Below are 44,440 nucleotides of genomic sequence, written 5' to 3' on the forward strand. Positions count from 1 at the left end.
CCGGAGGCCGCACGCGGAGCGCAGCCCGAAGGGCGAGCACCGAACGGGTGAGGATTTCAGGGCGCAGCCCGGCCCTTGACCGGAGAAGCCCGGCCGGAGGGCACCATGACGACGAATAAAGGCGCGAGGTAGTGGTGGGGTGCGGCCCCGCGCGTAGCGGATTCAGCGCACCAGCGCCGGCACACCACGGATCAGATCCACAGCCTGAACTTTCGCGCGCGAAAGTTCCTCGGTGCGGCCTTCAGGCCGGGCAAGCGGAGCGCGCAGCGCCGGCACGGCGCGGAGGCGTCAGGGATTGACGCCCGAAGGGGCGAGACGCCGCAGGCGGCTCGATGCGCAGCACGAAAGCCCGGCCCCGCAGGGGAGACGCCCAGGGGTCACGCTTGCGCCTCGATCTGCCCATGCACAGCAGCACGCAACGACTCCAGCGCATCCAGGAACCGCTCGGCCGCAACGTCAGCCGCCCACGGCTCCCACGGCCGACAACCGTAGATTTCAGCCAGCGGATCGACATCAAGCACCGGATGCACGATGCCCAGGACATCACGCACTTCATGAGCTGCCCAGCCAATGCAATGCACAGCCTCGGAAGCGGCCGCCACCGAGTCGGCCCGCTTGTGGACGGCGTGCGCTGCCGGCGACCAAGCGCGCAGCTCGTACCGTTCCGAAACCGCAGCCATCAGGCGAGACGAAACAGCACGGAAGGAAAGGCCCAGCACGTCCTTCAACGGAGAAATGCAATCGAACCCAAGGAAACCTTCCTCGGCGTCGTGTAGAAGCTCCAGGAGCGCGTCAGAGGCCGGCAAAGGGGTGTCGCTCCACAGCCGGCGCAAAGCGAGCACCAGGAGCGAATGCTGGGCCACAGAGAGGGGCAGGGGCCATGATGATTCCCCACCCCAGCGGTACGTCCTCGCCAAACGCAAGGCAAGGTCACTGTCGAGCCACGCGCCGGGATCGGGATTGATGAGGTCGAGGCGACGGCCAGAAGGAAGCCGAACCCACGCGCGCGCCTTTGCCTGCGTCATCGGCCGCCTCGCAAGATCATGAAGCCGCCCGAATAGGCGATCTGGAAGCGGTTGAGCACGTCCATCCCCAGCAGCGGAGCGGAAAGGCGCTCCAGGACGGCGATAGCCGCACCCTCAACGGCGAAGGGGCCGACGATCACCGTGTTGGCCGCAGTGATGCCACCACGTTCACGGCCTGCGGCCGTGTCAAAGGATGTTGCGCGGCCAGCGCGGATGCCAGCATTGCGGGCGAGCTTGACCGGCAGCGTCGTGAAGCGCGCTCCGGTGTCCACCATGAAGACCACGGGAAAGCCGTTGACGGCCCCGGCGATGTAGTAGTGGCCGTCCGCAGCGCGCGGGATGGAGTAGTCCCCATTGCCCAGGCGCTGCGCCGGCTTGACCATCACGGGAGAGGCCGCCGCAACGTCTAGCTGGTCGCCGGGGTAGCTCTGGCCGTCATAGACGATGTATTCGCGCTGCTGCGCGTGCGATGTTCCAATGGCAAGGCAGGCCATCAGTGCCACAAGGGCGCGAGTAGCGTTCATTGCCAACTCCAGCGATAGAAGCCAGTCAAGTGCGCGAAAATAGCGGCGTTCGCGGCACTGGCCAGCCAGGTGAAAAACAGAAAGGAAGCCTTCCGCGACTTGTGGCGGAAGGCATGTTGACCAATCAAGGCACCGGGCCAGCCGCATAGCAGCGCGATCCAGTGCAAAGACTTTTCAGACCAGCGCCAACGGTCAGCGACGGCCGCTGATTTGTCGAGGCCGTAGGCCAGAAAGGCCAAGTTGCTCATGAGCGCATAGGCCCAAGCGTAGTGAGGCCGGATACGCCCGGCGATGCTGGCGACAATTACGCCCCCAAGGAACACCGTGCCCAGCGCAAAAGCGGCCCAGCGATGGGCGATCCAAAAGCGATCCGCCAGTGACAGGCCCGGCGCGTTCATTTCGCCAAAGCAGGATCAGCGGAGAGGCCCAGGGCCACAATCAAGCCGGCAGCCTCCTGCAAGCCCGCAAGGGACGACTGGATGAGTCGCGCCGGCACCAGCTCGGCATCCTCGGCCGTGGCTAGCACGGAGCACTTCTGTTCCGTGCTGCCTTCCTTGCGCGTCAGGTTGACGACATTGCGCTGACGGTAGCGCCACGTCTCGCAGCGCGACAGGCATTTGCCGTCCGGGTCGCCGGCCGTGGCCGCGTTCACCGAGTCCTGCGCGCCGGTTGCATTCCCGACATTGGATGCAATCGTGCCGATCAGCATGGCCAGCGGGTTCAGCGACAGCATCACGGAGCCGCCCCGGCCGCTTTTGGTGGCCAAGGGTGCGGGGTTCTCGGCATAGTCGCCCACGCGAACCTCGGCGGTACGCCGGGTCGCGGGGCGCAGCGCCTGGAAGGCACCATCCAGCTCGTACACCACGTCAGCCTGTTCGCGGGTGTCCACCAGCTCGAAGCCGCTGGAGGCCAGCGAAGCCCGCGCGGCGGCCGTCAGCTTTGGGCTGGCCAGGAATTCGATGAAGACTTTGCGCCCTCGATCAGCAGTCAGGTCGATGCGCCCGGTGATGGCCACCTTGACCTCGGCGGCCGTGGCGGCCGCTACAGCAGCCGGAGCATCGTCGGGCACCGCTTCAGAACTGGCCAGCGCAGGTAGGGTGCAGCCGGCCGCAGCGGTCAGAAGCAGGTAAAGCGGAAGGTGACGCATGTTTTCCTCCTTGTTGTTCTTGATGTTCAATCGTCTTCTCGGAAATGGGTGGTGGAGAACAGCAGCGCCGATCCGCGTTGCTCGATCTGCACCATCCCCAGGATGTTCATGCCCAGCAATGCAGGGCCGTTCATGGTGGGCATGACGGCAACCTGGACGTTATGGGCACGGAAGGAACCGAAAACCACTTCTGCTACCGTGGCGACGCATCCGAAGACCTCGCCGGCCGCCGTGCTGAACTGGCGAGGTTCGCATGATGTGATGCCCAAGGGTTTGGCCAGCGAGCCAGGAACGGATGTCACGCCCGCGCCGGTATCCACAATGAAGGTGACAGGCTGGCCGTTGATGCTGCCCGGCGTCTCATAGTGCCCGCGCTGATTCTTTGGCACGCTCATGGTGGCCACGCGCGGCGGCTCGCCCGCTCGTTGTGCGGCCGTGGCGGCAGGCTTTTTGCCGAAGTAATCGAAGGCAACAAAGCACAGGAACCCGATCCCGATCCAGACATAGGCGATGCCGGCGAGGCGCGGCCTTGCCATGTAGAAGGCCGCACCGGCCACCATCAGGAGGCACAAGACCGGATGGCTCAACACGAAACCTTTGAGCCATTGGGTCGTCATCAAGAGGGCGTCGTGTGGAGTCGCCCCATGCGCTATTTGCCAGATCGCGCCCGCGACAATCAGAAAGGCGTAGGGCAGCGCATTGGCGATGACGAACTGCAAAAAGGTGATACGGGGTTGGTCTGCGCGAACCTCGCGCGAACCGCGAAACACCTTCGGGTCATAGTAATGATCCTGCATGGTTTTCGCGGCCCGCTCTCGATACCAATCCCGGTCATCTGCGCTCATGGCCAGCTTTCACTTACTGAAGACCACGGCCGGCACTGGCATCACCAGCTCAACCTCTACGCGCCGGTTTGCGCTGCGCCCAGCCTCGGTGTCATTCGAGGCGACAAAGCAGGTCACGCAGTAGGAGACTTTCAGCTTTCGGGGGTCAACGCCACCACGGGCAAACGCGGCGCGCACAGTCGCAGCTCTTGCGATGGCCAAGGCGCGATTGCCGGCCACGGTGCCGGTCGAATCAGTGCGGCCACGGATCAAGACGCGCTCGGCCGTCATGGCCAGTGGCAGCAGCTCGGACAAGCTACGCTTGGCCTCATCGTTCAGATTTGCCACGGAGCTAGAAAACGGGAGCGAGCGCAACGAACTGGAGGCAGTAGCCGCGACTGGCGCGGCCGTGGCCGGGCCGACTGCAACTACCGTCACGGGGCGCACGTCGTCGGTGAGCTGGGCGGAGCCGGCCGGGATGGCATCCGCTTCGGCCGGGATGGCGAGTGTGGCGACAGTATGGGCGTCTAGCTTGGCCAAGACCGAAGGCTGCGGCCGTGCAGCCGCCTTGCCAGTCGCCTCTGGTGCAGCATCGGTGCTGCCCAGCATCGGAGTCTTGGGCGTTGGTGCCGCACACGGATTGCATGGCACAAAGTAGTCGGTGCCGGTTTGTGGATCGCGCACTTGGGCCAGCCCGGTGAGCACGGGCGCGCCCATCAGGAGCACACGGGGTTGCTCGGGAGGCATCGGCGCGCATCCGGTTACGCCAGCGGCAAGCATGGACGCCCCTAGCGCCCAAGTCACAGGCGCTGGCCAGAACGGCGTGCCAGGATGGAGTGCGCGCCGGCCCTTGCGCGTCAGAGACAGTCGGATGGATGTGCCGGCAGGCTTGCGCGACAGATAGCCGCGGTCGATAAGGTGGCGGGTTTCACCCAGGTACTCGCGCATCACGGCCAGATCGACAGCACCGCACAATGGGCGGCCCGCCGCGCGTTCCGAAAGCACCCGAATGCCCCGCACTTCGCCACGGTCGAGCGCACGCAGCAGCGCAAGCGCGGTTCCGTTCAAGTCGGGATGTTTGCTCATGGTTCAGTCCTTCACCAAGTCCTTGAACGTGGCCCCAGGCGTGAACTTCGGCTTGTGGGTCGAGGGAATCTTGATCGGCGCGCCGGTCTTCGGGTTGCGCCCGGTGCGCGCCGCGACGGCTGCTTTCTCGAAAGTGCCAAAGCCGGTGAGCTTCACCGCGCCGCCCTTGGCCACCTCGTTTTGTACGATGGTGATGAGGCTATCGAGAAAGCGCGTGGTGGCCGCCTTGGATGCTTCGGTGTCTTCAGCAATGGCGTCGATCAGGTCTTGTCGGTTCATGGAAATCTCCGTGTGTCAGTTGAGAATATGACCCAGCACCTTGCCGCAACGGGCGCAGCGCCGTTCATGTACTTGGGTTCCGTCCCAGCTCGAATAGATGGGCGTGGACAGCGGCGAATGGATGCCAAACAGGCAAAGCAGGGCGTTCCACACCTTCACGGTGCGGCCCACATCACGCGGGTGAGCTGAAGCAGCGACTCCCCGGTAAGTCCGTCCAGATACTCGGTGGCCACCAGCCGGCGTGTATCTGGAAATTCCTGCACGCGGTCATCGAGGGCAGCCCACTGGGTGACGCCGTACTCGCGGACAACGCAAAGGATCTCGTCCAGCCTGGTGCAATCAGGCAAAACGGGCGTGCAGCCGATAACGCGCTCGCGCAGCTCGATGGAGAAGAAGTTGCGCAGCTCATCCAGCGTGTGCGTCTCGCGCCAGTTGGACGAAATCACCACATCAACATCGGGATGCGTTCGCAGCCATGTTTCCAGCAGGGGCAGGTAAATCAGCGTGCCAGACTGGCCAGGGTGTAGAACCCCGTCGATGTCCAGCATCAGGACGGGGCCACGGGGAGCACGCTGAAGCGCCCATCGTGTTGCGCGTTGAGTCGCCGGCAGACTTTCGCGCGCGAAAGTCGGGGCGACGGTCGGGCGAATGCCGACGAAGCGGAGTAGGGCGCTCATCATCGGCCGTGCTCCGGCAGCGCCGGCAGCGCCGGCATAGGAGCCTCGCCAGCCACCCACTTCCATGAAGGGAGCTTGCTTTCCGCAATCAATTCATCGACGGCGGCCGCATAGTCTTCACTGGCCCCAGGCGGAACCACGTACATGGCGGTCGGCTCCGGCTCGGTATCCGAAGCCACCGCGCAGGCCAGTGGCCGCGTGGAAGGCAGGTTGTACCGCATCCCTTTCATGAAGCGCCGGTTCTGCTGCGTCAGAGCATCGAGCGCCATCTTCTCGAAGGTGCTTTCAAACGGAATCCAGTTCTCGGTCACGCACATCAGCGCGACTTCCTCCAGCGAGGCCACGCCGGTAGCGCCGATGCTGAAAGTGCCGATCATCATCAGGTGGGTGCCCTCCAAGGCATCCCACAGGCCCAGCTCCACCTCGAATCTCTTGAGCAGCCTCTTGTAGATGTCGTCGTTCATCATGAAGTGGCAATCGGGCAGGTGCTTGAGGACGATCTTGTGCCCGTAGCGCGACTGAGCCAGTTCCTTCACCTCCCCCACCACCAGCATCAAGCGCCGGGTGCCCTTCTCGGGCGTGGCGATTCGCATCATCTGCGCGAGTCGCCGCTGGGTGATTTCGTTCTTCTTCTCGGCGTTGAACGATTCGGGCATGTAGAGCATTCCGGCCAAGCTCGCGCCTTTTGCAGTCTTGTCCTCGGCTGCTTGCAGCAGATACTTGCGGATCACGTACCAACTGCGCTTGCCGGCCATCGTCGGTGCCCATCGGTTGAAGCCCGCTTCTTCCCACAGGTAATGCAGGGTGCCGCGCAGGGTCAGTTTGTTGCCATCGGTCTTGACGCTATCCGTCTCCTTTCCGCTCGGTGCCGGCGCGGATCGGCTGGCCCCCTTGGACAGCGCGAAGTCGAACTTCAGCGCCGTGGTGCCTTCGTCGGGGTTCTCCTGGATCGCGGAGCCAATGACTTGGCCAAGCCCGGACAGCTCGGGCGGCGGCTCGTAGGAATCGCAGGCCGGGGCGTGGCCGCTACCAGAATTGGGCATCCGTTTGATGAGGTACTTGTCATCGACCTTGGCCACGTACATTTCAATGCCAGGGGTACGGCACAGGCACAGCGGCCGCTCCCGCGAGCTGTAGATATTGGCCAGCAGCTCGGACAAGGCTGGGTCGTCTGAATGAATGGATTGCCCGCCAATCTGGTAGATCGCCATGTTTTTCTCCCTTGCTTACCGGCCCATGTCCCGGCCCACGTCCCGCGCGTTCTCCCGCGCAGGCTCTTTGCCCTGCTCGTACACCTGACTCTTTTCGTTGCCGTGCTGGATCGTCACTTTCTCGCCTACCCGGACATCCCGATCCAGCCCTTCCTTCTCGTAGCGCACAGCCACCATGTCGGACATCTTCACCAGGGCGTGATGCGATGAGGTGGCCACCACTTCGCCCTTCACGTCCTGCTTGAGTTCTTGCGCATCCCGCACCACCAAGCCCCGATGACTGGCGGCCATGTCGATCACGCGCCGCGATTCATCCACGGTGACACTTCCCTCCGGGACGCGGCCCCGATGAAGCTGCTCGGACAGCTCGGCACGCGCATTGAAGTAGCTGGTTTCCCGCTGGTCTTGACTGGTCTGAGGTGTCCAGCTCTGCTTGATGTCGTGAAGCTGCTTGTAGGCCCCGTCCAGCTCCGGGTGGCGCTCCAGCGCCTCCCGCTTGGTGAGCTGGTCGAATGCCTGGGCGCGCTGATAGGCCGGGGTCTGCTCGAAATGGGCCAAGTCGTTTCGAGCCGCTTCGAGCTTGGCCGCCAGCTCGTCACGGTCGGCCAGCACCGGCCGCGCGGTGCGCTCCTGTTCCGGCCGCAAGGCATCAGCGTAGGCCCGCTTCAGGGCCTCGTCGTTGCCCCCGATGTACTTGCCATACTCCCGCACACCCTCCTTCTCGGTGTACGTGGTCTGCCCCGGCGTCGAGGCCGACTCCCGGCCATTGGGAAGGCGCTCGGTGCGGATCACATAGGGCTGGTCTTCAGCCTTGGCATCCCGGAAGGCCCTGGCGGCTTCATTGACGTTGCTGTAGTCCTTCGCATCGTTCTTGGCCACGGTGCCCACGGTGTAGGTCACGTTGTCGCGCACACCTTCCCGCTGCTTGGCCAGCGTATTGATGTCGTCCAGGGCGGACACGTAATCGCGCCGCTCGGCGTGCGTCCAGGCGCGCCCGCGCTCCTGCTCCAACACATCAACCGCTGCTGCTCGCCGTTTCCACTCTCCGCGCTCTTGGCTGTTCTCGTAGATTTGCCGTTGGTTGGCGTCATAGACGCGCACCGAGTCGGTGAGCTTGTCGCGCTCCAAGGCGCGCACGGACTCCACCATGCCGTTGTAGGCGTTGTCGTGCTGTTCCTTGTTGACGAACCGCCCGGTGCCGCGCTCGGCCACCTGTTCCTCGAAGCGCAGCCGTGCGCGGGTCACTGAGGTTTCCGGGTTGACGGCCAACACTCTGGCCTCCACCTCGTAACCCTGTTCCTTCAGGCGAGTGGTCAAGTCCCGGATGTTCTCCGGGCTGCGCATCGTGCCGTCCACCACCAGATTGCGGCGGTTCTCCACGGCGGCCAGCGTGAGGCGGGTAGCCCATTCGCCGGCCTCTTTCTGCGTTCGGTCGGCGGCGTGCTGGGGGTCTTCGCGCGAAAGCTGCTTGTAGCGCGGGTTTTCCTCGCGCATCCGGTCGGCGTCGATCACCACAGCGCCACCGTTGGCGCGCAGCTCGCGGATCGCCTCGGCCGCCAGCGCCGATTTACCCGATCCCGGTTGGCCACCCAACAGGATCGCCTTCGGATTCTCCTGCGCCGTCGTTCTTGCCAGTGCATCGCGCTCTACGTCTTTGTAGGCGCTCTCCATTGCGTACTTGGAAACCTCCCCAGCCATTTGTCTGCCCTCCTGCCTTATTGGTAAAGGTCGCGGGCCTGCTGGCCGTACTGAGTGATGACGCGCTCGATGGCCTCGTCAGCATTCGGATCGAGGTCTTCGCGGATCGTGCGCAGCTCGTCCTTCGCTTTCTGAGCGGCCGCAATCACGGCCTCGTCAGGGGTAGCTTTTTCGCGCTCGGCGGCAATGGCTTCGGAGTGGTGGGCGATGATGGCCCCCAGGACATCCAGCGCCACCTCGTAGCGGACGCCGGCACGGCTGAAAAGTTGATTGGTCATGGTCTGGATTCCTCACTGATTACCGGATTGGTTCTTGGCTTGGTTTGCATGGAGCGGCCACAGGGCCGCGTGCAGCAGGCGGTAGGTGATGCGGTCGCGCTTCAGCAGGCGCGCATACACGTCGTTGGCCGTCAGCCCAAGGCTGCGGGTGGCGTACAACCCCCAAGCCAGATAGACGGCCAGCAGCACGGCAGCAGCCGGGACAAAAGCCAGAAACCACACCCCAGCTATGACAAGCCCCACCACAAGCAAGCGGCCCCCTACGGTCGCCCACTTGGAGCCGAACATTTCGAGCTGGGCCTTACGGTTCAGGTCGTGCTCGGCATGAGCGCGCTTCCAGACATCGGCCCACAGCTCTCCGGGGGAACGGCTGAAGACGGCATCCAGGTAGGCACGAAACTCGCGCATCAACAGGTAGGACGCGGCAAAGCACATCCCCACAAAAACCAGCAGCTCAAGCGTTTCTCGATTCATGTTCTTCTCCTTTGGTCTTTCGCGCGCGAAAGTCAGCGCGGCGTCGGCACGCGCTCGCGCTCCATCTGCATGTCCTTGCCGCCACGATCCCGCGCCGGCTCCTTGCCCTGCTCATAGACTTGGCTGCGCGCCTTGTCGTACTGGATCGTCACGCGGTCGCCCACGGCAAGGTCACGATCCAGATTGGCGCGTTCGTAGCGCACGGCGATCATGTCGCCCACTTGGAGCATCGCGTGGTGCGACGAAACCGCCACCACTTCGCCCTTGAATTGCCCGCCAAGCCGTTCGGCATCCCGCACCATCAGGCCGCGATAGGCTGCGGCGTGGTCGATGACTCGCTTGGACTCGTCCAGCGTCACGCCATCGCCCACCAGCCGGCCGCTGTGCAGCTCTTTGGAAATTTCTGCCCGCAGGTAAGCGGCGTCCTGCCCGGCCCGGTGGGCGTCGTGCAGCATCTTGTAGGCACCATCCAGCTCGGGATGCTTGGCCAGAGCTTCGCGCGTGGCCAGCTTGTCGAAGGCCACCGCCCGCTCCACGGTCGTGATTTCGTAGAAAACCTCGCGCGCCGGCTCCAAGTTGCCGCGCGCGGATTCCTTGGCGGCCTCGTTCCACGTCTGCTTATCGACCTTGGAGTAATCGAGCTGGTAGCCCGCATCCTTGGCGAGTTGCCCGATGAATTCGCGCGTCGTGCGGCCGTTCCCTTCGCGGAAGGGGTGCATTTCGTTCACGCCGGCATAGACCTCGGCCATCTTCCCGCTGAACTGCTCCTTGTCCATCCCGCGCAGATAGTTGGCTTCCTTGATCGCGGATTGGATTTCCTGCGCCTTCTGCGGGATGTCTTCCTTGAAGGTGAACAGGGTTCGGTCGCCCGCAGGCCCCTTTGCAATATCCACCTTGCGCACTTCGCCGGCCCACTCGTAGACATCCCGAAAAACCTGCTTGTGGATCGCCTGAAGGTGGGCCAAGTCGTATTCGCCCCGTACCGGGTTTTCGCGCAGCTCCTGGATGCGAACGGCCGTTGCGCCGCGCTCGAAGCGTTGAAGCGCCGCGAGGTCGCGGATGTCGGCCTTGTTCTTGAGAACGTGCGTGCCGGGGTAGGTGTAGTCCTCTTGCTCGCTCATTGGCTGGCCCCGCGTGCGCGCTCCAGGTACTTGGCTACCGCCTCGTCAGGGGTCAGGGTGCCGGCGATGACGGCCTCCTGAATGGCGAGGTCGGCGGCGTCCACCGGCATCCCCTCCAGGGACAGGGAAGCATTGGCTTGAACAAACTGCGCACGGCGCACGTCGGCCGGATGGGGCGCAGCCACGGGGCCGGTATCGAGTTCATAAGGGTTCTTGTCTTCCATGTTCGCCTCCAGTCAGCCCAAGCCGGGCACAGCAATGCCAAACACCCGCACGGCAACAAACACCACTGCCGCCAGCCCCGCCACGATCAGCACGCCGCGCAGCACGCGCGCGAGCAACAAGCCAACGACAATGCCGATTAACAGCGGGGTAGGGGTTTCAGCGAAGATGCGTTGCAGTGCGGCCCAGGCCCCGCCCACGTAGGGAGAAACCATTTGCCATATCTGCGTCAGCAGCGCATCCATCGGTAAGTTGTCCATGCGGGTGTCCAGTGCCAGTATTCAGATGCCGTTTGTTTGCTTTCACGGTGAAAGCAAGTTTATCAAAAAAATCCTACTGGCACTAGGCGTTTAGCGCGATAACGTCAATAGGAAGGGGAGGGCGATCACGCCACCAAGCTCTCGCGCACCGGCCGCAGCGCGGCGGATGTCTGGCTGATGATCTGGTGGATTTCGCCCAGGTAGCTATCCACCCGGTTCTTCATGCTGGCCCAGGTATGTTTGGTCTGAACCAACGCATCGAGCGTTTCAGCGTCGAACCGCCCCGCCTGGATGCAGTTGTGGATGGTCAGCAGGCGAATCTCCATGTTGCGCAGCGCATACTCGCAACGATTGATTTGCTGGCCGTCGATGGGGGTATGGCAGTAGCGGACGTTCTCCACGTCGCGCACGAAGCCCTCGAAGTCCTTTTGATGGTCGCTGAGAAGGCCGACAAAGGTTTCCATCAGGCGCAGTTCGCGGTCAGGGGTAGTCATTGGTGGAATCTCCATGTTGTTGGTTAAGGGTTGAGAGAAAAGCATTCGGAACGATGGCCGCATGTGTCGCATTTGCGGCCCCGGCTTTTGCGCGCCTTGGCCCTGCGCTCGGTGAGGTCGATGTACCGGGCCACCAACTGCTCGCAATAGGCGTCGTCGCGCAGCTCCACGCGCATGGCTCGGCGCTCACGGGTTTTTCGGTTGTTGATGGCCACGAAGCCAAAGGGCGCTGTTTCGAGTCCGTTCAGGCGAAGCAGCCACGCTTGCAAAGAGAGCTGTGCAATGTCCGTCTCATAGACGCGGTGGGCATCGCGGTTCTTGTTTTCGAGGGGAACATGCAGCCCATCAGGAAGCCGATACACCTGATCGGGCCGGCCCACGACGGGGAACGGTGCATTGATGAACAGGTTGCGCTCCACTTGAGCCACCTTGCCGGCCGCAAGCTCGGGAGGGAGCCAGTTCTGAGTGAACCCTCGCCAGACCATGAATGTCCAGCCGGCCAGCACCAGGGCCAGGGCGAATAGGATGTAGCTGGCCAAGTTGCTCATCGCGGCATCCCCAGCAAGCGAAGCAGGGCGTTCAGCCCAGCGCGCACAGCCGTGGCCGCGCACCGGCTCCTGCACAGCAGAGGCACCAAGCCAGGTGAGACGACGTAGTAGGCTCGGACGAACAAGCGCCCTACCATTGCCGGCATCAGCACCCGGTCACGCCAAGCGCGGAGGAAATTTGTCTCGGCGGCGTCAGGCCCGTAGATCGCGGTGGCAATGAAACAGCGCCGGTCAATCGCCGCGCGCGTCTGCCCTTCGACCTGAAACCGTAGGTGCTCGAAGGTGCCGGCAGCGGCCTTCGCCCGAACCTCCAGCGGCCGGGCATCCCCGCGCTCACGGTCGAAAACCACCTTTTGCTCGCAGTAAACCGTGCCTACGATGTCGGTGATGGTGTGGTACTTTTTCGCCCGCCTCATCACCCCTCCTGCTTTCGCGCGCGAAAGCCGGGCTTGGCCAGCATCCAGCGATAAATGCCCAGCAGGCTTGTGGCAGTGAAAGCCACCTGCATGAAGATAAGGCCCGGCGCGTCGGTCATGACGCCGAAGCCGATCCAGCAGACATTCGAGGCTAGGAAAGACACGAACCCCCAGCCCGACAAACGGTTGTTGAGGGCCAGCAGCAAGGCCCCCAGCACCCCAAACGCGCAGCCGATCCATTGCAGGTAGAAGGCATCCATGCGCACTCACCTCACAGAAGGGCCTTTCGCCCGGTTTCCACGGCCCGCATCCGCATGGCCAAGGTTGGGTAAGCATTGGCGAACGAGAACCAGCGAACCCAGGATTTCGAGGGGTACAACACGGCCAGCTCGCGCAGCGCCGTCAACATCGCTTCGCGCCCTACGGACTGCGCAGCGCCGGCATCCGCCCGGTACTCGCAATACCGGCGAATCCCCAGGAACAGGAGGAAGGCGGCAAAGAAAAAGTTGTTGTTGTCCAGGAGGTGGCTGCTCACAGCAAAGCAGCAGGCATAGGTGAACGTGGCGAAGATATGGCGCTCATGAACATGTGCGTTTTCATGGGCGATCACGCCCCGCATACCCTCGTCGCTCATGCTGGCCAGCAGGCCGGTTGTCACGTAGATGCGCGAATGACTCGGCAGCAGCCCCACGGTGTTGGCTTCCTTGTCGGCATGGTCATACAGGAAGACGGGGCGACTATCAGGGACGGTTGCCACTATCCTTGCCAAACGCTCTTGAAGCACAGCATCCCGCGACGGTCGCGGAGCAAGGAAGCGCGCCGATAATGGCGCGCTGGCATAAAAGCCGAACAGGAATATCAGGCTACCGAGAGCCTGAGTCATTGGCTTGGCGGCCGGATTCGTGGATAACCTGCCAGTTACCCACAAAATGCCGCCAGCAACCTCCATGATGAAGACGATCAGAATGATCCGTCTGAACCAGTGAGACGGGATCATTGCAAATTGCAGTCGTCACAGATTAAGGCTGTGGGGATCGAGCGATACGGCGTTTGATCGGTGCCAGCGCGCCAGTCATTTCTCATGCTGAGAGGCTGTTGCGAAGCACATCCGCCCAAGGTGGCCGTGGTAATGAGAATCAGGAGTAGTTTTTTCATCGGTTGCCCTTTCAGGGGAAAGTTGGTTGTTGATTTCTTCCAGCAGCTCCCGGCACACTGAATGCACCCGCTGACGCGAGACGCCGACGTGGCGCGCGACGGTTGCCTGCCGGTAGCCTTTGAGGAACACTTCTTCAGCGATGCGGTAAGATTCGGACGAAAGACCCAGCCGCCGCGCTGCTTTCACGAAGACAGCACGCGACACATGGCCACACGCTGCGGAAACAGTCTTGAATATCTGGCTCATCCCCTTGCACCGTAAGGGTTTTGAGCGTATTTTGTCAATAGACAAGATGCGCAAATTCTATCCAAATTGGAAGGAGAGTTGTAATGAAAAAGATGCTTTACGTTGCTTTCATCGTGGCAGCACTTGCCGGCATGACGAACGCCAGCGCCCAAGCGGCCGCCGCGAAGCGTGGCGGTGTCTGCATCGGCCCCTTCCGTGGTGGCGACTCGGTGTTGCAGTGCGAACACATCGGCAAGGTGACGATCAAGCAGATTTACGAAAAGGGCTTCCGTGTCGTGCATATGCAAGATGACAAAAACACGGCCACCTACGTGATGCTGGTTATTGAGGAACAATAATGATGCGACTGAAAAAAATGCTGTTCTCTCGAAGGCGCTGGATGCTCTGGCTTCCATTGCCGGCCGCTGCCGCACTTTCGGCATCCGGTGGTAATTTCCTTGCCGACTACATTCCAATGCTCGGCGGCGGATTGATTTTCTGGATTCCATTCTGGCTTGCATGGTGGTTAAGCGATGGATTCAAGGGAATGTCGAAATGGCCCGGCACTGGCGCGCCAAATAGCGCAGCAGGCGTTAATCCATTTACCGGCAAGTCTTGTGTTGTTCATCATTTACCCTGGGGCGATAACTACACGGGCGGCAATTCTTGAAAGGGGGCAAAGCCCCCTTTCCCTTTACTTGCTGCCGTTGTTGATCTGAACCGAGGCGGCCGTTTCCCGCTTCATGTTGTCGTTCAGCTTTTCGCCGTCTGCCGTACCGTCGCCGCCAGTCAGCTTGTCCCAAGCCTTCTGAACGGTGTCCTTGCCGTCGCGGATCATGTTGTCCTCGTTGACGGCTGCGGGATTGGCCCGCCCAGCGCCTACAGCCTTGTCCGGGCTGGCCCAGGCATTCACGTTCTCGTCCAAGGCCCCAGCACGCGCCGGGATGCTGCCCTTGTTCTTCGGGTCGAGCTGGCCCTGTACGTCCCCTCTGGATTCCGCAATGATCGGAGGCGCAGAGGTATCGACCTTGAGCGGAGCGGTTCCGCCGTAGCCGGTCTGTGCCACCTTCTTCTTGTGGACGCCCTGGATGTCCTGCGGGATGCCGGCGCGATCCTTGGCGGATTGCTTCTCCAGCTCGCCCTTCGTGGTCGGCAGTTTTTCGCCTGCGAAAGTCTGCTGCGGCATGGTGGTAGCTTGTTGAACCATGCCCTTCTCGCTCACGTAGTCCTGCACCATGTCCATGATCCGGTCTTCGGATTGGTTGGCGAAACGCATGGCGGTCATGCCATTGCGCGCGGCCACCTTCTCGAACAGATACGGATCGGCCATCAGATCCTTGTGAGTCGTGAAGCTGTTGCTGTCGCTACGGTTGGCGCGGTCGCCAGTACCGAACTCACGGCGGTCAGAGACATCACGCACGCGGGAAACTTCATCCACGTTTGTGAGGGCTGCATCGCGGCCGTGGCGGTCGTTTTGGGCCGATTGGTTGCCCGTCCCGGCCTGCTCGGTTCGTGAGCCGCGTTCAGCAAACGTGCGCTCGGTGCGCGCGGCTTCCTGGTTGCCATGAACCGTATCCACGCCCCGATCCCGGCCGTGCTCGGCCGTGTAGGTCTTCGCGCCGTTGTACCCCAGGCCCGCGTTGATGAGGCCGCCCGAAGGCTGGGCACCACCCTTGCCGCCCCGGTAGTTCTTCAGAGCTTGGTCGATCTGTTGCTGGTTCGCGCCGCCCTGCTTCATGGCGTCGGCAATGCGCTTTTCCTCGCGCGGATCAGGCGCACCGCCTGCACCGCCAGCACCAGGCGCACCGCCGCCGTTGGGGTTCCCACGGCCAACACCCAAATTCATGTGGAGCTGGTCATTGGCACCGGCCGCCGTGCGGAAGTGCGAACCCTCACGGAAGTTGCGATCCAAGTTCTGGCCGGTTGAGTGCTGGCCACCATACCCACCCTCGCTCCCGCGAGCCGCCACCACACCCGTATTCTGATATTGACCACGGGTTGTATCGTGCCCCTTCACGTCCGTGAGGCTGGAGCTGTCGCCGTGCCGGCGCGCCAGTTGATCCCCGGTCGATGTGATGTCGGTACGATGCGCTTCCTGGTTGCGGCCGGCTTCCAGTCGGTGATCCATGTTCATCTGCGTCAGCATCCGGTTTTGGAGCTGTTGCAAGGCAACCGCGCCGTTCGCGGCCATCGTGGCCGTCGAGCCATTGCCCCGACCGATGGTTGCCCCGCCGCCTTGCAGGCCGATGTTGCTGTCGTACTTGTTCATCGAGGTCGTGTTGACCGATGCGGTATCAAGTCCAGCTTGGCCCATGCTGACATTGCCGCTGGCATTGCTTGCGCCCACCGCCGCCCCGGCAGAGGCAAAGCCGGTCATCATCCGGTCGGCAACACCCATGAAACCGCCCTGCCCCAGCTTGATGATGGCCCCGGCGATGAATGGCACCAGGACAACCATGTAGCCGATGGCCGCCTGCTCGTTGGTCAGCGTGGCGTCGAAAGCATCGGTGAGCTGGAACGGCACACCGGCCGCCAGCTCCAGCGCGCGCGCCTTGTAGCGCAAGTGCATGAGCGACAGGTGGTTGATGACGGCAAACAAGATTGGCCACAGGCCGATCCAGGCCAGCGACATCATGTAGCCCGCAATGATCTTCTTTGCCCCCTCGGTCGAGCTGACAACCATCAGCACCACAACAACCGGGAACAGACCGTAGATGATTGCCTCGATCCAGTTGCGCATGTGGGGCAGCGTCTCTTGCGCCAGCAGGCTCAAGGTGCTGTTGGAGCCGTCCGCTTGCCGCGCCGCTTGGGCAGCGCCGGCCAGGGCATTAACCTCGGCCACCCGCGCAGGATCGTTCAGCAGCGCCGGCAGCTCGGTGCCGGCCTCCTTCCAGATGTTGTTGAACATCGCCTGCTTCATCGCGTCTGAGGCGTTGCTGGAGTTGTTCAGAATCCAGTCGTAGGACGTGCCCACCGTCGAAACGAACATGCTGGTAGCGATAGCATCACTGCTTGCCCGCGTGAAAGCCTGCTTGCCGTAGAAGGCTTGGCCAGCCGTTACCGCGTCGTTGACCTTCTCCTTCAGGATGGCCGCAACATTGGTGCAGGTATCGGTGGTAGGCGCATTCGTCAGGGTGTTGTAGGTGACGAAGCGGGCTGGACTCGTGTTGTTGAAAATCACGTTCCAGGTATCGGTGCCGCCCACAATCTGCTGCGGGGTGATTTCACCGTCTTTCACGTCGTACAGCGTGCATTCCTTGATGAACTGCATCAGGTCGGAGCGCAAGCTGGGGTCGCGGATCGTCGCGTTATTGACTTGTTTCAGGATGCGGTGCCCGAAGCCCACATCCCCTTTTTGCAGGCCCAGGTCTTCAGGGACACCGAAGACCGTTTCATAGGTGTTGGTCAGCGCGCCGAACACCAGATTGGTCGTCTGCGCAGTGACGGCCAGGGCAAAGGGCACGTTATCAACCACGCGCGGCGGCTCCAGCCCTGTCTTGTCTGTCAAGGCAACGCGCGCGATCGGCAGATTGAGCACGGTCACAAAGGCCAGGGCGTGGATAAACCACTTCGCCATTTCGAGCTGCTTGTTCATGTAGCCGAACATGCCGATTGCGATGGCGAACAGGAAAACCAGCTTCAGCAAGCCAGCGAAGCCAGCGCCGGCCATCATCGAGGCCACGGCGTTGAAGACGTAGTAGAGCGTTTCTACGTTCCAGTAGGTTTGAATTTCGATGTCCACGGCATCCCCCCTTAGCGCAGGCTCTTGCCGAAGGCGAGCGAGTTACGCAGCGTCTGCGACAGGTTGGCATTCAGCGCACGCTCCATGTACTGCACCTCCTGGGCGATGTTGTAGGTGCTGATGGTCTGCGAGTAGGCAGTGGCCAGCACCTGCTTTGCCGCGCGCGAAATTTCCTCCAGCTCGGGCTTCATCTTGCCCAGCTCGGCGGCCTGGGTGGCATCGGCTGCGGCAGAGAACTTCGCCATCGCGCCGCGCAGGTCGGTGACGGCACGCTGGATGTAAACCTCGGCGTATTTGGCGGCGATCAGCTCCTGGTAGCGGCCAATCAGCGCGTCGGCCATCGAGGTGTTGTTGAGGGTTGTCGTCACGGCCAGCATCTTGTAGATGGGCAGATCGGTTGCGTTCAGGAAGCCGATGGTGGCCGCCATGTCGTCGTGAGCTGAACGGTTGGCGATCTTGTCGGAGATTTTTTCCATCTTCTCCCGCACCATCGTCTTGAAGCTCTTGGTGGTCACTTCATCCTCGGTCGGACTCAAGCAGCCGTCCGCGCTGGTGGTGTCGCAACGCCAGATCGGCACCGTGATGGTGTCGGAGGTGGTACGCGCACCCACCAGGGCCTCCACCGTGATTTCCTTGCGCAGCAGCGGGATAGGCAGTTGCGGGGTGTCGCCGGTCGGGAAAATCATGCTGCCGATCATCGACATCAGGATCATGCGTTGCTCGTCGGTGACGCCATCGAGCTTCTTGAGCGCCTTCCAAACCACGTTGCCGGTCGGGAGCTGGTCTTTCGCCTCGGGTCGCGCGCTGGCCGCCGAGTTCACCGTCTGGTTGGCCCGGCTTTCGCTGTTCATCACGTTCGTCCAAGCGTCGGTGATGTTCTCGAAAATGTTGGTGTCCACACCGAAGTTCTTAGCCGCGTTTTGCTTGCCGCGCGTCCAGGTGTCGGGCACGGCCGCATTGACGATCCCCTTGGCCGCCTCGCAGGAATCCATGTTGAGACGATTGGCAGCTTGCGCCGTGGCTTGCAGGGCCTGCATCACGTTGTCGCAGGTCGGGCACAGGTTCTGAATGGCCAGCTTGAAGCCGTAGCCCAGGGCATTCGAGCCAATGTTGCGCAGCATGGCCACGAACTGCTCTTTGTTGATGAACGAGAAGCCGCCCGCGAACAGGTCAATGCCGCCGCACCCAGCGTTCCAGCTCGGCGGCGTCACCGTCGCCAGTTGGTAGGTGCGCTTGGGCATCCGCATGAACAGACTGCCCCCGGTGTAGAGGTTCATCGTCTGGCCTTGCAGCACGGCCGGGTTGCTGACGTTGCCTTGAGCATTCACGGAGTCGAAAAGCTCCTGCATGTTCATGGCGTAGGTAGAGGTGGTGAAAGCAAATGCCGTCACCAGCGCCGTTACTTTTTTCAGTAGCATGGGCAGCTCCTTAGAAGTTATCGCCGGGCTTGGTGCCGGTGAGGACAAAGATTCGATTGACGATTTCGGTTAGGGCCATCATTCCGAAGCCCACGGGCGCACGGTCGCCGGTCTGCTTTGAGCCAATGAACAGTGCCGGCACGCGCTCAATCCCCCAAGCCGCAGCTTGCGCGCGGCCGTCGCGGGGGTTCGGGAACTCGGGCAGGCCCATGCCATCGACTGATACCGGCAGCACCTCGATGCCGTACTTGTCGGAAAGCATCTTCAGCGTCGGGGCCATTGCATGGCAGTACGGGCAGTCGCTACGGAAGAAGAAGATCAGCCCGTGCTCCTTGGCCAACATCTTCAGTTGCTGTTCCTCGTTCTGAATGCGGCCTTCGTCGTAAATCTTGATCGCGGAGTTATTGACCGGCCGCTTTTGCGCGTAGTCGAGGCTCGGGTTTTGCCAGACCACGCGCCGCCAGTTGTCAGCGAAGACAGCCCCCTTGTCCTGCGTCATCTGCCAAAGCTCCAGGTAGTCCTTCATGTTCTGGTCGGTGGGGTTCATCACCGCCACGTCTTCCCGGCGCTTCAGTTCTTGTCGCAGTTGCTCGGCGGTCTTGATGTCCTTCAGCTCGATGCGCTTTGGCTGGTCAGCCTTGCGGCTAGTCTGCTGCCGTGCCGGTGCCGGCGTCGGCTGCACAGGTTGCGGCTTGGCGTCTTCCATGTCGCAGTACCAGTTGGGCTTGTTCGCATCGCACTGCCAAACAGACGGGTAATCCAGTGACTGCGCATTGGCGTACCCGGACAGCAGGGCCAGCAGGAGAAGGCTTCGCTTCATCATTGGCTTACTCCACGGAAATTGGCGGGGTGCCGTCGAGGCAGTAGTTGAGCTGGGTCTTCAGGATCGCGTCGGTGCGGCCTTGTGGGGTATCCACGTCCTTCTTGGTGAACACCATTTCAAGGCGCTTGCAGTCGGCGCGGCTGAAAGACTTGATGACCTTCGCAGTCACCAGCAGCGGCCCGGTCGAGCGGAATTGGCGCGTGAAGTGCTCGGCCACCTCCCCTTCCATGACGCCGCTGGAGCTGCCGTTGCGGATCGCAGCGGCCAGCACGTCGTGTTGCCGGGTATAGACGGTTGGCCCAGCGAGGCTTTCGCGCGCGAAAGTCGAGCAGGCCAGCAGAATGAGGGCGATAGAGAGAGTTTTCATTGGTCGTAGTAGCTCTGAACTTTTTTGTTGACGGTCTGCTGCACCCGGTTGCTCATGGTCGATGCCGGCACATCCTTGGGCACGATGTCCGCGATGAACTCGGACAGATCAATCCGGGAGAAATCGAGGGCCTGGAGCTGCGCCTGGTTGAAGCCGCCGCAGCTATTCATCGGCATCCCGAGTTGGGCGCGGCCTTGGCGGTTGATGATCTTGGCCAGCTTGGAGTTAAAGCAGCAGTGGCGTTCCTTCTTCTCCACGCAGACCTTGAGCACCTTCTTGCTGCAATACGTCTCAATATGGACGCACAGGTTTTGGCCGCGCTTCATGGCCATGACCTGCTCGGCCGAATCGCAGCTCAACCATTCCTGCACCAGCATGATTGCCACGGACAGGGCGAAGCTGTACGGGTCAAAACCGACGAACTGGAAGCCGTTGGCAAAGGTGAACTCAAAAGTGAAGCCATAGAACCCGAATTGCGGATTGAAGACACCATCACCCAAGCCGGAGGCCCAGCTATTCATTGCGCCAAGTCCCTTATCTACAAGGGAGCTGTCGAGCTGGCCATACAGCGAGTCGTACATGTACTTGGAACCCAGCACGATGGATTCGCGGCCCGCTTCGCCTGCCGCCTTCATGCCGGCGCCCAGGAGCGCGTAATTGCTGAAGGCAGCGCCACCACCGGCTGACTTGCAGCAGCTCTTGAGCGTGGTGCCACCCAAGACCTTGATGCTGCATTCCTCCATGTAGCCCTTGAAGATTTCGACCTTGTTCGGGTCGATGCCGTACACGCCGGCCTCGCGGGCGGCCTCCATCATCACGGCCGCTTGGCCAAAGTCCTTGTCGGGTGGCGCGCTGGTATCAAAGCACCCAGCCCCGCCGTTCTGGCAGAAGGCGCTTTGATCGCACACCGTTTTCTCGGTGTAGGTTTCAGGCTTGTCCGGGCAGTTGTATTTCTGCTCGTACATCACGCAGGTGCCGGAATCGTCGCGCTCCACGCATGACGATCCGATCTGAGAGCACCCCTTGTCTCGCAGCGGCTGGCAGTCGTTGACCATGTTCTGGCTGCGGCATTGATAGGTGTCCTGGTATTCCCAGCATTCACGAAAGACGGACAGGCCCGACACGTTGCGGGTCTGGTTGGGCGCGGTGCAAACCGTTCCCGTCTTCTGGCAGTCAGGCGCTGCGAAGGCGCTGAAGCTGGCGACAAAGGCCAATGCGGCAAGAATCTTCTTCATCATCATTGAGCCCTCTGTTCCAGGGGAGCGCACTGGCTGTTGTCCCATTGGTCATAGCAGTTGCGCGGGCACAGTTGGCGCGTCGTGAGCTGGATCGCCCCTTCCCCGCCGCCCGCAACAATCGTCCGCATGAAGATCGTGTTGGAGCCGTTCTTGAGGTAGGGCTTCACGTCGATGTTCAAGCCGAAGTTCCAGCTCGTCGAAAGCTCCGGGCCGCTGAAGCAGGTGGCGCAGTACTGAACCATGCCGGTGCGGTAGTCGCTGGTTGTGCAATTCCAGCCGCCGCCCACGGCCGTGCAGGATTGGTAGGAGACGGCATTACCGCCACCGCCGCCGCCCCACCAACCGCCGCCGCCCGTATCGGAGCACTGCCAGCCACTGCCCCAATCGTCCCAAGTCTGCGTGCATGAGCGCGTGCTGGAGGACTCGAAGACCGGAGGCGGCGAATAGATTTCGAGGCGGTCGCCACCACGCGGGCCGACATAGACGAGGTTGCCGTTCACCTTGACCATCAGCCAGTCGTCAAACGCGGCACGGGTCAGGGCGAAACGGGTAATCAGCCCCACGTCACGGATGTCGAAAGTGAGGTTGCGGTCGTACACCGCACCCCAGCCGCCCCAATAGTTGTCCGCGATGGTGCCGAACTGGAGGATGTAGTTGCCGGCCCCGTCCGGGGTGAAGCTGGTGGCCATGTCGCCGGCCCAGCTATTCGGGACAATGCCGCCCTGGTCGCAGCCGTCGCGTTCTGGATCGCACGCCACCTTGAGCACGCGCTTGCAGGACAGGTTTTCCAGCGTCTGCGTTTCCGTGCAAGTCTCGGTGATGTAGGTCGCCGGGTTTTTCACGCGCTCCACGCGGCATTGCTGCGTCGAAGCGCCGGGGATGCTGCCGGGGTTGTTGATGACGCCTTTGGAGCCGGTCAGGATCGGGTCGGTCTGCTTGTCGATGGTGAACTTCGGCCGCTGCGTCGGGTTCTTGCTCATGAAGTTCACCGCGTCGCATTCCTGCTGCTGGAAGGCATTGGGGGCCTTGTACGTCTCGCACTGAATCTGCTTGTTCGTGCCCGCCCCGCCGATGAGGTTGCGCCCCTCCTGGAAGTTTGCCGTCTCCGGTGCCGTGGTGCTGTAGTACGGCAGCACGTTGGAGCCAGTTGCCCCATTGATCTTGCCCCCCACCACACCTTTGCCCGTGTTGGCGAAGTCCTTGCCGGCATTGAAGGCGTCGGCCGGCGTCGTGATGGTTTGTGCGCTGGCTACGCCCACAGCGGCCAGCATCGCGGCGATGGAAAGGACGCGCTTCATTGGTTCCCCCTGATCTGGCGAAGGTAGCGAGACGCCACGGCTTCAAACTGCGGCGCGCGGCGCACAATCTCGTCCAGGGCGTAGTCCAGCGAAACGTCACCGGCCACTGCCACAAAGTTGTCAGGGAGGGCGCAGCCCTCGTTGTCCACTTGGTCGATGGTTGCGGCCTTGGCCAGCACCATCGTGGGAACAGCCTTGACCTTGTACTTGGTGAAGGCGTTGGGGTTCACCAGGACGTTGCCGCCCTGCTCTCCCAGCTCCTTGATGGCCAGCGCCGTATCCTTCAGCGAGTTGTTCTTGAAACCGCGCAGCACCACAGAAGCCCCCACCCGGTTGGCTTGGCTGACGATCCGCTTGAGTGATTCGGCCGGCATCGTGAAGCTGGCGAAAATCATCAGGTCATCCATCTTGCGGGCCTGGGCCTTTTGCTCGTATTGCTTGGCCAGCGCCTCGATGTCGATCCCGGCGCGCTCCGGCGTCGGCACGTTGGGGAACACGTTGGCGGCGTTCTTGGTCGCGGGGTTGTTTGGATCGAACATCTGCTTGCGCTCACGATCTACGCGGCGCATTTCCCGGTCGATGTCGGCCGAGTTGGGCATAGCGCCCTTCTTGGCCTTCGAGGCGGGGTTGTTCGGGTCAAACATCTGCTTGCGCTCAAGCTCGATGCGTTGGCGTTCTTGGTCGAGCTGGGATGCGGTCGGCGTGCTCTGCGCCACGCTTTCGCGGGCGAAAGCGGCCAGCAGCATCAGCCCGATGACAGTTTTCTTGTTCATCAGAATCCCACTCCCAGGCAGCAGTTTTTCTTGCGGAAAATCATGTAGGCGAAGTCTTCGCCGGCATACGGGTAGCTCTTGCCAGCGCCCCAAATCGCGGTCGTGCGGCCATAGGGTTGGCAGCAGCGCCCGTTGATCTTTTCCGTCTGCGGGATCGGGTAGAGCATCTGGTACTTGTATTGGGTCTTGTCCATCACCGGCTCGGGATAGATGCCGCACAAGCCGTCAGCGCCAGAGGTGCCCCACATCAGGAATTCGCGGTGCAGCTTGGCCGTCATGCGCTGCACCAGCAGCGAACTGGCTTGTACGTGTGAGACGTGGGCCTGCACATGGCCGTTGAAGGGGTAGATCGAACCCTGGCAGCCGGCGCACCAGAAAAGCGCGTTACTGCCAAAGCCAGCCGATGACAACACGCAGTCGCCGGCACACGCGGCTTGGGCAATGGGGTTGCCGAACAGGAAAGTTTCCGGGTTCAGCAGCATGGTCAGCTCGTCGTCGTTCCAAGTCGGATCGACTTCGGTGATGTAGGCCACGTCAAAGGAACCCGTCTCCAGGCACGGGTTATCCAGGATCACCTCCAGCCAATAAAGGATCGGATCGGCGTACCAATGAACCTGATAGTTGGACTGCTTGGTGTTGTCCTGCTGCAAACGGATCTCGCCTTCCGGGGCACGGATACCGGGATCGAGCTTGATGCCTCCCAGCGAGACAAAGCAGTACGGGGTGCGGGTCACATCCACGCGCCGCGCCGGCTCCCAAAAGCCGGTCTTGATGCCGATGCGCAGCGGGTTGGTGCAGGTGCAGAGGAAGCCGTCCGGGTTGCCGGTGTCCTCCTGGCCCATCGTCATGATCGGCGTGCCGCCCAACGTCAGCGGGAACAGGCAGCTCCAGCAAATATCGGTGATGGGGTTGGCAAACTTGCCCTGGCACACGCCGGCCATACTTTCGCGCGCGAAAGTCGCCGCGAGCACCATGAAAGCCATTACAAGCCAGCGTTTCATTGCAGCTCCTTCGCGGGAATCTCATCGAGCACAAGCATCTTTCCCTGCTGACGAATCACAGCCGGCACGGCCGTGATGCCGAACCGTTTGGAAAGGGTGCCCTTCTGGTCGTAGAAAACTTGGGTCTTCCAGGCTTTGGTGAGGTCGAGCCAAGACCCAGCAACGAGAATCGGCTTCACCTTGAGCTGGCCGCCCTTGGCCACCAAGCGCCCCACTGCTTCGCGCTGTTCGGGGTCGCGGCCGTCGAAGAAAACCAGCGTCTTCGTCAGGCTGGTCATGTCCAGCGGGTTGATCTTCGTTCCAGCCGGCACCACGATGCGGCCGTCGTCGGTCGTCACCGGCTTGGTGTAGGTCACGGTGGGGTCGATGAAACGCTGCGCGCGGGCGCGCACGGTGGTGATACCGTCCACCGGCTTCATGTTCTTGATGCTGCCCATCGAGCGGCGGATGGCTTCTTCCTGCAACCGCTTCAGCTCGCCGCTACGCTCCTTTTCGCGCAGCTTCTTCATAATCATGTCGAGGGCGCTTTCCTCCCCAATCGGGTAGGTCGGCCCGATGCTGCCCAAGCTCGCCGCGTTCGCGGCAGGCAGGATCGAGGCGATCAGCAGGGCTGCGATCAGCTTAGAAAATCTCATAAGCCCTCCCGATGACTTCGGCCTGCTTCACGTTGCCGGTCAGCGCATACCGCGAGTCCAGGCTGTTCGGGTTGGGCGTCGAAACGAAATACTCCCCTGCCCCGATAACGCCCTCTTGCGCGGGCTGGAGAGGCACGCCAGCCTTCGAGAAGGGCTTGGCGGTGCCGATGTATTGGTCATTCACCCAAAACGCGCTGCCGGCCCGTTTAACCGTGTCGCCAGCCACACCGGCCACGCGCTTGATGAAGGTGGTGCCAGCGGGATAGGTCGCACCGCCATGCCAGCGGTAGGCGATCAGCTCGCCCTTCTTCACTTCCCCGCCCTTGTGGATCACGTAGAGGGTGCCGGGCAGGCTGTTGGTGAGGTTGAAGGTGTAATCCAGCCAAGGGGTAGTGGCGGCGGCCAGCGCACCCACGGCGAACACACCCGCGCAAACTGTCCAGTAGATGCGCTTCGCCTTCATCACTTCATCCTCGCCCGGACTTGATCCGTGTAGTCGATGGTCACGCCACCCAGCAGCGCCGCCTTGTTGACGATCACGCAGTTGCACTCTTGCCCCAGCGCATCCACGGTCGCGGACAGCTTCTTGGCAAAGTCGATGGTCAGCTTCTGCGCCACGGCGCGCTGCTCGTCGGTCACGTCGCCACCCTTCCCGATCACGTCGAGGGTGCGCTTCTGGTCTTCCTCCACCAGCACCTGCAAATCAACGGTGGCCACACGCGCAGGCATGTTGCGGTTGATGACGTAGGCCACTGGCGCGAGCGCCACCAGCGTGAGCAAGGTGGACAGCACGGCCGGGATCACATAACGCATCCGGTCGGCGGCCGGCACGGCGGCCTCGGCCGGCGCTGGCGTCTCGGGGGTTGGGTTGGTGTTCGGTTCAGTAGTCATCTTTCCTCCGGCGCGGGGACAGTTGTTCTTGAGGGGCGCGGCGGGCCAGCATGATTTCCAGGGCTTCCATCGTGGAATGGCCCTGCTCCAGCAGCGCGTTGCATTCGTTGAAGTCCTGCGCGTTGGTCGAAGCCATCAGCAGGGAGAAGGGATCGGGGATGTGGCGCACCACGGAATCGCCGTTGGGCGAGGAAATGAGCATTTCGCTGAAGCGGCCGCGCTCGGTGCGCAGCGACAGCAGCATCCGCTTCACGGCCGGCGAGAAATTCACCATGCCGTCCTCGATCAGCTTTTCCAGGTTCTTGCGGTCTTGGCGCAGCAGAATCTTCCAGTCGGCGTTGTTGTAGGCCGCCTGGGCCGCATCATTTTTATAGGCGTCTTCGATACCTTGCGTGCCCACACAAAAAATGCCGTTGTACTTCCGGGCGCGGCGGTAGCCTTCCTCGATGAACTCTGCGGTTTCCTTGTCAGCCCCCAGGAGCTGCCATGCCTCATCGACCAGACACAGCTTCTTGCGGTCGCGGGTCAGATACATGTCGTGGGCAATGCGCGAGGTCAGCACGAACAGCACCACGCGGCGCAGCTCGGGAGCGTTCTTCAGTTCCTCCAGCTCCAGCCCCACCATGTCGGCGTCCAAGCTGATGTTGGCGCGGCCGTTGAAGAAGTCCCCATAGACGCCATCCTTGGTGAACGGCGCGAGCTGCTTGGCCAGCTCGTAGGCCACGCGCTCGGTGCTGCCCGACTCGTTCTTGATGTTGCTCAACAGGTAGTCGCGGATGCGGGTCGGGTTGGTGTCCTGCCCGTAGTCTTGCCAGACGGCGGTAATCGCCTCCCCGATCAGCGCGTACTGGAATTCCGTCAGCGGCGCATTGGGGGACGCCATGCGGCCGATCATCGGCTTGAGCATCCGCATTTCCGCCTTGAAATCCAGCTCGTCGTCAGTGCCCACCCAAGTGAATGGATTGATGCACAGCTTCGTGCTCGGCGTGAACTCCAGGAAGGTGCCTTTCTGGAGCCGGATCAGGTTCTGATAGCTGCGGCCCACGTCGATCACCCACACCCGCGCGCCAATACCTCGATAGGCCGAAACGACTTCGTTCATGGTCACGGACTTGCCCGAACCGGACACGCCCGCCACGAACACGTTGTAGTTGCCCTGCTGGTTGCTGTAGAAGTCGAGGAAGGTAGGGGTGCCACGACGGCCAAAGAACATCATCACCGGGTCGCCTGCGCCCTTCCATTCGCCAATCACCGGGGCCATGTCCACCGCGTTCACCGTGGTCTTGGACGTGATGAGGCGTAGCTTCTGCAAGTCGTCGCGCACCGTCTCGGTGAGCGTCATGGGCAGGCTGGAATACAGGGCCGTCAGTTGCAGCAGTTGCAGCGGGCAGATCGTGAAGCGTTCGCTGCGCCACACGTTCAGGGCCACTTGGCTTGCCCGGTTGATGACGCGCTTGGGTGCGAACAGCAGCAGCGTGTGGTACAGCTCGCACATGCTGCCGCCGTTGTTGAGCTGGTGCAGCACGATGTCCCAATCGTTCGCCTGGGCCTGAAGCTCGGGCTGGAACTCGGCCATCTTGGACTTGGCGTTTTGCTTGGTGCGTGCGGCCTTGATCTGAGCCTTGCCGTCCACCACGTTGGGGTCAAGCGTGAAGACGCCACCGCACACCAGGAATGGGCACGGGTATTGAAGGCCGTCATCGAAAAACGAACCGATGATGTTGGCCATCTCCCACAGCTCTTTCTTCTGCGGGTACTGAAGCACGCCGAAGCCACGCACGGCGATGCGCTTGTCTTCGTCGCCCTGCTTCTCGGGCGGCAGGCCAAACAGCAGCTCGTTGGCTTTCACGCGCACATGCTGGCCAAAGGCCGTGACTTGGTTTTTGATGGATTTCCCGTCGTCGTAGCGCAGATCGGGGAACGGCTCCTTGCTGAACATGCTTTCGGGGTTGAGGATCGGCCACAGGAAGCTAATCAGCCCGTCAGCATCGAGGGGGAAGGACGGCAGGCTTGCCGTGCGCAGCGAAGCGCGCACTGTCTCGCGCAGCTCGTACATTTCCTCCACCAGCTTGGCGTCACGGAAGGAACCGGCTTTGGTGATGGAGAACAGCAGGCGGATGTTCTTCACCACGTAGTTGTCATTGGGCCAAAGCGGCTTGCCCTTTGCCTTGTAGATGTACTCCACGCGGCGCTTGGCCAGCTCCTGAAAGAACGGCGTGGTCTTGCCGTTGTCCACCGCGATATGGCGTTGATCCATGTACGCTTGGAACTGGTCATCCAGCACCGGGCTACCGAACAGGCACCACTGAATTCCGTAGTGCGGCGGCACCGGGGTAAAGAGCGTATTGAGGCGGCTCGCCATGTCGTCGTCCGCGCCGGTTTGCGCGATGACTTCAAAGCAGAAGGCCACCGAGTTGTCGTTGTAGAAAAGGCCCGTGTCGGGGTCGTATTGGTCGTACTTGAGGATGCTGTGCAGCCCATAGAGGCTCGTCACCTCGTTGGCGGCCGCCACGGGGGCCGGCTGGCTCCCGACATCCGAGGTGTTGCCCAGCACGGTTTCGTCCCAAAACCGGGCGGCAGCACCCTTTAGCTTGTCCATCATGCTGTCTTGCATTGAATGTTCTCCATGTTGGCCGCCCGGCCAGCGATGCTTATTCGCTGTCCGGGATGACGTTGCCGGGGCGCATGATTCCGTTCAGCAGCTCGGTGGCTTGCTCGTTGCTCATGCGGTCTTGACGGACGCCGATAGACTCCATCCCGTTGTCAGCGGGAGGCGTTGGCTGCTGCCCCAGCACGCCAGGGCTTTGCCGTTGCTGGCCAGCGCCGGCCGTTTGCGGCTGCGCAGCCTGGGCCGTCACATTCGACGGGGCGCGTACCGGCCGGTAGTTGTCCTGGATGCGGCGGCGGTTGTGCTCGATCAGCCAGCGGCCGGAATCGACCGGCAGGTACACGTAGGACTGGTCGTGCAGATCGCCATCGGTGTCTTCCCACGGGGCGAACCAGACGCGAAGCAGGCGCGGTGCGCTGCGGATCGGCGTGCCCGAGTAGATGGGCTTGGTCATCACGTTGCTGCCGGCTTTCGCCTGCGAAAGTTCCACCGGAGCCTCGCCGCGCGCATTCACGCGCTGGCCCGGCAGGTTCTTCGCCTGGGCATTGGCGTAGATGCCGCTCATCGACTCGCACAAGATGCCGTCCGGGGCCTTGCACGCGAATTCGGATTTCGCATCAAAGCCAGACATGCTGCTGCAACCGGATAGGGCCACCACGGCCCCGATGCCAAAGGTCAAGGCCAGTGCCTTCATTTGCTTCCCTCCCATGCGTGCGCGGCACTGCCGCTGAAACCGACACCCTTGCAGCAAGCGCCGCAGTCGCGGCCAGCGAGCGAACCGCAGCCCGTCAGGGCCAAGGCGAGCGCGCCGGCACCAAACATCAAGGCGGTGCGCTTCATTGGGTTGCCTCCTGCGCAGCGGCCGGCGCGCCAGGCTTACCGGCGTTCAGCCACTGGTCGATCTTCTCGGCCGGTGCGGAGCCAGGCAGGACGCGGCCATCGGCGGCAATCAGGGTAGGAGTGCCCACCACGCCCAGCTTGGAACCCAGCACCAAGTTGTCGTTGACGGGGTTGTTGCAGGCCACCAGCTTGGGCTTCTTGCCGGCCAGCATCAGCTCGCTCCAGGCTTTCGCCTTGTTCGGCGCGCACCACACGCTGACGGCCTTGGTCTTGGCTTCCGGGTGCAGCGATTCGAGCGGGTACAGGAACGTGTAAATGGTCACGTTGTCCAGGCGGGCCAGCTCGCCCTCCAACTGCTTGCAGTAGGGGCAATCCGGGTCGCTGAACACGGCCAGGATTCGGCTGCCGTCGCCCTTGACCGTCTTGATCGCTTGGCCAAGTTGCTGTGCCGGGAACTCGGTTTTCTTGCTATCGAGCTTGCGCTGGGCAGTCAGATCGACTTGCTGCTGCATGTCGAACAGGTGCCCGAAAATGAAGTAGCGGCCCGACTCGTCGGTGTAGGCGATGTTCTCGCCCATCACTACCTCATACAGCCCGGAAACTTGCGACTTGCGAATTTCCTTGAAGGTCGTCTTCGGGTACATGGTCTTGAACTTCTCGACCACGGACGCGGGCGCTTCATCTTGGGCAAATGCGGGAACAGCCAGCGCAGCAGCCAGCGCGAGGGTCAACACTCGTTTAATCATCTTCGTATCTCCTGGAGTTGGTGCCGGTGCGCTTCAGGAGGCCCCGGTAATCGTCCTTGGCGAGCGCCTTGCCGGAATAAACAGCGCCCTTGGTGATGAGGATTTCGACGGTACGGCCGCCATCGGTTTCGATGACGGGGTACAGCTTGTCCGCAGCCTTGAGGTAGTACTGAGCGAGCTGCTGGCCCGCGCTGCCTACCCCACCACCGATAGCGGCTTGCCCGATCTTGTCCGGGTCGATGGTTTGCGTGATGCCGCCGCCGCCTGTGCTGGTGATGGTTGCGGAGGACTGGAAGGCTTTGCCGATACCACTGAGCGCGCCGGCAAACAGGGCATTGGCGAGCAACTGGCCCTGCTTGGTGACGAGACGGCCCCGAACCCCAGCCTTGCCGTCTTCCCCAATCACTTGGCCCTTGATCGCCATTTCAACGGCCTCGCCGTTGATAACGCAGGCCAGGGTTTCGGTGCGGCCCATCATCCGCTCTGAGGACAGATCGCCCCAGGTGGCGGCCACGATGCGGCAATCCTTGATGTCCAGCTTGTGCTTGTTGGCCAGATTGGCGACATCGAGCACATGGAAAGCCACCGGCAGCGGGTTCGATTGGGCTTGCCCGCCTGTCGGCGCATCCACGCCGTTGAGCATGGCCACGCGCACAAAGGAGCCAGCCGGCAGAAACTCGATGGTCTGCTTCTTGCCGTCTGCCCCGCCCGAGGTGGTGCCGTACTTCTTGGCCTTCTCGTCGGTTGGGAAGCCCAGCACCTCGGTGATGCCACCAGCGCCGCCAACGGCTGCGCCCGCTGCGCCCTTGCCCTCGGCATTGTTGAAGGTGATGATTTCCACTTCCCGCCGCGCCGGCACATCCACCTGATTGAGCGGCTGGTTTAGGGTGGTGGCCCCGCCCTTGCCGTTCGGTGACTGGAGAACACGCTGGCCCGGCCCGGTGCCGTTGCCAATGGGCAAAGGCTTGTCCAGAACCGAAGCATCTGGCTTCGCAGCCGTTGCGCTGCCAGCCGAACCGGCTGCGGCCTTGTTGGCCTTCAGTTCCTCCAGCGCCTGCGCGAGCTTCTTGTTCTGTTCCTCCTGGGCCTTGAGCTGGGTCTTAACTTCCCCGATCAAGGCTTCGTTGGACTTCTCCTTGGCCGCTTGCTGCGCACGCCACGCATCCTTGTCATCTACGGTGCCCGGTGCGGTGATGCTGACGGTCTTGGGCTTTTCGCGGTGCTGTGCTGGGCCACTGTCGAACAGGAACATGCCAGCCCCGGCCAGACCGAGAATGCCGGTCACTGCCCCGCCGATGAGCATCATCTGGCGTTTCTTTGTTTGTGCGTTCGGCTCACTCATTGTCTTTGCGCTCCCGAACGATGTAGATGTCCGTCCCGTCGCCCTGCATCAGCGTGTGGTGCTCTACGGCAATGGCGCGCACGCCACGGCGGTAAAGCTCCTGCTCGACCAGCAGCATTTCGGAGGGGGAAACGTTGGTCAGGCGGTATTTCTCGCCCACCACTTCGCCATCCATGTACTTGGCCACCAAGATCAAGCGCCCCTCTTTCCACAAAGGCACTTCCTTGTTCACCTGGATGGTTTCAACGCTGTCCTTCAGCTCGTCGTCGGCCATCACCAGCATCAAGTCCTTGATGCGGCGCTGGTAGGAGACGGTGCGGCCATCAGCGGCTGCGCGGCTCGAAGGCGTAGCCTTCTCGCTCGGCGGCCGGATGATGATTTCCTCGCCGGCCACCGGACGCGGAACGAGGATCAGCTTGTAGGTAACGCCCTTCTCGTCGGACACGAAAACCGTGACCGTGCCCTGGTTGGGCGACTCGCTGGCCAGCGTGAAGTAGTAAGCCCCCAGGGCCTCGTCCTTCTGGCCTGCCAGCACGCCCTTCACGCTGGGCACCACATTGGCAATGCGGCGCCCGTCGATTGCGAGACGATTGGTTTCGTTGACCGAGATATTGACTTGAACGTGGCCCCGGTCAGCGTTCTCAACGACTTGCGTTGCGCCTGCTTCAGTTGCCAGCAGGCTTGTTAGCAGAAGGATCGCGCTTAACGATTTCTTCGATCTTGGAAACATAGAGACGCCCCGAGGTAGTGATGGTGAATTCAACGAGATAGTCCTTCTCGCGTTCGGAAGTGAGCTTGTCGGCAATAAAGGTCTTGAGTTTTCCGCTGACCTTCACGCGCTTGTCCTGCTCGCTGACTTCCTCTTTGCGAGGAACCCAAATAGTGGTGACTCGCTCCTGTTTGAGCCGCATTGCGGCCGCATCAAGCGCGGTCTTCAACCCGGCGTAGCCGTCCGGGTCGGCCATCTTGAGAATCACCTTGTTGTTGTAATCAACCGTCTCCGGCGTGACGGTCAACACCGTGCCCAGGACATAACCGGCCATATCCAGCAGGTAGTCCTTATTGGCGTAGTTCGATCCAATCTCGTAGGGCCGCTTAACTTCAGGCGGCACGATCTTGGTTGTGTCGCGCACGACGACGAAGCCCAGCAGCAGCACCCCGAAAAACAGAGTGCCCAGCAGGCCCGCGTTCATCGCGCGGTGGAAGCGGACTTGCGATTGCAACTTGTCCCGCTCATTGATTGCTTTATCTGGTGCCATAGCGCGTGTAGCCCCTATCCATTGAGTTCTCGAATGTGGCTACCCGGCAGCTCTTTCGGCTCGGGAAACCCGGTGAACCAGTACAGGAGGTGGGTGGCCATGCCCGGATGCTTCCCAGCCTTCAGCTTCCCGTAGAAAAAGGCCGCTCCAATACCGAGGAACAGCCCAATCACCGGGAAGCCTGAGCCAATGCCAACCAACACGCCCATGAGGCCGATCATGGCAACGTCCATTTCCCAAAAGAGGAATTTGGCTCCGTCGTCCAATCGGCGCGGGATGTAGTGAGAGAGATCCGTTTTTTCGGACATGGCCACCTCCTGCGCTTAGATGACGGCCGTGAAACTGGCGTTGACGATGCCGACGATCACGCCGATACCCATCGACAGCACCACCGCGCCGAAGAACCAGCTCCAGTCCTTCTTGACGGCGGCGACGACGGAACCCACGCCGATGGCGATCAGGGCGGCCAGCTTGCCCAGGTTGCCCTTCACCCAGCCGTCCCACTTGGTTACGGCGGCGTCGAACTCCGTGCCGTCACTGGCGTATGCGCCGGAAGCCAGCATCATCAGACCCAGGATCAGGCCGGCGAGCATCAGGGCCTTGAACCACTGGCCCGCTTCCTTGCGAACATCGACTGCTTGAATTGCTGCGTTCATCTTCAATAACTCCTACGTAGAAAGTTGGTTGGAACCCCTGCATTTCCCCGTGTGGGGCCTTGCGCCAGGGGGATGCGCAAAGACGGAAAGCCCATCACTTCGGTTTGCTGACAGGCTTGCATTCGTACTGAATCGCGGGCTTCTTCCGCTTCTTCTTCAGTGGCTTTTTCTTGGCCGGGACTTTCGCGTGCGAAAGTTCTTCGGGCGGCTGGATGGATTGAGGCGCAGGCATGACCGGCTCTTGGACAGCAGGCGGCGGTGGAGGCGGCACGTACAGATGCTTGATGGAGCGTTCCGGGCAGTCTTCCCCGTCGCAGAACACAAACTTGGTGTCGCGGGGCACGCCGAACTGCACCACGTCGGAGAGACGATCCAGGGGGTTGGGCTGGTTCAGTGACTGCGCATTGGCAGCAGTGACGCCAGCAGCAGCCAGCGCAAAGACGATAGAAATGCGAAACGGTTTGGCTGGCAACGCCATATCAATCCCCTTGGAAACTGGCCACTTGGGCCGGTGAAGTTGAAATTTGGTGGGCTTGCTGTCTGCGGTAGCCCTCGTAGAACCGCTGCACGTCGCGGACGTACTCAACCTGGGCGCTCACATTGGTCGATGCCGGGCCGGCGTAGTAGCAGCCCACGGACTTCCAGGTAGCGCCGAAACGCTGGATGCAGTCGGCCAGAACCCAGGCCCCCACCTTCTGCGAGGTGCAAGCGTCGAACAGGTGTTCACGGCGGATGCCGAAGCGCGCGAGGTTCGGCAGGTGGATCGTGTTGATCTGCATGAGGCCCAGCGCGCGGTTGCCGTCTTTCAGCTTCGGGCCGACTGCACCCGTCCAGCCGCGCGATTCCTTCCAGGCAATCGCCTTCAACAGCAAGGGGTCGATCCCGTAGCCGCGCCCAGCCTCATCCCAGCACGTTGCAGAAGCAGCGAGCGGCAGCATCAGCGATGCCGCCGCGATCAGTGCGCGTGCAGAGAAGTACATAGAGGCGTTTCCCATTGCGATATTGTAGCAGTCAACTTGCTTTCACGATGAAAGCACGATAACAGAAAAAACCTAGAGCGACAAGGCATCTAGCCTAGGTTTGTCATCGTGGGAGGTGGCGTTGAGGCACCCATCCGACAGCCCCGCTTTACCCGCCGAATCCAGCTTGCCAAAGGCATGAAATGCCCACGACAAGGGGCCAAATGATACCATGCAGGAGAAAAATAACTTCCTGTCAGCGGAAGCAATAGGTTAGTTCGCACGTATAATGCCGTCCCCCGAACGGTGCGGATCATGGCTAGATCAGCCGGGCGCGGTATATCGAATGCGGCTTTTCTGTCAAAATTCGGTTATTGCCTCGCCGGCGAGGGTGTTGCACCCACCGCCGATCTGCATGGCCGCTATCCGCCAAGCACGGCAGCGCCTGCCTGCATGGCCAACGAACTTCGGGATCAATACGATCCCAAACCAATAGGTGACGTTTTGGGAATAAAAGTATTTCTTGCGGACGATCACCGGCTGCTGGTAGCCGGTTTCCGCGATGTATTGAAGGACTACGGGATCGACGTAGTAGAGGTGGCCTACAGCCTGGATGGGCTGATCGACCGCTTCTTAGAGGTCAAGCCGGATGTCCTGGTGATCGACGTGCGCTTTGACAGCAAAGGCTGTGGTGAGAACGGGCTGGACGTGTGCGAGGAACTACTGGCCCGCGACCCCTCGGCCAAAATCATTGTCTTTAGCCAGTTTGACGACCAATACATCATCGAGCGTTCCTACAAGCTCGGCGTGCTGGCCTTTGTGCGCAAGGATGAAAGTACGGAAGTGCTCAACGAGGCGATCAACACGGTAGCCCAGGGCAAGGAATACTTTTCCCCCGAGATTGCCCGCCTACTCGCATGGTCGGCCGTCAAGGATCGGAACCCGAACCGGCTCCTGGATGAGAACGAAATGCGGGCCTTCAGCCTTGCAGCCGATGGCGCATCCATGACCGAAATTGCCACCGCGATGGACTTGTCCACCAAGACCATTGGCCACTTGATGAAGGGCGTAAAAGCCAAGCTAGGCGTTGAAAGCCAAGCTGACATCACCAAGCTGGCGATCCGTCACGGCATTACGACAACTGCCCTGAAAACGAAAAGCTGAGTTTCGTTCCCGGCCGCTTCTGGTTGGCAGGATCGGCCGCCTGTATTTTCAGCGCACCACCAAGCACCCGCACCCGCTCGCGCATGTCGATCAGTCCAATGCCGGCGTGCTCTCCATTGCGAGCCGTGGCTTTCATCCCCACCCCGTCATCGGTGATTTCCACCTTGTAGGTGTCTAGCGCCTTGTTGTGGTGGATGCTGACGCGCACCTGGGCAGCTTTGGAGTGCTTGATGGCATTGAAAATCGCTTCCCGGATGATCTTGTAGGCGCTGATAGCCGATGCCTCTGGCATCGCAGGCCGCTTTGGTAGATCGTGCTCCAGCGTGATGGCCGGCTTTTCGGAAATGTTCGTGTAGTGGGCCACCAGCGACTCCAAGGCCGCAGTGAAGCCGATGGAGTCGATCACCTCGATTCGCGTGTTCTTGATGATGTCGCGCATTTCGGCATAGGCATCATTCAGCATTCCCGAGGCATTACCCAGCAGCTCGGCGGCCCGCCCATTCCCAGCCACCAGCGGCTCAAGCTGCTTCAGTACGTTGCGCGTGAGCAGGAGCTGGGGATTCACCTCGTCGTGCAGACGGCGTGCAAGGGTGCGCCGTTCCTCGTCAATGCGCCGGTTCGATTCAGCCAGGACACGGCGGGTTTCTTCGTGAGAAACGTCCACGCGCTCCATCCCATAGCGGACGGTGATGTAGAGCACGTAGAGAAAAAACACAAGCATCAGGCCAGCGGCGATGTGCGAAATCATGTTGGCCCGGTTCATGAGCGGCAGCGCCAGGATCATCAGCGCCGCCCATACCCACAGGAAATACTTGGCCGCCTGGTTGCCGCGCAGAGCCAGCACCATACTGACCAAAAAGACGGTCAGCAGAAAAGCGCAGCTCGTATAGAAGATGACTTCCACTTGAATGGCCTTGCTCCAATCTCCAGGCGGCACGGTCTAAATCACCGCATCTTGTTCAGTGCGTCTTGGCCAGACTCACCCACTTGGATGCCCAGCTCAACCGCTTTGTTCGAGGTGGCTACCACCTTGGCCTTGCGCATGTCGTCAAAGGTATTCACCCCGGTGACGATGGCGCAAACCTCGCCGGTCTTGTTGCAGGTTTCCACATTGATATAACCGCAACCGAGAATCCCCTTGGGGGCCTTCATTACCAGTAGCGGCCGCGCCAGATCGAATTGCAGCAGCTCCAGGTGCTCTTGAATGGCTCCAGCGTCCATAGTCATTTCCTTTACAGAGAGGGTTGAGAAAATCAGTTCTTACGCTTGCTGTTCTGGATCATTTCGTTAATGGCGTCATTGGCGATGGTAGCCTTGAAGGTATCAACAAAATGCTCGATATATTCCGGGTGTTTCTTGTCCATTTTCGATATGTCGATATTGATGCAGATGAATCCGATCAAGCCGTACACATCGTGAAAAATCGGGATCGTGGTGGACTTCACCGCGCGTCCGTCTTTCAGGGTGAGGTCGTAGCTCACAAACGAAGCACCACGCCCCTGGCCCTGCCCTTCGCCATAGCTGTAGTTCTTGATGAGCTGGATACCGAAGTTGGTATTCGTGTCGCCCAGCCTGCGGCCGGAAATGGGGTTCTGCACAGCCACAATCGAGCGCAGCGGGTTGCGCGTGTCGTGCAAGACGATCTCTACCGGCGTGCCCGCGAACGTCTGGCCAATGCCGTTCACGATGTCCGCATAGGACTGGAAGATGCGATCCTTCTCCCGATCCACCTCCGACAGCGCCACATAGTCGGGCTGCTGGGTCAGCATGAGGTACTTGGCCTTGGTCGGCCCGTCCAGCAACAGGGTGACGTTGTTGGAGTTGCCCAGGTAGATCAAATCCGCCACGGCGCGCGGCGAGGGATGCTGAGAGAGGTAGTTGACCGCCTTCACGAACAATTCCCGATCCAGGTATAGCGCCCCGGTGTCATCGGCGCGGATCGGGTAGAAGTCGTCGTAGGCGGCCAGTGCTTTACCGGGCAGAACCCTAAGATCAGGGGAAGGCGGGGCACGAAAGCCCAGCACATAAATGCTGATGGCTGCGATCAGTACGCCCGGCACAAAAACCGAAGCCAGACGTTTCCAGTTGATCGTTGAAATAATAGACACGCGCGCCTCTCCCTGAATCCACCGATGAACCTCACATGATATTCGGGTTCTCGGCACCCCGGCAAACAGGGCGAGGCGTCTATGGCGCGGTCACTTTTTCCGTTTCTTCAGGTCGGTCTCGATGAGTCCCGAAATATAGGTGTTGGCAGGTATTTTCAGATCGTCGCACAAGTCCATCATGCGCTCGTGCAGCTCGGGGTCCATCCGCAGGGATACCGTTCGGCGGTCGCCATAATTGCGAGTTCTACGGCGTTTAGTTCCCTGCCCATCGGCCGACATCTCGGCGTCCTTTGGGTCGGTCATGGCTTGTTCTTTAGCATAGTCAAAGGTTCATCACACAAGTCTAAGCCGACTTGCCTACTGGCGAAAGGCAGAACCAGCCGCCAACTTTCGCGCGCGAAAGTTGGTTAAGGCCAGCGCGCGTAAGTTGACATTTTATAGGGATTACCGTTGAACGTCACCGTTTCGCTGCGGCGACACCGGGCGTTCTCCCGCCTTGTCGGCCGTGATTGCCGTGGCCCGTTCGTGTTGCCGGAGCGTTTCCACCGCACTGGTCTTGTCTTGCTTCGCCGCCACCGCCTTGGCCGCCACCGCCTTGTCGTTGGTGTAGATGCGCAGCTCATGCGAGGCGCGCGTGGCCCCGACATAGAAGCTCCGATCCCCGAAGACCTTGGCCATGTTCTCCAGCGCCCGCTCCTGCTTCTTCTCGCTCTCGGTCTGAGGCGCTCGGATGTGGAAGATGGCCCGGTGCTGAGTCGCGCCCTGGGAGGCGTGAACCGTCTGCGCGTAGGCATGATCCCAATGCTTGTTGCGAGAGAGATCCACTTGGTGCAGTGACACATCCTTGCCTTGCTTCAGCTCCAGCGTCACCTTGTCCCCAGCCACAGCCGTGACGCGCGCCACCTCGCCGTTTTTGAACTCGCCTTCGTTTCGGGTGATACGGATCAGGTCGCCCTTGGCCAGCTCGCGGGTGTCGCGGTCGTACACCTCGATTTTGTTGTGCTTCTTCGGCTGCCATGCGATCACAGAGCCGTCTTCCTTCTGGAGCACCACAGTGCCATTGGGGGCATCCACGGCCGACACGCGCATGTATTCGCCCTTCTTGGCGTCGATCTGCTGGTAGTCCCGCCCGAAGCGCACCACGTCGCCGGCCTTGTAGTATTGCGCCTCCTTCTGCATGGCCCGCGTCCACCCCTTCGAGGTGTAGATTTCGCGTGTGTCCTCGGAGCGCGACAGTTCGCCCTGTTCCTTCAGCCCCTCGCGCACGCCGGCATTGATGGCCCGCCTGTCTTCGTTATAGGCGGTAATGACGATGGTGCGCTCCCGCTCGGCCTTGTCGAGCTTCAAGATGTCCTGCACAACGGCCGCCACCAGGCGGCCCTTGTCGTCCTCGGACTTCTCGGGGATTTCCCGGATCATCCCAGCCTTGTCCATGTACTCGAAGGCCCGTGCGTTGTTGGCCAGCTCCACTTGGGTGAGACGCTGCCCGTCCCCCAGGTTGTCGCGGCCGGTGATGATGTCCACGGCTTGCTTCAGGTCGGCGGTCTTCTGGCGGTTGATTTCGGTCATGTAGGCGGTTTCCATGCCGTCCCGCTGGGCCAGCTCGAAGGGCTTGCCGGCCTCTACACCCTGCAACTGGAGCGTGTCGCCCAGGTACACCACCTTGGCCCCGGCCTTTTCGGCCATGTGGTCGAGCTGGGCCTTCTGGCGCTGCGACAGGAAGGACGATTCATCCACGATCCAGACTTCCGCCTTGCGCTGGAAGTCGGGTGCGTACTGCTTGGCAAACTCGATGTCCTTCTGTAGCTGCCGCTCCTTGATCTGGAACATCGAGACGGTATCAGTAGCAATACCTGTCTCCCTAGCCAGCACCTTGCTGGCCGCCCCGGTCGGAGCCATGCCGCGCACCGTGTAGCCCTGCTCCTGCGCCATTTCGCGCACGCCTTTGAGCATAGTGGTCTTACCCGTCCCGGCAAGGCCCTGCACCGCCACGTAACGATCTTCAGTGGTCAGTACCTTGCTGATGGCCTCCTTCTGGCCTTCGCTGTATTTGAAGCCCTGCCGGCCCTCGGCCTGCGCGATCCGCGCTGCCACCGCTTCCGGCTCCATCATCTTCGGCGTCTGGCCCTTCTGTGCGCGCACTTGGTCGAGTGCCCACATTTCGCTGCCCAGCATCTTCTTGGTCGTGTAGTTGCCGTCAGGCAAGGCCACCAGATCACCATCCTTCTCCAGCTTGTCGAAGGCCCGCTTCACCTCCGATGCCGATACGCGCCCTGCCCCGTGCTCGATGGCCGCCGCCATGAGGTCGTTCTTGGATACCACGGCCTCGCGCTCGATCAGGTGTGCGGCCGCAAAGGACATCGCCTCGCGCCCGGTGAGCTTGTCAGCGCGCACCACACCACCTTGCGCCCGTTGCGCGTCGGCCTTGGCCTGGATGGCGTCGAAGTCGATCCCGATGTCTTTGGCTCGTTCCTTCCAGCTCCCGATCAAGGCTTCATGATCCACGTCCACCTTGCGCGCTCTGGTCTTCAGCGTGGCGTCTTCCTTCTGCTGCGCGCTGGCATCGTCGATGTCCACGCCCTTGGCTTTCAGCGCCGCCTCTATTTCTGCCCGGCGCTGGCTGAAGTGCTCGATCTGCTCGCGGGTGATACCGGCAATCTCGAAGTTGCCTTTCTCGTCGGTGCGGCGAATGTCGTAGCCCAGCGCCTGGAGCCGGTCGGCCAGCTCGGACGTGTAGATGGCCCCGATAACGCGCTGGGCGTTGTAGATTTCTTCATTCGTCAGGGAGCGCCACTGCCCATCCTCCCGCTTGGTGGCGTTCATGATGACGGCGTGCGTATGCGTCTGCGGGTCGAGGTCGCGGCTTGTGTTATGCCGGAACATGGCCACAGTCACGTTGCCGGTCTGTACCGCTTCGGTCTTCCCGTCCACGGTTTGCCGCGTCCTGGCCAGCTCGGTTTCGATGTGGCTGAGTGCCTTCTTGACGGCCGCCTCATGCGCCTCCCGCACGTCCCGCTTGCCGTACACCTCGGCCATGAGAGAAACACTCTTGGGCGCGGAAAACGTCATGTCGGTGCCCGGCCGGTGCTCGCGTTCCTTCTCGCCGGTTTCCTCGTTCTTGACCCACTTGCCCAGCTCTTGGCCATCCACCTTTCCGTTCAACACCTCGAAGAAGGCTTGACGATCAATCTTGCCGGAAAGCCCAAGGTGTTCGGCCCCCTTGCCGAACCACTCGGAATGCTCCAAGCCCTCGTCCTGGGTGTAGTAGTTGTCAGCGGAAAAGTAGTGCAGTGCCTGCCCGGCGCTGCCCACGTTGTTCATGCTAATCATCCCTGTCTTCCTCCCATTGCCGGCACGCTGAAAGCCTTGGTGATCGGTGCATAGCACACCCCCACAATCGCCGCGCAGCCCTGTGCCGTAGCCACCAGTTTGACGGCCTGATTGCCCCCAGCCAAGCGCACGCGCACCGCCACCCGCTCGGTGTAGTAGCGCATGTTCTGGCCCATCGCCTTGTCGAACTTTTCAAGCGGTGGCGGCAGCTCAACGCCGGCCACCGTCACGGCTGGGTTGTCCGTTTTGAAGCTGAAACGGTCGCGGTACAGGTGATAGCCCGGTGCGATGATGTACTCCAGCTCCACCACTCGCGCATCCACCCGGCGAGCCGACACCCGGAAGGCTTCATCAGGTTGCAGCAAGTCCGGCTCGGCCTGCACGGAAACGCAAAAAGCCGCCAAGCAGGCGGCCGCGACGGAATGTAGAAATGCCCGTCTCTGAGTTTTCATTCGGTATCCTCCTATAGCGCATCCGCCAGCGGGTTGGGCTTCTTGCCCTGGCCGGCTGATTTCGCATCTGCATCATCTTTCGCGCGCGAAACCTTCTCGGCTGGCTTGATGATTTCGCCGGTTGCCTTGTCGATCACATCGCCATTTTCGTTGCGCATAACCTCCACCGTAGCCGGCGCGTCCATATCGTCGTCATCCAACATGTCGCCTTGCTCCGGCGCGGCCGGCTGCTGAACTTCAGCGGCGGACGGAGCGGGTGCCGGCGCTGCGGCCGCCGTGGTCGGCTTGAAGCTGATCGCAAAGCCGTCGCGCTCGATGAAGCCGTTGGCCTGTTTCTCTGTCGGCACGTAACCATACTTGACGCGGGCAATGGGATAGTCGCCCGGAACCAGCAGATAGCCGGTCATATCGGGCAACGTCAAAATCTCCGATGTCAGCACAAGGTCGCGCATCTGTCGGCGCGCCATCACGCTCACGCCGTCACGCTGCGAGCTGAGGCCGTAGCTCAATGTTTCATCCTTTTCATCCACCTCGGCCTGTCCCATCAATTCGGCCAACAGCTTCGCCGCAGCTCCATCCGTCACACGCAGCAGCAGCTTCGTTTGGCACCCGGAAATGATCGTCTTGGCCAGATCGTGCCCGTAGATTTCGTAGAGCTGGCTGAAGTCCTGCACGCCCAGCACCATGCACAAACCGTACTTCCGTGTGTTCGTCAGAGCCAGCTTCAGGATGTCGAGTTTTTGGAGTGTCGGCAGCTCGTCAATGCAAAACCAAAGCCGCTCGCGGTGGATCGGCTCCAAGTCAAGCACGGCCTTGATTGCCGTGTCGATCCACAACGACAGAACGGGCTTCAATGCCTCGCGCATCGCTTCCCGTGCTGTGATGAACATCCATGAATCGCCTTCTTCATGTACCCATTTTCGGATGGAGAACGATTCGCCCTCATCTGGCAAAAACCGGAAGGCTTCAAGCTGGTTCTGAACAGTCATCTTGAGTGACATCCCCGTGCGCTCGGTCGTGGGATCAACATAGGTTGCGCCCGCTGTCCCCTGCAACAATGCGTGCATGGCGTCCAGGTTGCTCTTGGCGATAGCGTTGTAGAGGTCGCGGTTCGTGCGGCGGCCCTCGCGCCCCAATACTGCAATCACGTCCTTTAGCACCATCCGGCCCGCAAGCGCCCAAAATGGATCGGACTCGGCCGGATCGGGGATCAGGCCGTTCGCCATGTTGTCGAAGTGGTAGTCCTTGGCGATTTCGTTCCAGATGTTCCAGTTCGGGCTTCTGGAGTCCAGCGGGTTCATCAGGATGTCTTTGCCTTCACGGTAGAACGCCTGGGTGAACTCGCCGGTCGGGTCATACACGATCATCCGCTTGCCACGCGCCCGCACCTGTTTCATGAGTGCGAAAAACTGCTGTGACTTACCCGTACCCTGCGCGCCGGCAAACAGCGTATGCAGCGTCTCTGACTTCACGCGCATGGGCACGCCCGCAATCTCATAAGGGCTTGCCTCGTCGCGGTGTCGGATCAGTCGCGCAAGCTCCTTTCCTTCCACCAGCTTGGCCCCGCGCAGTTGGTTGTCCTGCATCCGTTCACGGCCATAGCCCCACCAGTACAAAGAGATCAGAAACACCACACCGATGGAAGTCAGCAAGCCGAACATGCCGCCGTTGCGCAGCTTTCGCCAAGCATCTTCGGCCATGTCGTCGGTCAGCAAGGCAACCTCGGAAACTTCCATCTTGCGCAGCTCGCCGTTGACGTTCAGCTCCATCTTTCCGGCCGTCATGTAGAGCGCATCCCGCGTGTGCGCCAAGACGTTCCGCTCCAGCGCGTACTTTTCGTCTGCGGTAGTCGCATTCCAGAAGTACGCCGTCGTGACTGCCAGACCGGCCAAGATGGAAATCAGCACAACCGTCCAGATGGCCACCACGAACAGCCTGGCTTGGTGCATCCACAACTCGGCCCCACGGGAGAAGCTACCGGCGCTTCCCTTTTCCTCTCTCTTTGCCATTTCAGCCTCCTTTCACTCGCTTGAGCTTTGCCTTCGCCTTGTTCTGCGCTTCGTACAACTGCTGCACGTCACGCGCCTCAACAATCGCCGCCAGCATGTACTCCGCAGTGAAGACCGAAAGCCACAGTTCATCGGGAATCTCGACCTTTCCGCCACCCTGCCCGCCAGCGCGGATTTCATCGAGAAGGCGGCGCAGCCGCTGCTCGATGTCTTGCACGTTTTCTGCGATCACGCCCTGCACCAGCGTTTGGCGCAAAAACTCGGAAATGCTGATTCCGTGCTCGTTTGCCTTGGTTCGATAGAACCCCGCCGTGTCCTCATCGAGTCGGATGTTGAACCGCTCGGTTGGGCCTTTCCCTGTTCCTTTCGCTCTCGGCATTTTCCTTTACTCCATAAGGGTTTAGGCCATTATAGCATTTTCGGTGTCGCCGCGTTGTCTTTTCGGTGTCGCCACGCTAAAAGGCGCGCCACAGCGCGGCTTTTAGCACCGGCAACCATGTTGCGTGGTGTGTGACCGTTCTTCCGGGGCGCGGGGCTTGCCCTGCGAGCTGGAAGAACGGTGCCGTTCTCTCCCCCAGGCCCTAGTGGAAGAAAACCGCGCATTTGGTAAAATGCAGCCGATCAGGGACGCAGCACGTCCCGCCAGATCAGGCAGGTTTTCCACTAGAACCCACAACGCGAGGTAAGAGCCATGAGTAGTGAAACGACGAATCCGAAGTCAGGCCGCAAGGCCAAGACGCTGGATGAAGAAATCGCAGCACAACGCGAGAAGCTGCGGAAGCTGGAGGAACGACAGCGAGAGCAGCAGCGCAAGGAACGCGAGCGCAACCAGAAGGCAGTGATGGAACTCATCAAGACGGAACGGCTTGATGCGGTTCCATCTGATCTTTGGCGCGAAGCGATGCCAAAGATCAAGGCCCTTCTGGTAGTCGATGCAGCGAAACCGGCAGAGCCGGTGACGCCTGTTCAGACTGCGCCTGAAGTAGCAGCGACGGCCGAGGCCAGCCAGTGAGCGTTTTCCACAAATCCACAGGCCCCGGTGCCCTCGACCGGGGATACCCAAATATCCCAAAGGGAGAGGGTCGCGCCCGGTTTTCCACAAGAGACTTCTTGTGG

55 protein-coding genes and 1 pseudogene are annotated in these 44,440 nt (G+C 61.3%); 4 read left to right on the forward strand and 52 right to left on the reverse strand.

Annotated features, from left to right (window positions below):
• Nucleotides 1-377: 377 nt before the first annotated feature.
• The 21 genes from BEK68_RS01375 to BEK68_RS24620 form a co-directional block, all read right to left on the reverse strand.
• Nucleotides 378-1,025: a phosphohydrolase gene (locus tag BEK68_RS01375; protein ID WP_009242119.1), complete on the reverse strand. Its 648-nt coding sequence runs from the start codon at nt 1,023-1,025 to the stop codon at nt 378-380.
• Nucleotides 1,022-1,549, reverse strand: a complete 528-nt coding sequence (locus BEK68_RS01380; protein WP_009242120.1) for a retropepsin-like aspartic protease family protein — start codon at nt 1,547-1,549, stop codon at nt 1,022-1,024. Before BEK68_RS01380 ends, BEK68_RS01375 begins: the two co-directional genes overlap by 4 nt.
• Nucleotides 1,546-1,947: a DUF1294 domain-containing protein gene (locus tag BEK68_RS01385; RefSeq protein WP_009242121.1), complete on the reverse strand. Its 402-nt coding sequence runs from the start codon at nt 1,945-1,947 to the stop codon at nt 1,546-1,548. The genes BEK68_RS01380 and BEK68_RS01385 overlap by 4 nt, the downstream gene beginning before the upstream one ends.
• Nucleotides 1,944-2,726: a hypothetical protein gene (locus BEK68_RS01390; protein WP_009277738.1), complete on the reverse strand. Its 783-nt coding sequence runs from the start codon at nt 2,724-2,726 to the stop codon at nt 1,944-1,946. The genes BEK68_RS01385 and BEK68_RS01390 overlap by 4 nt, the downstream gene beginning before the upstream one ends.
• Nucleotides 2,723-3,541 (reverse strand): retropepsin-like aspartic protease family protein, encoded by an 819-nt coding sequence (locus tag BEK68_RS01395; protein ID WP_232295879.1) that lies wholly within the window; start codon nt 3,539-3,541, stop codon nt 2,723-2,725. The genes BEK68_RS01390 and BEK68_RS01395 overlap by 4 nt, the downstream gene beginning before the upstream one ends.
• 9 nt (nt 3,542-3,550) lie before the next feature.
• Complete coding sequence (locus BEK68_RS01400; RefSeq protein ID WP_009242124.1) at nt 3,551-4,606, reverse strand: OmpA family protein; 1,056 nt, start codon at nt 4,604-4,606, stop codon at nt 3,551-3,553.
• A 3-nt stretch (nt 4,607-4,609) separates the two neighbouring features.
• Nucleotides 4,610-4,885: an HU family DNA-binding protein gene (locus BEK68_RS01405; RefSeq protein WP_009242125.1), complete on the reverse strand. Its 276-nt coding sequence runs from the start codon at nt 4,883-4,885 to the stop codon at nt 4,610-4,612.
• A gap of 155 nt (nt 4,886-5,040) precedes the next feature.
• Entirely contained in the window at nt 5,041-5,433 is a 393-nt protein-coding gene (locus BEK68_RS01410; RefSeq protein ID WP_232295880.1) for an HAD domain-containing protein, read from the reverse strand.
• A 128-nt stretch (nt 5,434-5,561) separates the two neighbouring features.
• Nucleotides 5,562-6,773 carry a DUF1173 domain-containing protein gene (locus BEK68_RS01415; protein ID WP_009242127.1) on the reverse strand — a complete coding sequence of 404 codons (1,212 nt, stop codon included), beginning with the start codon at nt 6,771-6,773 and terminating at the stop codon, nt 5,562-5,564.
• A 15-nt stretch (nt 6,774-6,788) separates the two neighbouring features.
• Nucleotides 6,789-8,471: a zeta toxin family protein gene (locus BEK68_RS01420; RefSeq protein ID WP_065851535.1), complete on the reverse strand. Its 1,683-nt coding sequence runs from the start codon at nt 8,469-8,471 to the stop codon at nt 6,789-6,791.
• Between the two features lie 17 nt (nt 8,472-8,488).
• Nucleotides 8,489-8,749 carry a hypothetical protein gene (locus BEK68_RS01425; protein WP_009242129.1) on the reverse strand — a complete coding sequence of 87 codons (261 nt, stop codon included), beginning with the start codon at nt 8,747-8,749 and terminating at the stop codon, nt 8,489-8,491.
• Between the two features lie 12 nt (nt 8,750-8,761).
• Nucleotides 8,762-9,223 carry a hypothetical protein gene (locus BEK68_RS01430; protein ID WP_009242130.1) on the reverse strand — a complete coding sequence of 154 codons (462 nt, stop codon included), beginning with the start codon at nt 9,221-9,223 and terminating at the stop codon, nt 8,762-8,764.
• 32 nt (nt 9,224-9,255) lie between these two features.
• Nucleotides 9,256-10,344 (reverse strand): Fic/DOC family protein, encoded by a 1,089-nt coding sequence (locus tag BEK68_RS01435; RefSeq protein ID WP_009242131.1) that lies wholly within the window; start codon nt 10,342-10,344, stop codon nt 9,256-9,258.
• Complete coding sequence (locus BEK68_RS01440) at nt 10,341-10,568, reverse strand: antitoxin VbhA family protein (protein ID WP_009242132.1); 228 nt, start codon at nt 10,566-10,568, stop codon at nt 10,341-10,343. The genes BEK68_RS01435 and BEK68_RS01440 overlap by 4 nt, the downstream gene beginning before the upstream one ends.
• A gap of 12 nt (nt 10,569-10,580) precedes the next feature.
• Complete coding sequence (locus BEK68_RS01445) at nt 10,581-10,826, reverse strand: hypothetical protein (RefSeq protein ID WP_009242133.1); 246 nt, start codon at nt 10,824-10,826, stop codon at nt 10,581-10,583.
• A gap of 125 nt (nt 10,827-10,951) precedes the next feature.
• Nucleotides 10,952-11,320, reverse strand: coding sequence for a hypothetical protein (locus BEK68_RS01450; RefSeq protein WP_009242134.1), 369 nt, complete (start codon nt 11,318-11,320; stop codon nt 10,952-10,954).
• A 23-nt stretch (nt 11,321-11,343) separates the two neighbouring features.
• Nucleotides 11,344-11,868, reverse strand: a complete 525-nt coding sequence (locus tag BEK68_RS01455) for a Dna2/Cas4 domain-containing protein (protein WP_009242135.1) — start codon at nt 11,866-11,868, stop codon at nt 11,344-11,346.
• A complete protein-coding gene (locus BEK68_RS01460) occupies nt 11,865-12,284 on the reverse strand; it encodes a CFI-box-CTERM domain-containing protein (protein WP_009242136.1) in 420 nt (139 codons plus the stop codon). The genes BEK68_RS01455 and BEK68_RS01460 overlap by 4 nt, the downstream gene beginning before the upstream one ends.
• A complete protein-coding gene (locus BEK68_RS01465; RefSeq protein WP_009242137.1) occupies nt 12,284-12,544 on the reverse strand; it encodes a hypothetical protein in 261 nt (86 codons plus the stop codon). The genes BEK68_RS01460 and BEK68_RS01465 overlap by 1 nt, the downstream gene beginning before the upstream one ends.
• Nucleotides 12,545-12,555: 11 nt before the next feature.
• Nucleotides 12,556-13,281 carry a M48 family metallopeptidase gene (locus BEK68_RS01470; RefSeq protein ID WP_009242138.1) on the reverse strand — a complete coding sequence of 242 codons (726 nt, stop codon included), beginning with the start codon at nt 13,279-13,281 and terminating at the stop codon, nt 12,556-12,558.
• A 75-nt stretch (nt 13,282-13,356) separates the two neighbouring features.
• Entirely contained in the window at nt 13,357-13,686 is a 330-nt protein-coding gene (locus tag BEK68_RS24620; RefSeq protein ID WP_009277741.1) for a TrfB-related DNA-binding protein, read from the reverse strand.
• An 83-nt stretch (nt 13,687-13,769) separates the two neighbouring features.
• On the opposite strand from BEK68_RS24620, the gene BEK68_RS01475 reads away from it, so the two are divergent.
• Both BEK68_RS01475 and BEK68_RS24625 read left to right on the forward strand, forming a co-directional pair.
• Entirely contained in the window at nt 13,770-14,024 is a 255-nt protein-coding gene (locus tag BEK68_RS01475) for a hypothetical protein (RefSeq protein WP_009242139.1), read from the forward strand.
• Nucleotides 14,024-14,335 (forward strand): hypothetical protein, encoded by a 312-nt coding sequence (locus tag BEK68_RS24625; RefSeq protein WP_232295882.1) that lies wholly within the window; start codon nt 14,024-14,026, stop codon nt 14,333-14,335. Before BEK68_RS01475 ends, BEK68_RS24625 begins: the two co-directional genes overlap by 1 nt.
• A gap of 24 nt (nt 14,336-14,359) precedes the next feature.
• Here the strand turns inward: BEK68_RS24625 and BEK68_RS01480 are convergent, their stop codons facing one another.
• The 22 genes from BEK68_RS01480 to BEK68_RS01580 form a co-directional block, all read right to left on the reverse strand.
• Nucleotides 14,360-17,407 (reverse strand): conjugal transfer protein TraG N-terminal domain-containing protein, encoded by a 3,048-nt coding sequence (locus BEK68_RS01480; RefSeq protein WP_009277742.1) that lies wholly within the window; start codon nt 17,405-17,407, stop codon nt 14,360-14,362.
• 11 nt (nt 17,408-17,418) lie between these two features.
• Nucleotides 17,419-18,825, reverse strand: a complete 1,407-nt coding sequence (locus BEK68_RS01485; protein ID WP_009242099.1) for a conjugal transfer protein TraH — start codon at nt 18,823-18,825, stop codon at nt 17,419-17,421.
• Between the two features lie 10 nt (nt 18,826-18,835).
• Nucleotides 18,836-19,648, reverse strand: coding sequence for a conjugal transfer protein TraF (locus tag BEK68_RS01490; RefSeq protein WP_009242098.1), 813 nt, complete (start codon nt 19,646-19,648; stop codon nt 18,836-18,838).
• Nucleotides 19,649-19,652: 4 nt separating this feature from the next.
• The gene (locus BEK68_RS01495; RefSeq protein WP_009242097.1) at nt 19,653-20,015 is read right to left on the reverse strand and encodes a hypothetical protein; all 363 of its coding nucleotides are present in this window, start codon (nt 20,013-20,015) and stop codon (nt 19,653-19,655) included.
• Entirely contained in the window at nt 20,012-21,256 is a 1,245-nt protein-coding gene (locus BEK68_RS01500; protein ID WP_009242096.1) for a conjugal transfer protein TraN, read from the reverse strand. Before BEK68_RS01500 ends, BEK68_RS01495 begins: the two co-directional genes overlap by 4 nt.
• Nucleotides 21,253-22,551, reverse strand: coding sequence for a hypothetical protein (locus BEK68_RS01505; protein ID WP_009242095.1), 1,299 nt, complete (start codon nt 22,549-22,551; stop codon nt 21,253-21,255). Before BEK68_RS01505 ends, BEK68_RS01500 begins: the two co-directional genes overlap by 4 nt.
• Nucleotides 22,548-23,324: a type-F conjugative transfer system pilin assembly protein TrbC gene (gene trbC, locus BEK68_RS01510; RefSeq protein WP_009242094.1), complete on the reverse strand. Its 777-nt coding sequence runs from the start codon at nt 23,322-23,324 to the stop codon at nt 22,548-22,550. Before trbC ends, BEK68_RS01505 begins: the two co-directional genes overlap by 4 nt.
• The gene (gene traU, locus BEK68_RS01515; RefSeq protein WP_009242093.1) at nt 23,324-24,325 is read right to left on the reverse strand and encodes a conjugal transfer pilus assembly protein TraU; all 1,002 of its coding nucleotides are present in this window, start codon (nt 24,323-24,325) and stop codon (nt 23,324-23,326) included. The genes trbC and traU overlap by 1 nt, the downstream gene beginning before the upstream one ends.
• Nucleotides 24,322-24,960 (reverse strand): type-F conjugative transfer system protein TraW, encoded by a 639-nt coding sequence (traW, locus tag BEK68_RS01520; protein ID WP_009242092.1) that lies wholly within the window; start codon nt 24,958-24,960, stop codon nt 24,322-24,324. The genes traU and traW overlap by 4 nt, the downstream gene beginning before the upstream one ends.
• A complete protein-coding gene (locus BEK68_RS01525) occupies nt 24,947-25,423 on the reverse strand; it encodes a S26 family signal peptidase (RefSeq protein ID WP_009242091.1) in 477 nt (158 codons plus the stop codon). Before BEK68_RS01525 ends, traW begins: the two co-directional genes overlap by 14 nt.
• Entirely contained in the window at nt 25,423-25,851 is a 429-nt protein-coding gene (locus BEK68_RS01530) for a hypothetical protein (RefSeq protein ID WP_009242090.1), read from the reverse strand. The genes BEK68_RS01525 and BEK68_RS01530 overlap by 1 nt, the downstream gene beginning before the upstream one ends.
• Nucleotides 25,841-28,465 (reverse strand): type IV secretion system protein TraC, encoded by a 2,625-nt coding sequence (gene traC, locus BEK68_RS01535; protein WP_009242089.1) that lies wholly within the window; start codon nt 28,463-28,465, stop codon nt 25,841-25,843. Before traC ends, BEK68_RS01530 begins: the two co-directional genes overlap by 11 nt.
• Before the next feature lie 37 nt (nt 28,466-28,502).
• Nucleotides 28,503-29,153 carry a type IV conjugative transfer system lipoprotein TraV gene (traV, locus tag BEK68_RS01540; RefSeq protein WP_009242088.1) on the reverse strand — a complete coding sequence of 217 codons (651 nt, stop codon included), beginning with the start codon at nt 29,151-29,153 and terminating at the stop codon, nt 28,503-28,505.
• Nucleotides 29,150-29,299: a hypothetical protein gene (locus tag BEK68_RS25665; RefSeq protein ID WP_009242087.1), complete on the reverse strand. Its 150-nt coding sequence runs from the start codon at nt 29,297-29,299 to the stop codon at nt 29,150-29,152. Before BEK68_RS25665 ends, traV begins: the two co-directional genes overlap by 4 nt.
• Entirely contained in the window at nt 29,296-30,045 is a 750-nt protein-coding gene (locus tag BEK68_RS01545; protein ID WP_009242086.1) for a DsbC family protein, read from the reverse strand. Before BEK68_RS01545 ends, BEK68_RS25665 begins: the two co-directional genes overlap by 4 nt.
• Entirely contained in the window at nt 30,038-31,351 is a 1,314-nt protein-coding gene (locus BEK68_RS01550) for a TraB/VirB10 family protein (protein ID WP_232295877.1), read from the reverse strand. Before BEK68_RS01550 ends, BEK68_RS01545 begins: the two co-directional genes overlap by 8 nt.
• A gap of 28 nt (nt 31,352-31,379) precedes the next feature.
• Complete coding sequence (locus BEK68_RS01555) at nt 31,380-32,117, reverse strand: type-F conjugative transfer system secretin TraK (RefSeq protein WP_009277744.1); 738 nt, start codon at nt 32,115-32,117, stop codon at nt 31,380-31,382.
• Nucleotides 32,053-32,646: a type IV conjugative transfer system protein TraE gene (locus tag BEK68_RS01560; RefSeq protein WP_009242083.1), complete on the reverse strand. Its 594-nt coding sequence runs from the start codon at nt 32,644-32,646 to the stop codon at nt 32,053-32,055. The genes BEK68_RS01555 and BEK68_RS01560 overlap by 65 nt, the downstream gene beginning before the upstream one ends.
• Before the next feature lie 14 nt (nt 32,647-32,660).
• Nucleotides 32,661-32,954, reverse strand: coding sequence for a type IV conjugative transfer system protein TraL (gene traL, locus BEK68_RS01565; protein WP_009242082.1), 294 nt, complete (start codon nt 32,952-32,954; stop codon nt 32,661-32,663).
• Between the two features lie 15 nt (nt 32,955-32,969).
• Nucleotides 32,970-33,302, reverse strand: coding sequence for a TrbC/VirB2 family protein (locus BEK68_RS01570; RefSeq protein ID WP_009242081.1), 333 nt, complete (start codon nt 33,300-33,302; stop codon nt 32,970-32,972).
• A gap of 94 nt (nt 33,303-33,396) precedes the next feature.
• A complete protein-coding gene (locus tag BEK68_RS01575; protein WP_009242080.1) occupies nt 33,397-33,780 on the reverse strand; it encodes a hypothetical protein in 384 nt (127 codons plus the stop codon).
• A 1-nt stretch (nt 33,781) separates the two neighbouring features.
• Nucleotides 33,782-34,297 carry a lytic transglycosylase domain-containing protein gene (locus BEK68_RS01580; protein WP_232295876.1) on the reverse strand — a complete coding sequence of 172 codons (516 nt, stop codon included), beginning with the start codon at nt 34,295-34,297 and terminating at the stop codon, nt 33,782-33,784.
• Between the two features lie 279 nt (nt 34,298-34,576).
• Between BEK68_RS01580 and BEK68_RS01585 the strand changes: the two genes are divergently transcribed.
• Complete coding sequence (locus BEK68_RS01585; protein WP_231403503.1) at nt 34,577-35,425, forward strand: response regulator transcription factor; 849 nt, start codon at nt 34,577-34,579, stop codon at nt 35,423-35,425.
• On the opposite strand, the gene BEK68_RS01590 is transcribed toward BEK68_RS01585, so the two are convergent.
• The 9 genes and pseudogenes from BEK68_RS01590 to BEK68_RS26525 form a co-directional block, all read right to left on the reverse strand.
• Complete coding sequence (locus tag BEK68_RS01590) at nt 35,394-36,329, reverse strand: sensor histidine kinase (RefSeq protein WP_232295875.1); 936 nt, start codon at nt 36,327-36,329, stop codon at nt 35,394-35,396. The genes BEK68_RS01585 and BEK68_RS01590 overlap by 32 nt on opposite strands.
• A gap of 41 nt (nt 36,330-36,370) precedes the next feature.
• Entirely contained in the window at nt 36,371-36,646 is a 276-nt protein-coding gene (locus BEK68_RS01595) for a YunC family protein (RefSeq protein WP_009242076.1), read from the reverse strand.
• A gap of 32 nt (nt 36,647-36,678) precedes the next feature.
• Nucleotides 36,679-37,533, reverse strand: coding sequence for a PAS domain-containing protein (locus tag BEK68_RS01600; RefSeq protein WP_009242075.1), 855 nt, complete (start codon nt 37,531-37,533; stop codon nt 36,679-36,681).
• Between the two features lie 90 nt (nt 37,534-37,623).
• A complete protein-coding gene (locus BEK68_RS01605) occupies nt 37,624-37,836 on the reverse strand; it encodes a hypothetical protein (protein ID WP_009242074.1) in 213 nt (70 codons plus the stop codon).
• A gap of 141 nt (nt 37,837-37,977) precedes the next feature.
• On the reverse strand, nt 37,978-40,863 hold the full coding sequence (gene mobF, locus BEK68_RS01610; RefSeq protein WP_009242073.1) for a MobF family relaxase: 2,886 nt from the start codon (nt 40,861-40,863) through the stop codon (nt 37,978-37,980).
• Nucleotides 40,860-41,315 (reverse strand): protein-disulfide reductase DsbD N-terminal domain-containing protein, encoded by a 456-nt coding sequence (locus tag BEK68_RS01615; RefSeq protein ID WP_009242072.1) that lies wholly within the window; start codon nt 41,313-41,315, stop codon nt 40,860-40,862. Before BEK68_RS01615 ends, mobF begins: the two co-directional genes overlap by 4 nt.
• Nucleotides 41,316-41,326: 11 nt before the next feature.
• Nucleotides 41,327-43,324, reverse strand: coding sequence for a type IV secretion system DNA-binding domain-containing protein (locus tag BEK68_RS01620; RefSeq protein WP_009242071.1), 1,998 nt, complete (start codon nt 43,322-43,324; stop codon nt 41,327-41,329).
• A gap of 1 nt (nt 43,325) precedes the next feature.
• Nucleotides 43,326-43,541: a hypothetical protein gene (locus BEK68_RS26035; protein WP_249262878.1), complete on the reverse strand. Its 216-nt coding sequence runs from the start codon at nt 43,539-43,541 to the stop codon at nt 43,326-43,328.
• Nucleotides 43,542-43,559: 18 nt separating this feature from the next.
• Nucleotides 43,560-43,703: pseudogene (locus BEK68_RS26525) on the reverse strand (hypothetical protein); the annotation flags it as partial.
• Nucleotides 43,704-44,015: 312 nt separating this feature from the next.
• Between BEK68_RS26525 and BEK68_RS01630 the strand changes: the two are divergent.
• A complete protein-coding gene (locus tag BEK68_RS01630; protein WP_009242069.1) occupies nt 44,016-44,336 on the forward strand; it encodes a hypothetical protein in 321 nt (106 codons plus the stop codon).
• Nucleotides 44,337-44,440: the final 104 nt, after the last annotated feature.

The organism is Ralstonia pickettii, from assembly GCF_001699815.1.
Lineage (GTDB): Bacteria > Pseudomonadota > Gammaproteobacteria > Burkholderiales > Burkholderiaceae > Ralstonia > Ralstonia thomasii.

What these genes read in the sequence shown, in the direction of transcription:
- BEK68_RS01585 (WP_231403503.1), top strand. Translation starts at nt 34,577, where the DNA reads ATGGCTAGATCAGCCGGGCGCGGTATATCGAATGCGGCTTTTCTGTCA.
- BEK68_RS01410 (WP_232295880.1), bottom strand. Translation starts at nt 5,433, where the DNA reads ATGCTGGACATCGACGGGGTTCTACACCCTGGCCAGTCTGGCACGCTG.
- BEK68_RS01395 (WP_232295879.1), bottom strand. Translation starts at nt 3,541, where the DNA reads ATGAGCGCAGATGACCGGGATTGGTATCGAGAGCGGGCCGCGAAAACC.
- BEK68_RS01555 (WP_009277744.1), bottom strand. Translation starts at nt 32,117, where the DNA reads ATGTTTCCAAGATCGAAGAAATCGTTAAGCGCGATCCTTCTGCTAACA.
- BEK68_RS25665 (WP_009242087.1), bottom strand. Translation starts at nt 29,299, where the DNA reads ATGAAGCGCACCGCCTTGATGTTTGGTGCCGGCGCGCTCGCCTTGGCC.
- BEK68_RS01620 (WP_009242071.1), bottom strand. Translation starts at nt 43,324, where the DNA reads ATGGCAAAGAGAGAGGAAAAGGGAAGCGCCGGTAGCTTCTCCCGTGGG.
- BEK68_RS24625 (WP_232295882.1), top strand. Translation starts at nt 14,024, where the DNA reads ATGATGCGACTGAAAAAAATGCTGTTCTCTCGAAGGCGCTGGATGCTC.
- BEK68_RS01375 (WP_009242119.1), bottom strand. Translation starts at nt 1,025, where the DNA reads ATGACGCAGGCAAAGGCGCGCGCGTGGGTTCGGCTTCCTTCTGGCCGT.
- BEK68_RS01475 (WP_009242139.1), top strand. Translation starts at nt 13,770, where the DNA reads ATGAAAAAGATGCTTTACGTTGCTTTCATCGTGGCAGCACTTGCCGGC.
- mobF (WP_009242073.1), bottom strand. Translation starts at nt 40,863, where the DNA reads ATGATTAGCATGAACAACGTGGGCAGCGCCGGGCAGGCACTGCACTAC.
- trbC (WP_009242094.1), bottom strand. Translation starts at nt 23,324, where the DNA reads ATGAACAAGAAAACTGTCATCGGGCTGATGCTGCTGGCCGCTTTCGCC.
- BEK68_RS01400 (WP_009242124.1), bottom strand. Translation starts at nt 4,606, where the DNA reads ATGAGCAAACATCCCGACTTGAACGGAACCGCGCTTGCGCTGCTGCGT.
- BEK68_RS01470 (WP_009242138.1), bottom strand. Translation starts at nt 13,281, where the DNA reads ATGATCCCGTCTCACTGGTTCAGACGGATCATTCTGATCGTCTTCATC.
- BEK68_RS01440 (WP_009242132.1), bottom strand. Translation starts at nt 10,568, where the DNA reads ATGGAAGACAAGAACCCTTATGAACTCGATACCGGCCCCGTGGCTGCG.
- BEK68_RS01575 (WP_009242080.1), bottom strand. Translation starts at nt 33,780, where the DNA reads ATGGCGTTGCCAGCCAAACCGTTTCGCATTTCTATCGTCTTTGCGCTG.
- BEK68_RS01435 (WP_009242131.1), bottom strand. Translation starts at nt 10,344, where the DNA reads ATGAGCGAGCAAGAGGACTACACCTACCCCGGCACGCACGTTCTCAAG.
- BEK68_RS01605 (WP_009242074.1), bottom strand. Translation starts at nt 37,836, where the DNA reads ATGACCGACCCAAAGGACGCCGAGATGTCGGCCGATGGGCAGGGAACT.
- BEK68_RS01630 (WP_009242069.1), top strand. Translation starts at nt 44,016, where the DNA reads ATGAGTAGTGAAACGACGAATCCGAAGTCAGGCCGCAAGGCCAAGACG.
- BEK68_RS01550 (WP_232295877.1), bottom strand. Translation starts at nt 31,351, where the DNA reads ATGATGCTCATCGGCGGGGCAGTGACCGGCATTCTCGGTCTGGCCGGG.
- traU (WP_009242093.1), bottom strand. Translation starts at nt 24,325, where the DNA reads ATGAAACGCTGGCTTGTAATGGCTTTCATGGTGCTCGCGGCGACTTTC.
- BEK68_RS24620 (WP_009277741.1), bottom strand. Translation starts at nt 13,686, where the DNA reads ATGAGCCAGATATTCAAGACTGTTTCCGCAGCGTGTGGCCATGTGTCG.
- BEK68_RS01490 (WP_009242098.1), bottom strand. Translation starts at nt 19,648, where the DNA reads ATGATGAAGCGAAGCCTTCTCCTGCTGGCCCTGCTGTCCGGGTACGCC.
- BEK68_RS01495 (WP_009242097.1), bottom strand. Translation starts at nt 20,015, where the DNA reads ATGAAAACTCTCTCTATCGCCCTCATTCTGCTGGCCTGCTCGACTTTC.
- BEK68_RS01465 (WP_009242137.1), bottom strand. Translation starts at nt 12,544, where the DNA reads ATGGATGCCTTCTACCTGCAATGGATCGGCTGCGCGTTTGGGGTGCTG.
- BEK68_RS01560 (WP_009242083.1), bottom strand. Translation starts at nt 32,646, where the DNA reads ATGGCACCAGATAAAGCAATCAATGAGCGGGACAAGTTGCAATCGCAA.
- BEK68_RS01385 (WP_009242121.1), bottom strand. Translation starts at nt 1,947, where the DNA reads ATGAACGCGCCGGGCCTGTCACTGGCGGATCGCTTTTGGATCGCCCAT.
- traW (WP_009242092.1), bottom strand. Translation starts at nt 24,960, where the DNA reads ATGAGATTTTCTAAGCTGATCGCAGCCCTGCTGATCGCCTCGATCCTG.
- BEK68_RS01485 (WP_009242099.1), bottom strand. Translation starts at nt 18,825, where the DNA reads ATGCTACTGAAAAAAGTAACGGCGCTGGTGACGGCATTTGCTTTCACC.
- BEK68_RS01615 (WP_009242072.1), bottom strand. Translation starts at nt 41,315, where the DNA reads ATGAAAACTCAGAGACGGGCATTTCTACATTCCGTCGCGGCCGCCTGC.
- traV (WP_009242088.1), bottom strand. Translation starts at nt 29,153, where the DNA reads ATGAAGGCACTGGCCTTGACCTTTGGCATCGGGGCCGTGGTGGCCCTA.
- traC (WP_009242089.1), bottom strand. Translation starts at nt 28,465, where the DNA reads ATGCAAGACAGCATGATGGACAAGCTAAAGGGTGCTGCCGCCCGGTTT.
- BEK68_RS01570 (WP_009242081.1), bottom strand. Translation starts at nt 33,302, where the DNA reads ATGAACGCAGCAATTCAAGCAGTCGATGTTCGCAAGGAAGCGGGCCAG.
- BEK68_RS01455 (WP_009242135.1), bottom strand. Translation starts at nt 11,868, where the DNA reads ATGAGCAACTTGGCCAGCTACATCCTATTCGCCCTGGCCCTGGTGCTG.
- BEK68_RS01500 (WP_009242096.1), bottom strand. Translation starts at nt 21,256, where the DNA reads ATGATGATGAAGAAGATTCTTGCCGCATTGGCCTTTGTCGCCAGCTTC.
- BEK68_RS01380 (WP_009242120.1), bottom strand. Translation starts at nt 1,549, where the DNA reads ATGAACGCTACTCGCGCCCTTGTGGCACTGATGGCCTGCCTTGCCATT.
- BEK68_RS01415 (WP_009242127.1), bottom strand. Translation starts at nt 6,773, where the DNA reads ATGGCGATCTACCAGATTGGCGGGCAATCCATTCATTCAGACGACCCA.
- traL (WP_009242082.1), bottom strand. Translation starts at nt 32,954, where the DNA reads ATGTCCGAAAAAACGGATCTCTCTCACTACATCCCGCGCCGATTGGAC.
- BEK68_RS01460 (WP_009242136.1), bottom strand. Translation starts at nt 12,284, where the DNA reads ATGAGGCGGGCGAAAAAGTACCACACCATCACCGACATCGTAGGCACG.
- BEK68_RS01405 (WP_009242125.1), bottom strand. Translation starts at nt 4,885, where the DNA reads ATGAACCGACAAGACCTGATCGACGCCATTGCTGAAGACACCGAAGCA.
- BEK68_RS01580 (WP_232295876.1), bottom strand. Translation starts at nt 34,297, where the DNA reads ATGGGAAACGCCTCTATGTACTTCTCTGCACGCGCACTGATCGCGGCG.
- BEK68_RS01595 (WP_009242076.1), bottom strand. Translation starts at nt 36,646, where the DNA reads ATGGACGCTGGAGCCATTCAAGAGCACCTGGAGCTGCTGCAATTCGAT.
- BEK68_RS01530 (WP_009242090.1), bottom strand. Translation starts at nt 25,851, where the DNA reads ATGACTACTGAACCGAACACCAACCCAACCCCCGAGACGCCAGCGCCG.
- BEK68_RS01545 (WP_009242086.1), bottom strand. Translation starts at nt 30,045, where the DNA reads ATGATTAAACGAGTGTTGACCCTCGCGCTGGCTGCTGCGCTGGCTGTT.
- BEK68_RS01525 (WP_009242091.1), bottom strand. Translation starts at nt 25,423, where the DNA reads ATGAAGGCGAAGCGCATCTACTGGACAGTTTGCGCGGGTGTGTTCGCC.
- BEK68_RS01445 (WP_009242133.1), bottom strand. Translation starts at nt 10,826, where the DNA reads ATGGACAACTTACCGATGGATGCGCTGCTGACGCAGATATGGCAAATG.
- BEK68_RS01430 (WP_009242130.1), bottom strand. Translation starts at nt 9,223, where the DNA reads ATGAATCGAGAAACGCTTGAGCTGCTGGTTTTTGTGGGGATGTGCTTT.
- BEK68_RS01450 (WP_009242134.1), bottom strand. Translation starts at nt 11,320, where the DNA reads ATGACTACCCCTGACCGCGAACTGCGCCTGATGGAAACCTTTGTCGGC.
- BEK68_RS01505 (WP_009242095.1), bottom strand. Translation starts at nt 22,551, where the DNA reads ATGAAGCGCGTCCTTTCCATCGCCGCGATGCTGGCCGCTGTGGGCGTA.
- BEK68_RS01425 (WP_009242129.1), bottom strand. Translation starts at nt 8,749, where the DNA reads ATGACCAATCAACTTTTCAGCCGTGCCGGCGTCCGCTACGAGGTGGCG.
- BEK68_RS01420 (WP_065851535.1), bottom strand. Translation starts at nt 8,471, where the DNA reads ATGGCTGGGGAGGTTTCCAAGTACGCAATGGAGAGCGCCTACAAAGAC.